This window comes from Parasedimentitalea maritima, from assembly GCF_005771405.1.
Classification (GTDB): Bacteria; Pseudomonadota; Alphaproteobacteria; order Rhodobacterales; family Rhodobacteraceae; genus Parasedimentitalea; species Parasedimentitalea maritima.
This window is the reverse complement of the sequence record NZ_VAUA01000013.1, coordinates 1-57,671: the sequence shown is the minus strand read 5'-3', so window position 1 is coordinate 57,671 and position 57,671 is coordinate 1. Positions and strand designations below refer to the sequence as shown.

Below are 57,671 nucleotides of genomic sequence, written 5' to 3'. Positions count from 1 at the left end.
TTTCAGCTTTCCTTGTCACTCGCGTTGTCGAAGGCCTGTCCCATCTGGGACTGGTGGTGGCCGGCCCTACATTGATCGCCCAAGTGAGCAGCGACAAATCCCGCGGCCTGGCGATGACATTATGGAGCACATTCTTTGGCGTCGCCTTTACTCTGCTGGCCTGGTTCGGGCTGCCCTTGGTCAATAAATTCGGTGTCTTGTCGTTGTTTGCCGCACATGCCGCCATCATGGCGGTGCTGGCCGTACTTTTGGGGGTGGCCCTGCGCAATGTACCAGTGCCGGCACGCCAACCCATTCCTAACATCGCTGCGTTGCCCGCGCTGCACTGGCGGATATACCGTTCGCCCTGGTTGGTGGCCCCAGCAGCAGGTTGGCTGTTCTATACCGCTTGCTTCGTTGCGATCCTGACCGTGATTCCACCGTTTATTGAACCCAACTTGCGTGGGTTTGTGGTGGGGATGATGCCGTTGGCCAGTATTGCGGTGTCGATGACAGTGGGTGTGTACCTGATGAGGTTTATTTCAGCTGTCCGATTGGTGCAGCTTGGCTTTGTCCTGTGTATATTGATGGCACTGTGGTTGCTGGCCTATCCAGGGTTGCCAATGGCCTGTATTGCTCTGGCTGGTGCGATGGGACTGGTGCAGGGTGGTAGCTTTGCTCTTGTTCCGCAGTTGAACGAAACAGCGGCAGATCGGGCCCAGTCAAGCGGCGCAATGGCACAGGCCGGAAACTTGGGGAACACGGTTGGTACGCCAATTATGGTGACTGCACTGACAGTTGCAGGATATTCAGGGTTGCTGGGGGTGGTTGTGCTGCTGTTTCTAGCTGGCCTGCTGGCGCATATCATCTTGGCAATGCGCCGCCGAAATTAAAATGTTCGCCTAACGTTCTCACTTTTGGGTTGGAAACCGCAAAGGTTTTCCCTATGTCTAGGGCGTCTTCTGGGGGGCATTATGGCTGAACTAAAATCCATCGAAGTGCGCGGCGCACGCGAGCACAATCTAAAGAACATCGACGTGAATATTCCACGCGATCAGCTGGTGGTGATCACCGGCCTGTCGGGCTCGGGAAAATCCAGTCTGGCGTTTGACACCATCTATGCCGAAGGCCAGCGCCGTTACGTCGAATCCTTAAGTGCGTATGCCCGGCAATTCCTTGATATGATGGAAAAACCGGATGTGGATCACATCAGTGGTCTGTCACCGGCCATCTCAATCGAGCAAAAGACAACCAGTAAAAACCCGCGGTCCACTGTTGGCACCGTGACTGAAATTTACGACTATCTGCGCCTGCTGTTTGCTCGTGCTGGTACGCCCTATAGCCCCGCCACTGGTTTGCCCATCGAAGCACAGCAGATCCAGGACATGGTCGATCGGATCATGAAGCTAGAGGAGGGGACTCGCGGCTATCTGTTGGCGCCCATCGTGCGCGACCGTAAGGGTGAGTACAAAAAAGACTTCCTTGAGCTGAGGAAGCAAGGGTTTCAGCGGGTCAAAGTGGATGGCGCGTTCTATGAGCTGGATGAACCACCGACGCTGGACAAGAAATTCCGCCACGATATTGATGTCGTTGTAGATCGGCTGGTGGTGCGCGAAGGCTTGGAAACACGTCTTGCCGACAGCCTGCGTACGGCGCTGGATTTGGCCGATGGTATCGCCATTTTGGAAACCGTCGCGGATGACCCCGAGCGGATTACGTTTTCCGAAAAGTTTGCTTGCCCGGTCAGTGGTTTTACCATCTCCGAGATCGAGCCGCGGCTGTTCTCATTCAACGCACCTTTTGGGGCCTGTCCGGAATGTGATGGTCTGGGGGTTGAACTGTTCTTTGATGAACGTCTTGTGGTGCCGGATCAGACGCTAAAGGTGTATGACGGTGCTCTTGCCCCATGGCGTAAGGGCAAATCGCCGTATTTTCTGCAAACCATTGAGGCCATCGCCAAGCATTACGAGTTTGACAAGAACACCTCGTGGAAAGACCTGTCGCCAAAAGTGCAGAATGTGTTCCTGCGAGGATCGGGCGACGAGGAAATCATGTTCCGCTATGATGAAGGCGGGCGGGTGTATCAGGTTGAGCGCGTTTTCGAGGGGGTAATCCCCAATATGGAACGGCGCTATCGCGAAACAGATTCGAACTGGATCCGCGAAGAGTTTGAACGCTATCAAAACAACCGATCCTGCGGGGCTTGTAATGGGTTCCGTCTGCGTGAAGAGGCATTGGCAGTTAAGATCGCCGGTGCGCATGCGGGGCAGGTCGTGCAAAAGTCGATCCGTGAGGCACTGGCCTGGATCGAAGATGTACCCAACCATCTGACTGTGCAAAAGCAGGAAATTGCTAAGGCCATCGTCAAGGAAATCCGCGAGCGCCTTGGGTTCCTGAACAACGTTGGTCTCGAATATCTGTCTCTTAGCCGCAACTCAGGCACATTGTCGGGTGGCGAAAGCCAACGTATCCGTCTGGCCAGCCAGATCGGGTCAGGGCTGACTGGGGTATTGTATGTACTGGATGAACCATCGATTGGTCTGCACCAACGTGACAATGACCGCTTGCTGGGAACGCTGAAAAACCTGCGTGATCAGGGCAATACCGTCATTGTGGTGGAACATGATGAAGAAGCGATCCGCGAGGCAGATTATGTCTTTGATATCGGCCCAGGGGCTGGCGTGCATGGTGGTCAGGTGGTCAGCGAGGGCACGCCGGCAGAATTGATCGCCGATGCGGCCTCGATCACCGGGCAATACCTTGCCGGAACCCGCGAGATTGCGGTGCCTGCCAAACGGCGTAAGGGCAACAAGAAGAAGGTCAAGGTGGTCAAGGCCACTGGCAACAACTTGAAGAATGTCACGGCTGAGTTTCCACTGGCCAAATTTGTCTGTGTCACTGGGGTTTCTGGTGGTGGTAAATCAACATTGACCATTGAGACCCTGTTCAAAACTGCTTCAATGCGGTTGAACGGTGCGCGGCAGACGCCAGCGCCCTGTGAGACCATCAAAGGGTTGGAGCACCTGGACAAGGTGATCGATATTGATCAGCGCCCCATTGGGCGAACACCTCGGTCTAATCCAGCCACCTACACTGGCGCTTTCACCCCGATCCGCGATTGGTTTGCTGGCCTGCCCGAGTCCAAGACCCGAGGGTACAAGCCGGGCCGGTTCAGCTTCAACGTTAAGGGGGGGCGCTGTGAGGCCTGTCAGGGCGATGGCTTGATCAAGATCGAGATGCATTTCCTGCCGGATGTCTATGTCACTTGCGAAACCTGTCAGGGCGCGCGCTATAACCGTGAAACGCTGGAAATCAAGTTCAAGGGCAAATCGATTGCTGATGTTCTGGATATGACAGTTGAGGATGCTCAGGAGTTCTTCCAGGCGGTGCCGCCAATCCGTGACAAGATGGACGCGCTGATGCGGGTCGGGCTTGGCTACATCAAGGTTGGTCAATCGGCCACCACTCTATCTGGGGGGGAAGCCCAACGAGTGAAGCTGTCCAAAGAACTGGCCAAGCGATCAACCGGGCGTACCCTGTATATTCTGGATGAACCAACGACTGGTTTGCATTTCGAGGATGTCCGTAAGTTGCTGGATGTGCTGCATGAACTGGTGGATCAGGGCAATTCAGTTGTGGTGATCGAACACAATTTGGATGTGGTGAAAACGGCTGACTGGATCATCGATATCGGCCCTGAAGGCGGCGATGGCGGTGGAGAGATTGTCGCTGTGGGAACGCCCGAAAAAGTCGCGCAAGAACCACGCAGCCATACTGGGCATTATCTAAAGGACATGCTGAACCCCAAGAAGGTGGCGGCGGAGTAGGGGGCTTGGCCCCTCTGCGCTTGCAGCGCATTCACCCCAGAGTATTTCTGGCAATAAGAACGATATAGGGCCGCAGGCTTCTTTTTGCTTAAAATCCTCCTGCCGGAGGCAGCGCGCCCAATTGGGCGCGCTTTACTTTTATGAACGACGGCCGCGGTTTTCAAACCGTGGCAGCAGGGCTGAGAAATCCATACCCAGTCCATCTTCGTTTTCGACAAACTGCGCATAAAGCGCCTGTGCCAGTTCGCCCATTGGCGTATCTGCATCCGCGCTTTCAGCAGCCTGTTGCGACAGACGCAAGTCTTTCAGCATCAGTTCGGCTGCGAACCCCGGTTTGTAGTCATTGTCTGCCGGAGACTGCGGGCCAACACCTGGGGCTGGGCAGTAGGCGTTCATAGTCCAGGAATAACCTGAAGAGGTAGAGACCACGTCGAACATCTTTTGCCGGTCCAGACCCAGTTTGTCTGCAAGGGCAAAGGCCTCGCAGGTTGCGGCCATGGTGACGCCCAGGATCATGTTGTTGCAGATTTTGGCAGATTGACCGGCGCCGGCGGCGCCACAATGTACCGCTTTCTGGCCCATAACGTCGAACAATGGGTTGGCCTTGGCAAAAGCATCATCACTGCCGCCCGCCATGAAGGTCAGCGTGCCGCCAGCAGCACCGCCGATGCCACCGGATACCGGGGCGTCGACAAACAGCAGGTCAGACGATGCGGTCTGTTCGGCCACTGCCCGGGCGGAGTCGACGTCGACTGTCGAACAGTCGACCAGGGTTGCGCCGGCTGTCATGGCTGGAATGATTTGGTCGGCCACTGCACGCAGGATTTGTCCGTTGGGTAGCATGGTGATGACCACATCAGCGCCAGTAGCCGCTTCAGCCCCAGATGCCGCCATAGAGACACCATCGATCTCCACCTCTGCCATGTCAAAACCAGTGACCTGATGGCCTGCCTTGGCCAGGTTGGCCGCCATTGGGCCGCCCATGTTGCCCAGTCCAATAAATCCAATTTTCATCTGTTATCCTTCCTCGAAAGTCAGCGTTTCAGCTCCCAGCGGCATTAGCATATGGCTGGTGGCGCTGGTGGGAACGTTCATGTCGCTGTGTTGCCACTGCGGATTGCGATCTTTGTCGATAATGGCGGCGCGAATACCTTCCAGAAAATCGCCCCGCTCCATAGCGCGGTAGGTAAAGCGGTATTCCAGTTCCAGCGCTGTGCGAATGCTAGGTTCTGGGCCGCGTAAGCGGTGCAACAGCTCTGCCGTGCAAGCCATCGATAGCGGCGAGTTGCGTCTAAGAGATTTGAGCGTGGCAGCTGAAAACGCACTGTCATCATTGTGCAGTGAATTTAGAATATCGCCCAGTGTCTCACCAGCAAAGTGGCGATCAATGTTGCCCTGAAGATCGCGCAATTTCCCTGTGGGAGGGACGTCGGCGCTGGTGGTCAGGCAGGTCAAATCGCCGTTTGACTCGAGCGAAGAGATCAAGCTGAGCCATTGATCCTGCGGAATGAAGAGGTCAGCAAAGCCTGCCAGAATGGCATCGTCTGCCACCATGCGAAACCCGGTCAAACCAAGGTATTCACCCAGCCGGCCCGGGGCCTGTGATAAAATCAAGGTGCCACCGACATCCGGGACCAAACCAATGCCGACCTCGGGCATGGAGATCTGGCTGGTTTCGCATAACACGCGGTGGGTGCCATGGCATCCAATGCCAACGCCGCCGCCCATGGTAAAACCTTGCATGAAGCTGACAATGGGTTTGCCATATTCAAACATACGGGCGTTCAGGCGATATTCATCGCTCCAGAACTTGCGGCCATAGGCATAGTCGCCTTTGGTTCCGCTGTCGTATAATTCTGCAATGTCACCTCCCGCACAAAAGGCCTTGTCCCCGGCCGCGTCGATTACCACCAGTTGCACGGTGTCGTTTGTTGCCCAGTCCTTTAGTGCAGCGTCAATGGCCATGCACATCTCATAGGACAGAGCATTTAGCGCCTTAGGGCGGGTCAGTGTGATGCGGCCAGCTTTGCCGGTAATGCGAATGTCGATGTCGGACATTTATCGGTTCTCGGCCAGCAGATGGCGCGCGACAATCACCCGCATGATTTCATTGGTGCCTTCAAGGATTTGGTGAACGCGCAGATCGCGAACGATTTTTTCAATGCCGTAATCCGCCAGATACCCGTAACCTCCGTGCAGTTGCAGGCAGCCATTGGCCACGTCAAAGGCGACGTCAGTGACCATTAGTTTGGCCATGGCGCAGAATTTGCTGGCATCTGGGGCACCATTATCGAGCTTCCATGCCGCCTGACGCAAAAAGGTGCGGGAGGCCTGAAGTTTGGTTTCGTACTCAGCCAGTCGGAACTGTAACCCCTGGAATTGGTCGATGCTTTGGCCAAAGGCCCTGCGCTCGGACATATATTGCAATGTCAGGTTCAGCGCCTGTTGAGCGCCGCCTAATGCACCAGCAGAGATATTCAGCCGACCGCCGTCAAGTCCGGCCATGGCGTAGCTGAATCCTTTGCCCTCGGTGCCGATCAAATTGGCTGCCGGGACAGCGCAATCGTCGAACTGGACTTGCGCAGTGGGTTGGGCTTTCCAGCCCATTTTGTCCTCAAGACCGCCGAAAGACAGGCCAGGAGTGCCATCTTCAACCACCAGTGCCGAGATGCCTTTGGGGCCGTCCACGCCACTGCGCACCATGCAGATATAGGCATCAGAGTAGCCGCCACCTGAGATGAACGCCTTGGATCCATTCAAAGTGTAGCCGACGTCACTTGGTTTGGCACGGGTTTTCAGGGCTGCAGCGTCGGACCCGGACCCTGGCTCGGTCAGGCAATACGAGTAGACGGTCGACATGGTACAGAGGTCGGGCAGCCATTTTTTCTTGGTTTCATCCGAGCCGAACTTATCGATCATGCCACCACACATGTTGTGGATCGACAAAAAGGACCCCACGGCAGGGCAGGCCATCGCCAGCGCTTCAAAGACCAGGGTTGCATCCAACCGCGACAGACCTGATCCGCCGTATTCTTCCGATACATAAAGACCACCAAAACCCAACTCGCCAATTTGCGGCCATAACGCCTTGGGGATGGTTCCGTCTTTTTCCCAGCCTTGGGCATGTGGAGCAATTTGCTCCTGCCCGAATGCATAGGCCATATCGAAAATGGCGTTTTGTTCCTCGGATAATGCAAAATCCATGGCGGGCCTCCGGTTTGATCAGTTTGGCGGCACTATACTGCCATCCAGCGGGAATTGAACAAGTGTTTAGTTATAGGGTAATCGTTACAGGAATTTTTCATGAAATCGGGTTTGGTGTCGCTATTATTGCAAACTGAATTCGCAAATTTGCAGGGGGGCGTCGAGATAAAGTGATGGGCGTTGAAGGTGACCACCACACAGAAAACCCAAACTGCCCACTTTGCAGTCTCAAATCAGAGAGCCCATCAGCTCCATCTAAACGGCCATTTTTTCACTGTGTCAGTTCGTCCTGATTTTTTAGGTAGCTACTGACCTGTTGATGCCACCGTTGTTGATGATCTGGTAAATGCTGACCAGATCCTTGCGCACTACGATATAGGTGACCTGGAGCTTCCCGATGTGAAATCCAGCAAAGATTCAGTGAATTTTGGGTACACCATTGATCGACACATGTGCCTTGGTCAGGCCAGAGTGTCTGCATTGTAAACGATGCCTGTCATATCTATGATATCTTTGCTTTCGCTGGGGGCATCAGACCGCCGGGCTCATAACCTGGAACCGTGTCGGGGCGTTTAGGTCGAGGACCCAGCGGAAGTGTTCGCCCTGTCACGCCTGCTTAGCCAACATGTTCAGATTCTTGCCCCGGATTTCCAACGTCGCTGAACAGATATGGGCACTAAATTGCCTAGTGAAGCAAATGATCGGGTGATTGGTGCGAGGTGCCTAAAGCTTCGATTTCGCTGGGGGGCCTCAGAGTATCGACCACAAACAGGGTTTCTTGATTGATCTGGAACTGGTCCGCACAACTTCAGACGCGCCGCCACGTCAGGGTAATACTGTCACCCGCACAATCACACCGGCCCGGCAGTGGGGATCACCTGATCGGGTGAAAATCTACTTTCCTTTGATTTCAACTGAATAACTGGTGCGTGCGCCCGGCGGAGGTGGAGGGAACGGTGAGGCGCGGCGGACCTGTGATAGGGCAATTCGATCTAACTTTGCCGAACCAGAGCTACGGGCAACTCGCGCCCCTGAAATGGAGCCGTTTGGAGCAATGTTGAACGAAACGAGAGCCACGCCTTTGATGTTAACCCGTTGGCGTTTCGCCCTATGGATTTTGCGTCTGACCGTTCCAGAATAATTGCTCGCTGTGGCATTTCCTTGCACTTTGCTGGTGTTTGGATTGCTTCTCGCCTGACCTCCCGGACTGTTGTTTTGTCCATCTGCAGTTCCCTGAGCAGTGGTGTTTGCGCCATTGCCTCGTGGTTTGGGCTCGGGCTTAGGCTGTGGTTTAGCTTCAGCTACGGGGGATTGAACCTCAGGTTTTGGCGTCACCGACGCTCGCTCGCTCGGTTTTGCTGCGTCGTGTTCGGACTGTTGTGTGGGGCGAAGCACCTTGGGATCTGTGGGCTGCACGCTTTTGTCTTGCGGAACTGCTTGCAGTGCTGGTGCTGTGTCTACGGTTATCGGATTTTGAACTTGAGGTGTGACCGCTGACGGCCGCACTGGCTCGACAATTGGCGGGTGTTCAACAGGTTTTACAACCTGTTGCGTTGGAAGTTCGCGACTTGGTTCAACGGTCTGCTCTGCCTGATTTTCAACCGAAGGCTTTATTGGGAGCGTCTTTGGCGGGGTCTGTGAATGTACAACCGTGTCTTGAGCATCGGTGATGTCTTGTGGCTTTTCTGGCTCCTGCACACCCGCCGCCATGTTGGTAAAAGAGTTTCCCTGTGATGCAAGAGCAGTGTTGCCACCTTCGATTTGAACGTCGGTGTTGTCCTGTAAAAACGCCGGAGCTGCATGTGCCGCTGCGGCTAAGATCAGCGCGAATAATGCAACGCTTCGAGACTGCGGTGTCATTTCAGCCCCTTTTCAGAGACCAGCATCAATCGATCTGCACCGCCCTGACGCAGTAAATTACCCAGCGCCACGAGCCGTTTGGCCGGTAACGCACGATCTGGAACGATGCGCACCACTTTCAATTCATCTGCAGAGAGGGTCGCCAGAAAATCCGCAGTATCGGCGAGGGGCTTTCCTTGCAAGGAGAGCCGGCCGTCGGCATGAACCACAAGTGTGTCAGGTGGTTCGCGCCCCTCCAAACCGGTTGTCTCGATCAACCGGAGTTCCTTGTCTAGAGGAACTGCCAGGGTGCCAGCGATCATGAAAAACACCAGCATTAGAAATACGATATTGATTAGAGCGATCGTTGGTTCTTTTTGACTGGCAATAGGTTGCTTGATGCGCACAGGGCCGACCTCAGCTCAAAATCATTGTCTGCAGATCTTTGACCACTCGCAAGCTGGTCAACAAATCCACCAATCTTTGCGACGACGTCTCTTCCCCGAGGTTGATCAATACCAGATGCCCGCTGCCATCATTCGGCTGAGCCTCAACCAAACCGGCAATAAGGCTCATATCGACGTTTTGCGCATTCAGCATCAAACTGTCTTCGCCCAGGGATACAAACAGCATCTGCTTGTTCTCGCGGCCATTGCCACTTGCTGCGTTCATCAATTCGACCTCAGAATATTTTGAGAACGTTGAAGTCAGCATGAAGAACAACAGCAGAAGGAATATTACGTCAATCAACGAGGTCATCGACAGGCGCCGACGCTTAGGGCCTTTCAAATTAACTGCCATATGCTGCTCGCAACTCTTCTACCTTGGTTGCCGCAGTGGCCGTCGGCGCAAACACCGTACTCAGCGCCCGGTTTGCAAACACTCTCTCACGTTGCATACGGGCGGTGAGCCAGCTCAGCACCATGGATGTTGGCATAGCCACAGCCAAACCAGCTGCTGTTGTGAACAAAGCCACCCAAATTCCGCCCGCCAGCATTGAAGGATCTACCGAGGAACCAGCGGCTTCCAGCTTTTTGAACGCTTCGATCATGCCCAGAACTGTGCCGAACAACCCCAGCAACGGGGCCAGTTGAGCAATGAGGTCAAGGGTTCCCAATCCCTGTTCCAGCCGCGAGAAGCGAACTTCGGCTTCAGCTTCGGTCCGGTCCGACAGTTTTCTGCTGGGGGCCTGGGTCAGCGCCATGTGTAGCACTGGGGCCAAGTAGGATTTGGTTTGCTGCAAATTGGCCATCGCCTGTGTGACATCGCCTCGGTCCCAAGCTTCAACTGCAAGGCTCAACTGTCGATGGCGGCCAACACGCGCAATTTGATATTGCCATATTTTGTACAACACCAACGCTGTAGCCAGCACCGAAGTCGCCAGAAGAACCAATACCACAGGTCCACCAAGATCCAGGACCTGCAATAATGCCGATTGGATCATAGTCATCCTATCAGCTCCATCTTGGTTAGGCTGCGCAGGGTTAGATCTTTGTCACATGCATCCTGTGGCAACCCTTCGCCCTCACAAGTGTCAGCACCGTTGATCAGGACCCGGCTGATGTCATCGCAAGCCAAACCGTCGAATTGAAATTGCCGCACACGCATGCGCCCGGCAGGCAGGTCTTGAAAATCCAACAGGGTCAACTGTGCAACTTGCCCATCTACATTGAACAAAACTGTCTCATAGACTGAACTGGCAATGTCCTGACTGTGACTGTTTTGGACAACAAAAGACAATCGGCAGGCTTCGCCGATCGCATCCGCTGCACTCAACTCTATAGAGACAGCGGGCGGTTTTACCGTTTCGGAAACCGCTGCCGAACCGACCAGCCCTGACAGCACAAGTGCTGTTAGGGCCTTCCATTTACATGTACCAAGTGTCATCGAATACCTTTCGGGCTATCAGTGGATCAGAAGGTTTTTGCCATCGTCAGCTTGAAGTTCCGGCCCGGAGCCACCCGAGTAGACAGCTGCGACTGGTATGTAGCGTCCAGAATGTTTTCCACGCCAAAACGGAGCTCGGCGCCTTTGAGGGCACCAGATTGCGGCCTGTATGTTGCCCTCAGGTTATTCACGCCATAACCCGCCAGTGCGATGTTGCCGACACCCGTGGTGGACTGGGCCGCCACAAGTTCCCAACTGACATCAAGCGCTTCGCCAAAACGTTTCCCGAGGGTTAGTCGTGCAGATGTTTCTGGCGCGTAAATCCATTTGCTGCCAACTCCGGCATTATTCTTTGAAGTTCCATCAGCGCTGGTTGCATTGAAGTCGGCATAAAACCCGCTGGCATGGCTGTAGGATGCTTCGAGTTCGATCCCTTTGACGTCAATATTGGCGACATTGGAGTATGAGGTGACATCCCAAACATAGGTCTGGTAGATATTCGCTTTCACTTGCAGGGCATCACCTGTGGAAAACAGATCGCCTTGGGTATAAGAAACACCACCTTCATAGGTGCGTGATTTTTCCGGTTGGGTCATAAAGAGCGGCGTACCCAGGTCGTCAATGATCGGCATCATCTCAGTATAGGCCGCGCTGGCAAACAGGGCAAAGCCACTGTCAAATTCGTACCGCGCCGATAGGCCGCCCATCAGTGCGTCATTGGAATATGAGGCATTGTTAGGGGCTGTATCACCTTCGATGTCTTGAGTTTCATAGCGCAATGCGGGTGTGAGCGTCAGGTTCTGGTTGACCAGAACCTCATCCACAGCAAACAGGGCTATCCTTTTGTCTGATCCACCTGGTGCGGAAGGCGCATCCAGTCGATCGCGTTGTGAAAACTCAATTCCCGCTCTTAGGTTGTGCTCAACCGACCCCGTTAGGAAATAGGCTGTGTTCTTAATCGTCAGCTTGGTGATTTCGTAGTTGTGATCCGCGTCCACCACTGAGAAACATCCAAATGGAGCGGTTGCTGGAAGACAGGTCTGCTCAATAGCTTGCTCGGAGCGGGACAGATTGACACTTAAGTCAATCAGGTCACTTCCACTTGGGCTATAGTCGTATTGCAGGACTGCAATTTTGCTGTGGGTTTTACGATCAACGTTGCCAAAGGAACCACCTGTTGTGCCAAATGTATCATAGGGCACGTCTTTTTCGTCAGTGGTGCTGTCATTGTAGGACAGAGTAATGGCATGGGCATTGTCGTCACCAAACGTATACCGACCTTTCACCAGATAGGACGGCATTCGGAATTTACTGTTTGTAACCACTGTCCCATCAGCCGTTTTGTAATCGTCTTGATCACGGACTGTGTAATTGAACAGGAATTCCAAGTTGTCAGTGGGTTGCCAGGCCGCGATTGTTGAACTTGCAAAACCTGCCCCATTTGACGTTGCCTCTAACGTTTGGCGCAAGCGCACACCAATTTCACCACCGGTGAAATCTGAAGCATTTTTTGTTTCGAGCTGAACGACGCCACCCACCACGCCGGATCCAAATTCAAACGATCCAACAGTGCCGCGGATCACAGAAACTTCACTATATAGTTCTGGGTCAGTGAACAGCTGATTGCCAATCCGGTATAGTTCTTCAGCCCCGGTTGTGGCACCGTCGACGACAACCAGCACCTTAGAGTCGGTCCCGTAAGTGCCATTTGCACCAAAACCACGAATGTTGATCCCAGAGCCCTGCGGTGTGTTTCCGTTAACCAGGGTTACACCGGGAACGGAATCAATCAGCTCAGCAATGGTACCGGCTTGGCGGTCGTCGATTTCTTCTTGGTTGATCACCGTCAAAGCAGTTGCAGTGCCAACCTGCACTTCACGCTTGCTGTCGCCCAATTCAATGACACCAAGGAAACCCTCATCTGTCTCCTGAGCCATTAGGGGGGCCGTGTTAACAATCATCAAGCTAAGGGACGATACAGTCCCCAATAAATTCCATCCAAGCCCATGCCCACGCATTTGCCGTCCTTTCGCATCGCTGTTGTACCGGATGCTTGCGTTAGGTGCTGGCGAGGTTTTGGTGTTGTTCTAATTGCAGAAATTCATTTTCTGACTTGAGCCTCTTAGTAAAGGTGATTAAAACAGTCAACAATAATTAACACATTGTTGCAACAGCAGCAGCCAGCCTCGACCAGCCGACCTTGTCGGACTTAAAGCCAGCTCACTTAGACCAAAGCCAACTGAAAGGGCTAACATGAGCGATCTGGCACAGCTGACACCGGCAGACATCCGGCAGGCACGCAGCGATAATACAAACCTGCGTGATCGTGATTTTGCAGACAAACTAAACATACGCGAAGGCCAGTTGGTTGCGGCTTATGTTGGTCACGATGTGACTCGAATCGCGGCCAGTCCGGATGACATCATGCCCCGGCTTAAGGATCTGGGAGAGGTGGTGGCTCTGACCCGTAACCGCTCTTGCGTGATTGAGAAGGTGGGCGTTTACGACAATTTTCATTCGGGGCCGCATGCGTCGATGATCCTGAACGAGGAAATCGACCTGCGTCTGTTTGGCGGGCATTTTGTCTCGGCCTTTGCTGTTGAACGTAAGACCGAGAGCGGTGTTAAACGGTCGATCCAGATTTTTGATGCTTCGGGTGATGCGGTCCACAAAATTCATCTGCGCCCAGAATCTGATCTGACGGCTTGGACCCAGCTGGTGGCGGACCTTAAGTTAGGCGACCAAGATCAAGAACTAAGTGTTTCACCGCGCAAACCGGTTGATGGAGCCAAGACCAACCCCGAAAAGACTGACCAGCTACGTAACGAGTGGGCCAAAATGACAGACACTCATCAGTTTCTGCGTCTTGTCCCAAAACTAAAAATGAATCGCTTAGGCGCCTATCGCTCCGTTGGTGAACCCATGGCGCGTCAGGTGGCCACGGATGAGGTCAACACCATGCTCAATGCGGTGCTGGATCAAAATGTCGAAGTTATGATTTTTGTTGGCAATATGGGCTGTATCGAGATCCACGGCGGTCCAATCCGAAATCTGCGCGAAATGGGTCCCTGGCAGAATATTCTAGACCCAGGATTTGACCTGCATCTACGAATGGATCACATCGCCGAAGTCTGGGCTGTCAACAAGCCAACAAAGCGCGGCGCGGCAATGTCGGTTGAGGCTTTTGATGCAGAGGGCAGCATCATTTTTCAGATTTTCGGTCGTCGCACTGACGCCAAAGATCATCGACCAACCTGGGACGCTATCGTTAATGCGCTGCGATCTGCGCAGGTGAAGGAACCAGCGTAATGTCAGTATTCTCTCGTCTTTACATTACATCGAGCCTACTCATCGTGGCGATGATGGCGAGCCATATGGCCTTGGCTCAGCCAGCAAGCCGTATCGTCACTGTTGGCGGGTCAGTGACCGAAATTATCTATGCACTGGATCAGCAAGATCGGATTATTGCGCGAGACACCACGTCTTCCTATCCTGATCAGGTCACAAAACTGCCAGACATTGGATATGCCCGTGCGCTGTCACCTGAAGGGGTGTTATCCGTTGCCCCTGATCTGATCATAGCCATCGAAGGGGCGGGTCCACCGGAAACCATCGACGTGCTTCAATCAGCTCAAGTTGACTTTGTTTCGGTGCCCGAAGTCTTTACCGCTGATGGCATCGTCGCCAAGATCCGAACTGTTGGTGCTGCTGTTGATCAGGTTCAAGCCGCAGAGGTTCTGGTTACGCAGGTTGCGAGTGAACTGGCCGAAGCTCAAAACACAGCTCAACAGGCGGCAAACGGGGACCCTAAGAAAGTGCTATTTATCCTGTCCACACAGGGTGGGCGCATTATGGCTGGCGGCACCAATACGGCGGCAGATGGCATTATCCATATGGCTGGGGGCATAAATGCCGTTACCGCATTTGATGGATATAAACCTTTGACGGATGAAGCCGTGGCCATCGCAGCACCAGATGTGATTTTGATGATGAACCGTGGTGGCGATCACGGTGCAGCAGCCAAAGAACTTCTTTCTATGCCAGCGCTGATCCCGACTCCGGCTGCCCAAAACGGCAAGGTCGTGCGCATGAACGGGCTACATTTACTGGGATTTGGTCCTCGCACAGCGTCAGCCATCACCGAACTCAGTCAGGCACTTTATGGTGAGACAAACTGATGTCCCTGACAATTGAAATGCCAAAGCGGGGCTCTCTTCCTGTAGATCGCCGGGTACAGGCCCGACAACTAACATTGGTTCTGGTTGCCCTGCTGGCGGCGACTTCGGTGCTTTCCTTAGCGTGGGGCGCATCGGGGACTTCTCTATGGGGCGCGCTTGTTGATCTTGTAGCCGGGCGCGAGTTGTCGCGTTTGGACAGCATTGTCCTGTTCGATATTCGCCTTCCACGGCTATGTTTGGGCATATTGGTTGGAGCCTCTCTGGCTGTTTCTGGCGCGGTAATGCAGGGGCTGTTTCGCAATCCACTTGCGGACCCGGGCATTGTGGGCGTTAGCGCAGGTGCGGGTCTGGCTGCAATCAGCGCAATCGTGCTGGGCGCGTTTTTACCGCCCGCGATTCGCGATTTGACTGGCAACTATCTGGTCCCGGTATCGGCGTTTTTCGGCGGCTGGGGATCAACTTTGATTCTGTACCGGGTTTCAACCCGGCGCGGGCAGACCTCGGTTGCAACCATGCTGTTGGCGGGTATCGCCCTTGGTGCACTGGCTGGCGCCCTTTCTGGCATTCTCGTTTATATGGCGGATGACAACCAGCTTCGTGATTTAACGTTCTGGGGAATGGGATCACTGGCTGGCGCAACATGGACCAAGGTTTTGGCGGCAACCCCAATCGTTCTGGCAGCTTTGGCGGTTGCTCCGTTTATTGCACGTGGGTTGAATGGTTTGGCATTGGGAGAAGCCGCTGCCGGTCACATAGGTATTTCTGTGCAACGGGTTAAAAATATATCGATTCTATCTGTCGCTGCGGCTACAGGGGCAGCCGTTGCTGTTGCCGGCGGCATTGGCTTCATCGGCATTGTTGTTCCACATCTGCTGCGGCTGGCGACGGGTCCTGACCATCACAGCCTTTTACCAAATGCGGCGCTGTTGGGGGCCAGTCTTCTTTTAGCTGCTGATATGATTGCCCGGACTGTCATTGCCCCGGCCGAACTTCCTATTGGTATTGTCACCGCCGTTCTGGGAGCGCCGGTATTCCTTTGGATATTGCTAAAGCGGCACGGAGCCATGGGCCTATGACCGGAGTTTCACATGCAAGCCTTTGACATCGAAGTAAACCTGGGCAAAAGCCGGGTCCTGAATGGAGTGAATTTCACGGCCAAGCCCGGTGAGGTCACCGCCATCGTTGGCCCCAATGGATCAGGAAAAACCACCTTGCTGCGCGCCATGACGGGAGAAATCCCCTATTCCGGCAGGGTGCTGCTGAATAACACAAATGTGGCTAGTCTGAAGCCCTGGCAGTTGGCCGCGATACGAGGCGTGCAACCGCAAAGCACCACGATCGCCTTTCCCTTCACGGTGCTTGAAATCGTGCGGCTTGGTCTTACAGCGGGACTGTCAGCTGCAGAGAAGGAATTACCGTTAAGAGCCTTAGAGAAAGTCGGTCTGACGGGATTTGGCACTCGCATGTATCAGGATCTATCCGGGGGTGAACAGCAGCGCGTACAGCTGGCACGAGTCCTGACGCAGATCTGGAGGCCGGTGGTCGATGGTACCCCGCGGTGGTTGATACTGGACGAACCGGTAGCCAGCTTGGACATCGGCCATCAGTTTACCGTAATGGATCTAACCCGCGACTTTTCGGCCCGTGGTGGTGGCGTGGTTGCAGTAATGCACGATCTGAACTTGACGGCCATGTTTGCTGATAAAGTGGTGCTTATGGATGCAGGCCACATCGCTGCTCAGGGTAGTCCGCAAGCGGTGCTAACTGATGCGAACTTAGCGCAGACCTATGGTTGCCCGCTGCCAGTCAGCACAACACCGCATGACGGCACGCCCTTTTTGTTGCCACAGGCTCGCCATGCTCGAGTAACCTGAGGGAAACATCAAATATTTTGGGAAAACCCTGCGGGGCAAGGTTGTCTTTCAGACCGAAACGGGCAGGGGCGTCTTCACGGACTACTCCAAAATTAATGCCTCAAGCTTTGCAGCTTGCTGACTGATGGATAGCTCGATGTAATTTGTCAGTATAACCAGTGCCAACCTCAACAATTTCAGAATCGGCGTATCATTTTCAAAAATCGATGCGCGGAACGAGATCAGATTCATTATAAAGACCCCATTCGAGTACCTTTGAAAAAGAATAGCCTGCTAATGATCTATCTCGACCTTGCGCTGCGTGGCGGTGCCATTACCGTTTTGTTGTTACTGGCTTTATTGCTTTGGCGCGCGCCCATCAGTTTGGAAGGGCGTTTATCTGTGTTGGCATTGGCCCTATCCGAATCCGCATTCCTGATCATCACTGCGGCTCTGCCACTCGATCTGCACCCGGCGTTACACTCAAATATCACGCTCATAGCCAGCTTCACTCCAGCAGCGATCACCTGGTTGATCGTGACTATATTTCTCGATGCCCCGGGGCAGCGTTGGCCCTGGCTGGTTGCGTCTTTGGCGAACTCAGTTGCGCTTTACACTCATGAATCCTTTCCAGACATCTATTCCGTTTGCCTGCCAATGTCCGTGATCCTTTATGGGGCCCTGTTCATCCTCTCGCTGTGGTCAACGCGTGACGATTTGGTGGAATGCCGCTGCCGTGCGCGACCTGGATTTGCAGCAGCTATTGCTGGCCTTGCTTTGTTTTTGACGGCGGGTCAGGCAACCGGTTTGTTACAGGACGGCAGTCTCACGCTGGCTCTCTTGCAAGCTGCAGGCACTCTTGCCGTTACCTTGAATTTTGCTGTGTGGTTGTTGCGTCCTGATGCGCACCGTTGGCCCGGCGAGACCTCCCCCGAGATCAGTAACCGCTTGCCAGTTCAAGATGAATTTTCCGACCCCACGCTGATCGCAGGTCTCAAGTCAGCTATGTCCGCTGGTATCTGGCGAGAAGAAGGGCTGACTATCGGTGCACTCGCAGGAAAAATTGCCGTACCCGAGCACCGCTTGCGGCGCGCGATAAACCAAGGGCTGGGTTACCGCAATTTCTCTAGTTTCATAAATCAGGCACGGATCGAAGCCGCCTGTGCCGCCTTATCTGACCCCGCCCAGATGAATGCAACGGTGCTGGAAATTGCCTATGAGGTCGGCTTTGCGTCTGTGGGGCCGTTCAACCGCGCCTTCCGCGCAGAAATTGGATGCAGCCCAACTGAATACCGACGCAGCGCGCTGTCACGGGCTTTCACCGATTCTGAAAAATCATCGCCAATTGCTGCAAACTTGCACTGATTTCCAAATCCGACGCGCAATGGCGCCTCAGTCAATCAATCATGGGCATCAATTCCATGAAACGGAGATGTTCAATGCGCGCCGTGATTCTAAGCCTGCTGATACTTTTTGCCAACGCGGCCCAGACCCCGGCTCAAACAATGCCGCCCTCCACATATCCGGAAGCCGGAACCTTTTGTGGTTTTCTAAAACTCTGCCCAAAAACTACGACACCTAAGCAAGACGACTAAGTCGCTTGTTCGACAGGGCCCAGGGAGCGTGTATTTCCTCTATATCGACGAGTACTTCGGGATTGGGAATTTGTTGCCCAATCAGATCAAGGTCAATCCAGCAAAACCGTTCGAGCCGCCCCAATTAAATGGGGCAGCTCATTATTTTCGAGTCCAACCTGTGCCTTAGAAGTGAGCTGACCGTGAACCCGCTGGCTTTTCTACGGGTGGGGCAAACTTTGTCAGATCAATCCCTTCCACAGCAGCCTTGTACTCTTCCATAGTGGGAGTTCTGCCGAGGATTGCAGAAAGAACAACAACCGGAGTTGAGGCGAGCAGGGATTCACCCTTCTTCTCAGCGGTGTCTTCTACAACGCGCCCTTGGAACAGGCGGGTCGATGTTGCCAGAACGGTGTCACCCTTTGCTGCTTTTTCCTGGTTGCCCATGCACAGGTTACAGCCAGGGCGTTCCAGATAAAGGATGTTCTCGTATTCCGTCCTTGCGGTTTGTTTCGGCATGAAATCATCGAATTCGTAACCTGAATATTCTTGCAAGATGGCCCAATCGCCCTCTGCCTTCATCTCGTCGATGATATTGTAGGTCGGTGCTGCAACAACCAATGGCGCGTTGAATTCGACTTTCTGACCGTTCTTTTCCAAGTTCTTCAGCATCTGTGCCACGATGACCAAATCGCCTTTATGCACCATGCAAGAGCCAACAAAGCCAAGATCCACTTTCTTCTCTGCTTTGTAGTAGGAAATCGGCCGTATGGTGTCGTGGGTGTAACGCTTGGATACATCCGCGTTATTTACATCCGGGTCAGCAATCATGGGCTCGTCGATTTGATCCAGATCGACCACAACTTCGGCGAAGTACTTGGCATTGTCATCTGGCGTCAAAGCTGGCTTTTCACCTGATTTGATTTCGCCGATGCGTTTGTCAGCGATATCGATCAAGCCTTGCAGCATGTGATTGTCGTTTTCCATGCCCTTGTCGATCATGATCTGTATACGGCTCTTGGCAATCTCGAGCGATTCAACAAGCGTGTCGTCTTCGGAAATACAGATAGAGGCTTTGGCCTTCATTTCTGCAGACCAGTCGGTGAATGTGAAAGCCTGATCCGCCAGCAAGGTTCCGATGTGGACCTCGATGATGCGCCCCTGGAAGACGTTGTCGCCGAACTGCTTCAACATCTGCGACTGGGTGGCGTGCACCACGTCCCGGAAATCCATATGGTCGGCCATGGTGCCTTTGAAGGTAACTTTCACGGACTCCGGGATGGGCATGCTCGCCTCACCTGTAGCCAAAGCCAGTGCAACAGTGCCCGAGTCTGCACCAAACGCTACGCCTTTGGACATCCGGGTGTGCGAGTCGCCACCAATGATGATCGCCCAATCATCCACCGTTATGTCATTCAGAACCTTGTGAATAACGTCGGTCATGGCGTGGTAGACGCCTTTAGGATCTCGTGCGGTAATCAGACCAAAATTGTGCATGAACTTCATAAGCCGTGGGGTGTTGGCCTGTGCCTTCAGATCCCAAACCGAGGCCGTATGACAGCCTGACTGATAGGCCCCATCGACGATGGGCGATAGTACAGTCGCGGCCATGGACTCCAACTCTTGAGAAGTCATCAAGCCGGTTGTGTCCTGCGAGCCAACGATATTTACCTCAACGCGGACATCAGATCCGGCGTGCAGTACCGCTCCTTCGGTCACGCCAACCGCATTTTTATTGAAGATTTTTTCAACTGCAGTAAGGCCTTGCCCTTTGTGGGTGATTTCTTTGGAAGGAGCAAAAGCAGATTTCAGTTCGACGCCAAGTGTTTTGGACGCAAAGTTCTGCAGCTTCTTACCAAAGACGATTGCGTAAGATCCGCCTGCCTTGATGAATTCCACCTTCTGAGGTGTGAAAGAGGAGGAAAGGCCAACAAGCTCTTCTTTGCCTGTTTCATCATACAACATCTGCTTTTTTGTATCGATGGTCAGGACCGTGCCGGTCTCGACTGAGTACTTTTGTTCAAGAACCGGGTTACCATCGTTGTTCAGGATCGGGTTGCCTTCGGAATCCACCTTTTTGACCCAGTTTTTCAGGTCGATACCGATGCCGCCAGTCACGCCGACGGTGGTCAGGAAAATCGGAGAAATGCCATTTGTACCTGCAACAATCGGGGCGAAGTTTACAAACGGAACATAGGGGCTGGCTTGGTTGCCAGTCCACAAGGCTACGTTATTCACGCCTGACATGCGGGACGAGCCTACACCCATTGTGCCTTTTTCTGCGATCAACATCACACGTTTTTCAGGGTGCTGCTTTTGCAATTCCTGAATTTCAGTCTGGGCAGCGGGGGAAATGAAGCACTTGCCATGCAATTCCCGATCCGAGCGGGAGTGCGCCTGGTTGCCCGGGGATAGCAAATCGGTAGAAATGTCGCCTTCGCCTGCAATATAGGTGACAACTTTGATTTCTTCGTCGATATCAGGAAGTTTTGTGAAAAACTCAGCCTTTGAGTAGCTTTCCAGAATGCCTTTGGCAGTGGCATTGCCATCTGCATATGCCGCAGCCAAACGATCAGTATCGGCTTCGTACAGGAAGACCTGTGTCTTGAGCACTTCGGCGGCTTGTCCTGCGATAGACGTATCATCGCCAAGTGCGAGGTCAAGAAGCACGTCGACTGACGGGCCACCTTTCATGTGTGACAGCAGCTCAAATGCGAAAGTCACAGAGATTTCGTCGACAACGGCAGCGCCTAGAATAATTTCTTTGAGAAACTGGGCTTTTACGCCTGCAGCGCTCGTTGTGCCCGGCAAGACGTTGTAGATGAAAAACTTAAGAGAGTCGTCCCGGTGTTCATTCCCGGTCTCTTTGATTTGCGAGATGAGTTCATCTACAAATAGGCCATCATCAATGGGCTTAGGGTTCAACCCCTCTTCTTTACGAGCGGCGATCTCATTTAGGTAGTCGGTGTACAAGCTCATGACGAATCCAAGGGTTAGGTGTTAGAGAAGGTTCAAGCGTCGGTTCTCAGACACCTCTGTCTAACCCACGCCCAAGTTCATTGTATGCGGAAGTATACCAGCTCATGGTGGGTTGCAAGATGCCTGACTGTCACACCATGCGCGCGGTCAATATCAATAGATCGTGTTGCGTTTGCCTGCAATTCTTAAGTGATAGCAGTCTGTAGGCTCCTAAACAGCTTTGTTACACAATCCACTGACGGTCGCATTTCTTTTTTCCCGGCGCTACTGCAGGGGTTTTAGTTCGACCGGTTCGTGGTCTTGAATTTTGTAGAGGCCCAACTGGTCATTGTGCCCGGCTATCTTAATGGATTCGCGAGCGAAATACTTTGCGGGGTTTGTGCAACAAATCCAGATAGGTGTCACAATGTTGGGGAAACGGCGTGAAAGACCCTGCTTTGAACCTAGTTGAAGGACATTCCTCAAGCCTGATCTAGACGCGGTTCACCTGTATAAACCCGCTGTTTGTTGAGTTCAATCCGGCTTCCTCTGATATCCCTCGGGGTCTTCCGGTGCTGCAATAAATAAATGTCCAACAACATGCAAAGAACCCGCCAAGGGGCGGGTTTGAAGGGGATCGTTCAGGTTTGGCGGAAACGCTTAAAGCAACAGGACTTGGGTGCCGACTTTGACAAGTTCATAAAGTTCTTCAACGTGTTGATTGTAAAGACCAATGCAGCCAGAGGAGCTTTGTCGGCCAATCTTGCGTGTGTCGTGAGTGCCGTGCACTAGGTAGGCAGGCCAATCCAGATACATTGCGCGGGTGCCCAATGGATTGCCGGGCCCACCGTCCATGCGCAGGGGCAAAGTCGGGTCACGTTCGCGCATGGAAGCGGTTGGGGTCCAGCTGGGATTTTCACGCTTGCGGACAATTTTCGAATACCCGCGCTTAGTCAGATCTTCTGTCAGTGGCACTGAAGAAGGGAATAGGCGGTATGTTTCATTGTCACCGCTCCAATAGTGCAGGGCGCGGCTGTTGATGTCAGCCAAAAGACAACCAACCCCAAGCGTGTCAAAATGATCTTGCCACTGCTGCTTTTGAAATGCCGAAATATTGCGCTTGGTTGGAGCAGCTCCATTTACTGGGCGCTCTTCAATCGGGAAAGCATCGGAGGACTGTGCGCGCAGCAATGATGGCGTGGCCAGTGTGGCCACCGCACTTAACAGGGCATGGCGGCGGGTAAAGCGGGAATTGGGCATTCTGCCTCCGGGGCTATTTTTTGACGTCTCGATACGGGGGCAATATAGGATCCCAATACAAATTATATAGGGGCGCGGCGCTCAAAATTCCGTGCTTCACAGGCTTGTGTGGTTCCCGCGCAGGAAGCTTGAAATGGGTTTGGACCTGTTGTGACCGTGTTTCAGGCGTTCCAATTTTTCCAAAACATGCCGGTGTTGGTTGGCTGATGGCGTGAAAGAGTTGCCAAAACGCCTAAAAAGGGGAAAGTGTTCCCCAATATTTAAAAATGGGGACAACAATGAAAATTTCAACGATTACAGTAGCGCTTTTTATTGGGGCTGTATCCACTGCGCCAGCACTTGCTCAATCTCTGGAGCACTGGGGGTCATCTGACTACTGGGATGTCATGATCGATCCATCACTTGGTGACGGCTGTCTGATACAATCTGAATTCAACGATGGTTCTGTTGTTCGCATCGGTTTTGATCGTGTGCAAGGGGGCGGCTACGTCACGGCATTCAACATGGCCTGGGGGGATATCCAAGAGAACGAATGGTACCCGGTCCAATTTGCCCTGGATGGTCAGGACTATGATGCAGAGGCACGGGGGATGTATCTGAACGATGTACCAGGTGCAGATATTCCTTTTGATAATCCAGACTTCTTGTTCGACATAGCGGCGAAATACACAATGACGCTCTATACCGAAGGCGGCGAGGTCATGTCGATCGACCTGACCGGCAGTTCCAAAGCGCTGGAAGCGGCGATCGAATGTCAAGAAGAGATGGGCTGACGTCTGTCTTGATCACTAAGACCGCGGACCTATTGGGCCGAAAAAAATGGCTGCAGATTACTCTGCAGCCATTCTTCATTTTAGCAAAAGATCCCCGACTTATTCCATCACTGGGATAGAGAACTCGCCGCCTTCTTTGATGCCCGAGGGCCAGCGCGCTGTTACGGTTTTGGTGCGTGTGTAGAACTTGAACGCATCCGGACCGTGCTGGTTCAGGTCACCAAAGGCAGATTTCTTCCAGCCACCAAAGGTGTGATAAGCCAGCGGAACTGGGATTGGCACGTTGATACCAACCATGCCGATGTTGATCCGGTTGGCAAAGTCACGGGCAGTATCGCCATCGCGGGTATAGATCGCGGTGCCGTTGCCATACTCGTGACTGATCGCCAGCTGGATCGCTTCCTCATAGGTTTCTGTGCGCACAGTTGTCAGAACCGGGCCAAAGATCTCTTTCTTGTAGATATCCATGTCGGGTGTGACGTTGTCGAACAAGTGAGGGCCAACAAAGAAGCCATCCTCGTAACCTTGCAAAGAGAAGTCGCGACCATCCACAACCAGATCAGCACCTTGATCAACACCGGTCTGAACCAGGCTGAGGATATTGTCTTTGGCTGCGCTGGTGACCACTGGGCCGTAGTCGACGTCGTTGCCAGAGGTGTAAGGGCCAACCTTTAGGCTTTCGATACGTGGAACCAGCTTTTCGATCAGCTTGTCAGCGGTTTCCTGACCAACTGGAACCGCAACCGAGATCGCCATGCAGCGTTCGCCAGCGGCACCGTAACCAGCACCGATCAGCGCGTCAGCGGCCTGATCAAGGTCAGCGTCAGGCATGATGATCATGTGGTTTTTGGCACCACCGAAACACTGAACGCGCTTACCCTGGGCACAGCCTGTGCCGTAGATGTATTCGGCAATTGGGGTCGAGCCAACAAAGCCAACCGACTGAACTACGTCGTTGTACAGGATCGCATCAACAGCTTCTTTGTCACCGTTGACGACCTGAATGATTCCTTTGGGCAGGCCTGCTTCTTCCAGCAGTTCAGCCAGCATCAGCGGAACGGAAGGCGCGCGCTCGGATGGTTTCAGGATGAAAGCGTTGCCGCAAACAATGGCTGGGGCGAACATCCACATTGGGATCATCGCAGGGAAGTTGAACGGGGTGATACCCGCAGAGACACCCAGGGCCTGACGCATGGAGTACATGTCGATGCCGGGGCCAGCGCTATCGGTGAAGTCACCCTTCAGCATCTGTGGTGCACCAATGCAGTACTCAACCACTTCCAGACCACGTTGCACGTCGCCTTTGGCGTCGGGGATGGTTTTACCGTGCTCGCGGCTCAGGGCCTCGGCCAGCTTGTCCATGTCGCGGTTCAGTAGCGACACGTATTTCATCATGACACGGGCACGACGCTGTGGGTTTACGGCTTCCCAGGCAGGCTGTGCGGCCTTGGCGATAGCGACAGCTGCTTCCAGCTCTTCGTTGGACGCGAGGGGCACTTTGGCCTGCACTTCGCCTGTTGCTGGGTTGAATACATCCGCAAAACGTCCGGACGTGCCTTTGACGTGTTCGCCGTTGATATAGTGGGTCAGCTCTTGCATTGGATCCTCCGCAATTTATTTGATGGAAGCATAGGCTTGCAAAAAACATCGGAAAAGAGGAAATATTCCAAATAGGTTTTGCAAGAACGCAAGAGCATCAGCAGAAGTTGAACGGGGACAGTCAGTATGAAGAGTATGGATCCGCAGTGGGATGATATGAAAGTCTTTTTGGCGGTGGCGCGTGAGGCCAGCCTCTCTGGTGCGGGGCGGATACTGAAGATGGATCCCGCTACGGTTGGGCGGAGGATTGCCAGATTCGAGGGTGCACTTGAAGCGCCCCTGTTTGTAAAATCACCTCAAGGCTATGCGTTGAGTGCGTCTGGCGACCGCCTGTTAAGCCATGCGGAAGATGCTGAGCAGGCAATGCGTGCGGCAAAAGAAGCGCTGAGTGGTCCCAGTGAAACATTGGCTGGGCAAATCCGTATCGGGGCGCCAGACGGCAGCGCCAATTACCTGCTGCCACAAGTCTGTGCCCGGATCAGTGTTGAAAATCCAGATCTAGATATACAGATCGTCGCGCTCCCACGGGTGATTAACTTGTCACGTCGTGAGGCGGATATGGCGATCACGGTTAGCGCCCCAACTGCGACGCACCTGAAGGTGCAAAAAATTTGTGACTACAAACTTCACCTTGCCGCGTCTCGTCACTTCCTAAGAGAATTCCCGCCTATCGAGAGCGTCGAAGACCTGAGGCAGCACAAGTTGGTTGGCTATATTCCTGACATGATTTTCGATCGTGAACTGGATTACTTGAACGAAATTGGGTTGGAGCGGGTGGCACTGGCGTCAAATTCTGTTTCGGTTCAACTGAGACTGGTCACACAAGGCACCGCACTTTGCGTGGCCCATGATTTTACACTGCCATTTCACCGACCACTTCGGAAAGTGTTGCCAGATGAGATCAGCCTGACCCGTAGCTTTTATCTGGTACAGCACCATGGTGATCAACGCAGTGAGCGTTTGAACCGATTTGCCGAAGCACTGAGCACAGGAATTCGTGATGAAGTCGCAAGGCTGGAAGCCTTGACTTGACATGTTGTCTTATTGCGGTAACCCTTGGAATTACGCAATAAAATTTCAGAGGAAGCACAAATGCTAGTTCAATTGATTCTGAAATCGAAACCCAGTGAAGGGGTGGTTACAATTGCCCCGGATGCCAGTATTTCTGAGGCCGCAAAGTTATTGTCTGAGCGCAAGATTGGTACAGTTGTGGTTTCGTCAGACGGAGAGCACGCCGAGGGTATTTTATCCGAGCGCGATATCGTGCGTGAGTTGGCGCAGTCGGGTGGGGGTTGTCTAGACAAGGCGGTGAGCAGCTATATGACCCGTAAGCTGATTACCTGTACCAGTCATGACAACGTTGCCCAAATTCTGCGCCAAATGACAGAGGGCCGGTTTCGTCACATGCCTGTGGTCGAGGACGACAAGCTGATCGGTTTGGTTAGTCTTGGCGACGTGGTTAAGGCGCAGCTGTCACAGGTTGCCATGGAAAAAGACGCGCTGCAGGGCATGATTATGGGGCATTAAGTCCCAGTTGTGACTTCAGTATTTTCCCCCTCTTGCGCTGCACTGCGCAAATGTGTTTGCGTGTGCAGCAAATCTGACCCAGCAGGAGGCCGCCATGCGCGTTGCTCTGTATCCAGGCACTTTTGATCCGATTACCATCGGGCACATTGACATCATCCGGCGTGCAAGTGCGCTAGTCGACAAATTGGTGATTGGTGTTGCGATCAACCGAGATAAAGGGCCGCTGTTTTCGCTGGAAGAGCGTGTTGCGATGATTGAGGCAGAATGTGCTGCGTTGAGTGCGCAAACCGGGACTGAAATCGTGGCTCATCCGTTCGAGAACCTGCTGATCGATTGTGCGCGCGACGTTGGCGCGCAGATTATTGTACGTGGTCTGCGCGCGGTTGCAGATTTTGAATATGAATATCAAATGGTTGGCATGAACCGTGCACTTGATAGTTCAATCGAGACAGTGTTTTTGATGGCTGAGGCCAAACATCAGGCCATTGCCAGCAAGCTGGTCAAAGAAATTTGCCGACTTGGCGGTGATGTGTCCAAATTCGTCACGCCGCTGGTCGATGAGGCATTGCAAGGAAAACAGGGCAGGTGATGTGCTGAATTGCAGGGGCGTGCCAAGATACGCCCCTATTTTGCGGGTGAAACTTCAACACAGATATAAGCCTATACTGCCGCCGCCCACAGTTCGGGATAGGTCCGGCATGACTGGCCCAAAACGACCTTCCAATTGGGAAACTGGGGCTCCAGACAGTAAAATGGACTGAGTGTCGTTTTACATGTCGATGCTGAACCAAAAGCACCTTTTAAAGGTCAGGTTTCGACAAAGGCCACAAATTGCGAATCGTAAGACATTGCTTGGTTGAACTTCGGTGTAGGCCGCGTTTCAGGACGCCGCTGAATAGTCAAATTACACGTAAAGTCGGCGCGACGAAGGCTAGCGCCAAAAGGCCATCCAGTTGATCAGTTCAAGCATCCGCTTGCCCAAAAACACCATATGGCTGGTGCCAAACAAGAACAGATCAATGGTGATCGCGCTGACAATCATCAGGCCAAGCACCAGGGAAATTTTGTTGGTCATATGGCCTCACCATAAAGTACGCCCGGCCAGATATGCCTGACCGGGCGTAAAACCTCAAGGATGAGCTGTACTTAGCAGGGGCGCATTAAGCGCTAAGGCGGCCCATGGCGACGGCCACATCCGCCATTCGGACAGAGAAACCCCATTCGTTGTCGTACCAAGCCAGAACGCGAACCAGACGATTGCCAACGACGCGTGTCTGTTCCGGCGCAAAGATAGAGCTTTCAGGTGACTGATTAAAGTCAGTGGAAACCAGAGGCGTTGGTTCATAGCCGACGACACGTGACATCGCGCCTTCAGAGGCTTCGCGCATGACGGCGTTAACCTGATCAACAGTCACATCACGCGATGCGATAAAGGTCAGATCAACGGCAGAAACGTTTGGTGTTGGCACCCGCATCGCGGATCCGTCCAGACGTCCTTTCAGCTTGGGCAGAACTTCACCCAGCGCCTTGGCAGCACCCGTTGACGTCGGGATGATCGACATTGCAGCGGCACGGGCGCGGTACAGGTCGTCGTGGCGACGGTCCAGGGTAGGCTGGTCTCCAGTATAGGCGTGAATGGTGGTCATCTGGCCGTGCTCAATGCCGATGCCATCGTCCAGTGCCTTGGCCAGCGGGGCCAGGCAGTTGGTGGTGCATGATCCGTTGGAGATCATCGTGTCAGAGGCTTTCAACTCGCCGTCGTTGACGCCAAACACAATTGTGCGGTCAATGTTCTTGCCGGGTGCGGACAGCAGCACTTTCTTAGCACCACGCTCCAGGTGGGCTTTGGCTTTGGTGCCGTCGTTGAATTTGCCTGTGCATTCCAGAACCACATCACAGCCGGACCAGTCCAGGTCTTCCATATTGTAGGTCGAAAACATCTGCATGTCGCCGCGGCCTAGGTTCATGGTGCCATCACCCAGAGTGACTTCGCCGGGGAAGCGACCGTGGACCGAATCGTATTTCAGCAGGTGAGCAGCGGTTTCCAGTGGTCCGGTTGCATTCACCTTGATCACTTCGATGTCGTCGCGGCCCGAGGCTGCGATGTGTGACAGCGTGCAGCGGCCGATCCGGCCGAAACCGTTGATGCCAACTTTGATGGTCATGAGCGTGTCTCCTAACGGCAATTCTTACCTTGGCGTATAGACCGGTGGGGGCCGGGTCTAAAGGGTTAAAAAGGCCATGATGCCGGGCTGTTAGCGCAATAACTTGATGGTATCGATAACGGAAATGGACCGGTGTCGATAACGGAAATTTCCGGTGGCGCTAACGGTCGTCTGGTTGCGTGCCCGTGCAGTTTCGCTAGGGTAGCGCGCAACGCGATTTTGACGGGTGAGGATATTTCCATGAGCGGTTTGCTGGCTTTGCTGGATGATGTGGCAGGTATTGCCAAGGTGGCCGCGGCTTCGATTGATGATGTGGCGGCACAGGCGCTCAAGGCCGGGTCAAAGGCGGCTGGAGCATTGATCGACGATGCCGCCGTGACCCCCAAATACCTGCATGGGTTTGCCGCCAGCCGCGAGTTGCCAGTGATTTGGAAGATCACAAAAGGGTCGCTGAAAAACAAACTGCTGTTTCTTCTGCCGATCGGGCTGCTGCTGGCCAACTTTGCGCCCTGGATGATTCCACCTCTGCTGATGCTGGGTGGGGCCTATCTGTGTTTTGAGGGCGCCGAGAAGATTTATCACCTACTGGTGCCCCATGATGAAACACATGTCTTCAAAGAGGATGAACCGGGCGACCCAGCGCATCTCGAAGAGAAGAAGGCCGCAGGGGCTATCAAGACCGATTTCATTCTGTCAGCTGAGATCATGACCATCGCACTGGCCGCGATCCCCGACAGCAATATCTGGATGGAGGCCGCAACGCTGGCCATGGTGGCCGTTGGTATTACCGTGGCCGTCTATGGCTCGGTTGCGCTGATCGTCAAGGCCGATGACGTAGGTCTGTACATGACCCAAAACGGCAAGTTTGGCGTAACCCGCAGCCTGGGCCGTGGATTGGTTCGGATGATGCCGCGGTTCATGAAGCTATTGATGATTGTTGGTACCGCCGCAATGCTCTGGGTTGGCGGGTCCATCGTCATCCACGGGGCGGAACAAATGGGCTATGGCTGGCTAGGCCACCATATTCATGACTACGCCGCTGCGGTGGGGCATATGGTGCCCGAGGCCTGGTTGGGCATCACGGAATGGTTTGCCAAGGCGGCAATGGACGGCGTGTTTGGACTGGCACTGGGATTTGTTTTGATCCCGGTGGCGACCAAGGTGATTGCGCCTATGCTAGGCCTATTCGGAAAAGACACCTCGAACCATTAGGAGTAGAGTGTTTGCGGTGACAGATATTTTAAAGCACTTTGAGCATCCGTTTCCCTACGGAGAATTTTCCCACAATCTCTTTGACGACACGGAGTTCGCGCTTCGGTTCGAACTGGGAGGCGAAGATGTCTCTACCGACCGTCCCTTAAAACGATTCATCCAAGCCTATGACCGTGCCGCAGCGGTGGCGACTGAGGTGTTTTCTGACACTGCATGCCTTTGGATGCTGTCGTCGGTCTATGGCGACGCGGAGCCGCGGAAAAAGCGGCTGAAGCCATTTAAGCTCTGTGGTCTCAAGAAGAATAATTTTCAGTACCTGGGAGCTGTCTCACAGAAAGGTAATCCTGACTTTGACGAAGATGATGATGAAGTTTTCCGGCACTGGGATGCGGCGGAGCTGGAGGACCTTGGGCAGCTGCGCGAAGTGATGTGGCTGGCGCTGGGATGCGAGTTGGGCATTCGACCAGCAAGTTTCGCTGACATCTATTTCGTTGACTTCAAAAAGGGTATCGTTCTCTACGCTTACGATGATCGCGGTATGGATGTGAGCGCTGTGCGCAAAGAAGATCTGATGTCCCTCTACAGAAACAGAAATTCTTGGCTGTTAGAGTATGGTTTTGACGAGATGAAAGCCGTATTTGAGGGCTAGTCTGCGGGTCTGGCTGGGCATCATTGAGTGGTCTGCCAAGGCATCAATGGATGGCGTGTTTGGACTGGCGTAGGGGTTTGTTTTGATTCCGGTGTCGATCAAGGTGATCGCGCCGATTTGGGGGGCTGTCAGAGGTAGCAAATAAGCTGACCCATCTTCAGCAATATTATTTGAAGAATTGAACTAGGAGTTTTCATGGCGAAATCTGCAACTCCAATACTCAAAATAATTTCCGGACCTTCTCCAACTTCGCAGGGGGTGGCGTCGGCGACTTCTGGCGGTATTTCACCTTTGTTTTCTGCGCTTAGTAAGGCTGCCGACCTAGCCCCAATGGATGGCAAGCAGCTATTTAGTTTTCTACATTTTCGCATGGCTACAGCAAAAAGAGCCGAAAACCGCAGCAAGTGGTTCGGTGGGAGGCTATTAAACAAGCTTAGCGGTGAAAGCCCGGACTATATCCCTCTGTCTGGAGCACAAGTACGGCAAGCTTTTGGGGCGGCCGGTATTCAACCGCCAGAGTTTGCCGTGGCTGCCGGGCAATATGAGATGCGGTTGGACTACGTGCGCAAGGCATATGATGCGTTGAAGGCGGAGCACGATGCGTGATGAACATAACTGAAAGCGCCACAACCAGAAGCTATGTGCCTTACACTTCTGAAATGTCCGCGAATCGTTACTTAAACAAGTTTGGGGATGAAACTTGGGTCGCATGGGCTGAGGCAATGGTTGTTGCGGGTTTTTCTAGCCCTTCTTTGTTCGTTCTGCTTGGCGAAATTAAGCCATTCAATGCATTCGAAATGAGTGCTCTGTTCGATGATATCGTTGAAGAGTTAGGTATACCTGTAGTTTCTTCAGACACAGAGGCTGTGGAGACCCTAGCCGCCGCAATTGCAGAACAATATGTTCGTGGGCGAACTGGGCTAAATGTTACTCAGTCTTTGTTGGTACAATTTCCTTGGGGACTAGCGAACATTCATCGGGACGAGGATTTGCACCTTGATTTATTGGACTACATTGGCGAGTGGGAATTAAGTCCTGAAGAAAAGAACGCTGAGGCGGATCGGTTAATACGGGAGTATCACCAAATGCACCCGATGACCAAGTGGCGGCCGTTTGAATGGGAAAGACCTTGCGGTTGATCTCTCCCAACCTTCGGTTGCCCGAACTTGGAGCGAGTTTCATTTTGTATGTAACCGGTTGCTTTCAATGGAAAAGGGCGCTCAGAGGCGCCCAAATTTTTTTCAGCTATGTGAGCTGTTTCAGCCCAACAGGTCTTTGACCTTAGCAACTGTCGCATCCGCTGTGATGCCGAACTTTTCGTACAGTTCACCAGCTGGGGCCGAGGCACCAAAGCTGTCCATACCAACAAACGCGGCTTTCTTGTCCTGGCCACGCTCGCCCATCAGCCACTTGTCCCAGCCGCCGGCGCGAACCGCTGCTTCGATGCCAACACGAACCGGACCAGCAGGCAGAACCTTGCGGCGGTAAGCCTCATCCTGCGCGGCGAACAGTTCCATACAGGGCATAGACACAACGCGGGTGCCGATACCTTCAGCTTCCAGCTTGGCTTTGGCCTCCAGTGCGATGGCGACTTCGGACCCGGTGGCGATCAGGATCACCTGACGCTTGGCCTCGGCATCTGCCAGAACATAGGCGCCTTTGGCGGTCAGATTGCTCAGCTTATGCTCGGTCCGCACGGTCGGCAGTCCCTGACGGGTCAGTGACAGAACCGATGGGGTTTCCTTGGCGGACAGGGCGATTTCCCAAGATTCGGCAGTTTCAACCGCATCAGCAGGACGGAACACATAGGTGTTTGGTGTCGCGCGGCAGATCGCCAGATGTTCCACCGGCTGGTGAGTGGGGCCATCTTCTCCAACACCAATCGAGTCGTGGGTCATTACAAACACCGACGGGATTTTCGACAGGGCTGCCAGACGCATAGAGGGGCGTGCATAGTCGGTAAAGCAGAAGAAGGTGCCCGAATAGGGGCGAATGCCGCCGTGCAGCGCCATACCGTTCATCGCAGCGGCCATACCGTGCTCGCGGATCCCCCAATAGACAAAACGACCCTTGCGGTTGTCGGTGTCAAACACACCCATGTCGCCGGTTTTGGTCAGGTTGGAGCCGGTCAAGTCAGCAGACCCACCAACGGTTTCTGGCATGATCGGGTTGATCACCGCCAGCGCCATCTCAGAGGCTTTACGGGTGGCAACCTTGGGCTGGTCTTCGCTGACCTGCTTTTTCAGGGCTTTGACAGCGGCCGACAATTTGTTTGGCGTGTCCAGTGCATAGGCGCGGTTGAACCGGTCCTGCTTTTGCTTGGACACCTCGGCAAAGCGACCTTCCCATTCGGCGCGATCTGCAGCACCACGGCTGCCGATGGCTTCCCACTGGGATTTGATGTCAGCAGGGACTTCAAACGGGCCTGTGGTCCAGCCGTAAGCCTCTTTGGCGGCTTTCATCTGGTCGGCATCCGTCAAGGCGCCGTGGCCTTTGGAGGTGTCCTGAGCGGCGTGACCCAGAGCAATGTGGGTTTTGCAGGCAATCATCGACGGTTTCTTGGACTTCTTGGCGGCGGTGATGGCCTCATCAATGGCGACGGGGTCGTGGCCGTCGATTTCAATGACCTGCCAACCGGAGGCCTTGAACCGCTGAACCTGATTGGTGCGGTCCGACAGCTCAACAGTGCCGTCGATCGTAATGTTGTTGTTGTCCCAGAACAGGATCAGCTTGCCTAGGCTATGACGCCCAGCAAGGCCCATGGCCTCTTGGCTGATACCTTCCATCAGGCAACCGTCACCAGCCATAACATAGGTATAGTGGTCAACGATCTTGCGGCCATACTGGGCGCGCTGCATTTCTTCGGCCATGGCAAACCCCACGGCATTCGCCAGACCCTGACCCAATGGGCCAGTGGTGGTTTCCACAGCGTCCAGCAGGAAATTCTCAGGGTGACCAGCGGTCAGAGCGCCCATCTGGCGGAAGTTCTTGATCTGATCCAGGGTGACCTGCGCATCGCCGCAAAGATGCAGCAGCGAATAGATCAACATAGAGCCATGACCCGCCGACAGGATGAACCGGTCACGATCAGGCCATTTGGGCGCTGATGCATCAAACTTTAGATGCTTTTCAAACAATACGGTGGCGACATCGGCCATGCCCATGGGCATACCGGAGTGGCCTGAATTGGCGGCGGCGACGGCATCAAGGGTGAGGGCACGGATGGCCGCAGCCTTGGCCCAATGTTCGGGATTGGCGGTGCGCAGTTCTGTCAGGTCCACTGGGTCGTTCCTTTGGGTTTTCAGGCAGATTTAGGGCTGAATAGCAGCGATGGGGCAAAGATCAAGCGTTGCTGAGCATAACAGTGCCGAACAGGGTCAAGTTGGGCCTGCAAGTGGTTGAAAGCAAACAGGGGGTAATTTACTCCTGCTTTGGGTAAGCTGGCGACGAATGAGATCTTGTAAGCGATTCGCAGAAGACAGACGTGGCGGCGAATTTTGAAATTGATGTGGACGGGTGAGGAACAGGCATGAGTCAAATCGAAGAATTGCAAAGTCGTATCACGGCTGCGATGGATCGGATCGGAACCGGATTGGGCGCTTTGGATGCGGCTCAGGATGGGGCCGGGCTCGACGATTTGAACCAGTTGCTGGATGATGAGAGAACTGCAAATGCGCAGCTCGAGGAGCGCCTGAAAACACTGAAGGCGCAACTGGCTGAGGTGCCAGCGCCCGTAGATAATTCGCAAGAATTGGAAGCGCTTCAGGCTGAGGTGGAATTGCTGCGCAACGAAGTTGGCAATCAAGACGAGAAAGACGCCCTGAAGGCCGAAGTGTCGCGCTTAACTGGTGAGATGGAAGCGGCCAGCAATACGGCTGCTTTGAAAGCTACCGAAGCTGCAGCTGCCCAGGATGCGGAAGTCGCAGAGCTAAAGTCAGAGATTGGGACACTGCAAGCCAAGTTGGATGAGGGAACAGGTGTTTCAGAAGATGCCGCCGATGAAGCCCTAAAAACTGCCGCGTTGACAGAGGAAGTCAGCGTTTTGAAAGCTGAGCTGGAACAGGCAAAGGCAACGGCCGCAGAGGCCGAGCACCTTACTCCCAAGCCAGACGATGTTGCTGAAACTGTTGACTCCAGCGCAGAGTTGGCACGACAGAACGAAACGCTGGTGCGGTTGGACACGGAATTGCAACAGCTGCGTCATGCTAACGAAAGCCTGCGCAGCGCCAATACGGCTCTGCGTGAAGCCAACGCTGCTGGGGTCGGGGATGCCGGTTTGATCAATACTGCGATGGAAGCTGAAATTGAGGGGCTGCGCGCAGCACAGGCCAGCGATCAGGCGCAGGTCAATGCGGTTCTGGCCAAACTGGAACCACTGTTGGCCAACGCGCAAAGTTTACCCGTTGAGAATATGCCTGAAGGGGAGGAAGTCTGATGCCAGAATTGACCATACACATCGGCGGTCGCGGTTTTGAGGTTTCCTGTCAGGATGGCGAGCAAAGCTATCTACAGTCCGCAGCCAAGATGCTGGACGACGAGGCGCAGGTGTTGTCAGATCAGATTGGCCGCATGCCCGAGGCACGGATGCTGCTGATGGCGGGTTTGTTGTTGGCGGATAAGACCGCAGCCGTTGAAGACCGGATCAAAATTGTCGAGGCGGAGCTGGCCGAACGAGACTCGGAATTGGCTGATTTGCGTGCCGCGCCAGCGCCAGAGCCCGAACGCATCGAAGTCCCGGTGATCCCGCCGCAGGTGACGGATACGCTGGCTGAGCTGGCTGCGAGAGCAGAATCGATGGCTGCCGAAGTTGAAGAAAAATTGGCGAAATAGACCTTTTTGTCTCTTAGAATGAGAAAGGCCTCCGGCAGTGAACCGGAGGCCTTTTTAGTTGTGCTAAGCTCGGGTTTAGCCGTTGGCTTCGCGGATCTTGTTAGAGGCATCCTTGTCGAAGGTGATACCATTGGTTTCAAACATACCATCCAGTTCGCCGGACAGGGTCATTTCAACAATGATGTCGCATCCGCCGACAAATTCGCCTTTGACGTAGAGCTGTGGAATAGTGGGCCAGTCAGAGTAATCCTTGATGCCCGAGCGGATGTCTTCATCGGCCAGAACATTGATGTCGGTATATTCAATGCCGATGTAGTTCAGCACACCGGCCACCTTGGAGGAGAAGCCGCACTGCGGCATGTCCTTGGTGCCTTTCATGAACAGCACAACGTCATTGGCTTTGACGGTTTCGTCGATACGGGTCTTTGTGTCGGTCATGTCGCGTTTCCTTAGTCTACTGCGCCGCGGCGCATTATTTTGTGTTACGGCTGCTCAAACGCCTGCCGACGTCTTCTAACAGCTGGTTTCGTCTTATGGCCTGTTCAACCAGATCCAGATCAGTCGCTTCTTGTCCCAGCTCAACCTTCTTGCGGTTTGCGTTGCGCATTGTGGGTTGCGACTGCGATAGAGCCCGTCTTTTGTTGCGCTTCACATAGGCTTCAATGCCAATTGCCGCAACAATAAGTGCAACAACGCTTGCTATGACCCACGCAACAGTGATTACTCAGGCGCCTTTGTTGTCAGGCCCAGTGCGTGGATTTCGCCGTTGGAGCCGTCCATTTTGCCCTTGAGCGCGGCCATCACTGCGCGCTGCTGCTGCACGCGGTTTTTACCCCGAAAGCTCTCGTCGATTACCTCAGCAGAGAAATGAACGCCATCGTCGCCCATCACGGTGATCTCGGCATTGGGGAAGCTTTCGCGGATCAGCGCTTCGATATCTGAGGCTAGCATGGCCATTGGGGATGTCTCCTGACTTGTTGTCTAAGATGTAGATGTGCGGGGGCGGAGCTGCAAGGGGCAGGTGACACAGAGATGACGTACCCCTCTGCGATTTATCGGCATGTCAGAGCTGTGGGAAAACCGCCCAGTCGTAGTTGACGGGCGGCTCCAAAGTGATTTGGATTGGGGGCTGTGTCAGGCCACCGTAGCAGCGAAACTGCTGCGGAAGATCTCGGATAGCTCTGCCAGTGGGGATTCGCTGCCACCAATCTTAACTGTATCGCCGCCGAATTTGCCAACAGTGGTCAGCGTGACGCCTGCCTGACCTGCGGCCAGCATCAGGGCCTCGGCCTGATCAAAATTGCAGGCAACCAGATAGCGCGCCTGATCTTCACCAAACAAGGTTGGCGTGTCACCAGCGTCGATTTGAACGCCAACGCCACCAGCCTCGGCCAGTTCAAAGGCAGCCAGCGCCAGGCCACCGTCGGACAGATCGGTGCAGACTTTGATATAGTCGCGGTTGTTGCGGACAAAATCACCATGGCGCTTTTCAGCGTCCAGGTCCACCGCAGGGGCGTCGCCATCTTCGCGGTTGAAGACTTCTGCCAGTAGAGCGGACTGGCCAAGATGACCAAGGGTATCGCCGATCAGCAGCGCTACGTGACCGTCACGAGCTTCACCGATAATCGGTTCCTCTCCGGCGGCGACGAGACCCACAGCCCCAATGGTTGGGGTTGGCAGGATGCCCTGTCCGTCAGTTTCGTTGTACAATGACACGTTGCCGGACACGATGGGCATGTCCAGTGCAGCGACAGCCTGACCAATGCCGTCCAGAGCGCCAACAAACTGGCCCATGATTTCTGGCTTTTCCGGATTGCCAAAATTCAAGTTGTCGGTTGTGGCCAAAGGCTTGGCTCCGACTGCGGTCAGGTTGCGGTAAGCCTCGGCCACCGCCTGCTTGCCGCCTTCGGTTGGGTTCGCTTTGACATAGCGGGGGGTCACGTCCGAAGTGAAGGCCAGCATCTTTTCAGTGCCGTGTACCCGGATCAGGCCTGAGCCAACACCGGGACGACGAGCGGTATCCCCCATGACGGTGGTGTCATACTGTTCGTAGACCCACTGCTTACCGGCATAGTTGGGAGACGAAATCAGTCCTTTGAGGCCATCAATGGGATCTATGGTTGGCACATCGGCGTCTGTCAACGGCTCCGCAGCGGGTGTCGGAACCCATGGGCGGTCATATTCAGGGGCAGAACCTGCCAGCGTGGCCAGCGGTAGGTCGGCTTTGACCTCGCCGTTGTGCAGGATCAGGAACCGGTCTTCAGCAATGGTTTCGCCAACAATGGCAAAATCCAGATCCCATTTCACAAACACAGCGCGGGCTTCGGCTTCCAGCTCGGGGTTGAGCACCATCAGCATGCGTTCCTGAGATTCTGACAGCATCATCTCATAGGCTGTCATGTTCTCTTCGCGCTGTGGCACGTCTTCGAGGTTCAGTTTGACACCAAGGCCACCTTTGTCGCCCATTTCTACGGCCGAACAGGTCAAGCCCGCCGCGCCCATGTCCTGGATCGAGATAACGGCGCCGGTGCCCATCAGCTCCAGCGTGGCTTCCATCAGACGCTTTTCAGTGAAAGGATCACCAACCTGAACGGTGGGGCGTTTTTCTTCGATGGTATCGTCGAACTCAGCTGAGGCCATTGTTGCGCCACCAACGCCGTCCCGGCCGGTTTTCGCACCTAGGTAAACAACAGGCATACCAATGCCCGATGCAGCTGAGTAGAAAATTTTGTCAGTGTCAGCCAGGCCAGCCGCAAAGGCATTGACCAGGCAGTTGCCGTTATAGGCTGGGTGAAAGCGGACTTCGCCGCCAACGCAGGGCACGCCAAAGCAGTTGCCGTAACCACCAACGCCCTCGACCACGCCATTCACCAGCTGAGTGGTCTTGTGGTGCGCGGGTTCACCAAAGGACAGCGAGTTCATAGCCGCAATGGGGCGAGCGCCCATAGTGAAGACATCGCGCAAAATGCCGCCTACACCCGTGGCTGCCCCCTGATAGGGCTCAATGTACGACGGGTGGTTGTGGCTTTCCATCTTGAACACCACACACTGGCCATCACCGATATCAACGATACCTGCATTTTCACCGGGGCCACAGATGACCTGTGGTCCCTCGGTCGGCAAAGTACGTAGCCATTTCTTGGAGGATTTGTAGGAACAGTGTTCGTTCCACATCGCCGAGAAAATGCCCAACTCGGTATAGGTTGGGACGCGGCCCATGATTTCCAGGATGCGATCGTATTCCGCGGGGCTCAATCCGTGGCTTTCAATCAGTTCTGATGTGATGGCTGGTTCTTGCATCGATCATATTTCCCGGATGGCTGGATTTGGGCGCCTTTTAGGACAACTAGGCCGCCGGGGGAAGGGTAAAGCGCTAAAACTGGGTGTAGCAATTGGCGCGGCCCGGATCGGACTGGTGTTGGTTGCCCTGATCTGCCCGGTCAGAACCGTTGTCCGACATAGATATAGATCTGATCATCGCCCAGATTGTTGTGGCTGACGTCCACCGAGAAATCGACCGGAAATTTCTTGGAAACCCGGTAGCGGGCACCGACACCAATGGCACTGTGGCTGCCACCATCTCGAAGTTGGTCAAATTTTGCCCCGGTCCAGCCAACGCCGCCAAAGACCACACCACCCCAGCGCGAACCAAAGCGATGGCGATATTCGGCTTGTACGGAGGTAGAGCGTAGATCGAGAAACTGGGTCGAATTGAAACCACGCATGTTATCAGTGGCACCGATTGAACATTGATCAAAGAACGGGGTTTCATCCGTTGTGGAGCAGATAACGCCGCGCAGAGCTACTGTGCTGCTCTCGTTCAGTGGTTTGTACCAATCATAAATGGCATGGGCCTTGTCGTAACTGGCACGGGCGCTGTTTAGGAAAAAGCCACGCGTGACTTCGGCGGTTAATCGAGAGCCTTCGGTTGGGTAGTCGCTGTCATTGCGGCGATCCCAATCTGCGCTGAAGCCGGCAGTTAGGACTTCGAGAGTTAGATCCGGATCATAACTAGGCGGCAGGGATGGCAAGCCGGGGAAATCGGCAGAGATGGAGGTGTCCAGGTAGCGCATAACGCCGCCAAACCTAAGATTATCTGTCACGCCATAGGCCAAACTGAAACGGGCCAAATTGCCATCTTGATGTACAGGGAACGGCCCTAGTGAGGTGTACAGGTCATAGCGAACATCCGCCTTGCCTGCAAAGGCGCTGACCAGCCAATGGTTGTTGTTAAATGCAAGGCTGGCCATCACGCCAGCTGCCTGACTGCCATTGTCAGACCGCATGGCACCCGCACCAATGACAGAGGTATTGGAATTCTCATCGGTCTTGAAAAGATATCCGGCGCCAAGGGCCAGGCCAGAACCAATGGTGGGGTTGGAAAAGGGGATAGGGGCCACAACAACTGAGCCGTTCTTGAAGCCAAAGTCGGTGTCTTTCCCCAGTTTTTCTACAGGTTGCATTTGTCGGTCAACGTCATCCGGGCCAACCGCCCATGCCAGTTGCGGAATACAGCCACATATTAACGCAACGGTGGCCGTCATCTGACGGCCACCGCGTGTAAGTTTATTCCAGGACAGCGTTCGACCTGCAATTGACCAAAATGAAGCCGCAAATTGAGTGGTCATCTTCGTCCTTCCTAAGCAGAATTACGTCTTCGCTTTGGCTGCAAGTTCTTCCTCGGCTTTTTGTTGTACCTGCTGTTGAACTGCAGCGCCCGCGGCTGCGGAAATGGCGGTTTTATCGGCCTCTGTCAGTTCCTTAGTTTCGTCTCCACCGGGAAGGGCAACACGGACCTCGCGGCGGGCGAATTCAATACCAGCGGCATCAAATTCCTTGCGCACCCGGTTATAGATTTCCTTGCGGATGGTGAACTGCGTTCCCGGTTTCGCCATGAACTTGCCGCGCATGACGATGCCAACATCATCAAACTGGAACACACCCTGACTTTTGAAGGGCTCAAGGAAGTCATCCTTGAACAGCGGTTCCTGCAACATCTCGGCGCCGATCTTTTTGAAGATCTTTTTGACCTTATTGGGATCGGTATCAAATGGCACAGTGAACATCAATTTCATGATGACCCAGTCGCGGCTGAAGTTGGTCAGCTTGGGAATTTCGCCATAGGGGATGGTATGCACCAAACCGCGGTGGTGACGCAGCTGCATGGAGCGGATCGAAATTTTCTCGACCGTGCCCATAGTACCGCCGACCTCAACGTATTCGCCAACACGAAATGCATCATCAATTAGGAAGAACACGCCAGAGACCACATCGGCCACCAGCTTTTGCGCACCAAAACCAATCGCAAGACCAAGGATACCAGCACCAGCCAGCAATGGTGTAATATCGATGCCAAGGCTACCTACAGCCAACAGGCCAAAAATCACTATGATCCCAGTCTGGGCACTGACCAGTGCCAATGGCAAGACGGTGGTCAGGCGTGAGCCTCCAGCGCCGCCACCTTCACCACCAGCCGCGTCTTCCTCAACAACGCCAAGCGAGGTTTGCTCTTTTGCCAGTTGTCGGTTTACGTAAAGCGAGACAAGTTCGTAGATCACATAGCCAGTGGCGACGGTCATTGTGAACTCAACAAAATTAGCGGCAAAGCGCTCACCAACACCGGCGGCTGCCAAGTTGCGAAGGTCCAAGTTCCAAGCGGCTGCCACGCGCAACACAACAAACAGGCCCGCGATGACACGGCCAATTTTGATGTAACTGCGCTTGGTTGCTTTGTAGGCAGCCTCGGCCACAGCGCCTTCGCCGATCATCGGCGGCTGCAAGTGACGTACCAACCCGCGAATGGCGGTGTCGATGGCTGGTGCCAGCAGCAACCAGAACATAGTGGTGTAATGCGGTGCGGTCAGCAGCAGTTTGATATGTCCAGATCCAGACAAAACCTGGACGACAATCCAAGTTACCAGTGCGACGGCAACTGCAAAGTAGGGGTAGGCCTTGGCGACCCACTCATCAAACCTGCTACGGTCCGGATCGGTGCCGCGCATCATCTCTGACAGACCTTCGCGGGCGGTCCAGAAAATGAGTGCAACATAGATGTGCACAGCAGTGTTGAGCCAAAACGCAATTCGGGTTTCATTGATGGCAACACCGTTTGCGGTATCAAACCCAACTATAAACAGTGTGAAACCGCCCAGCAGTACCAACCCGATTATGTTGCGGTGCAAAAAGCCTGCCCAGCGGTTGTTGATATTCACCAGCCGGAGATCAGCCCGGTGTGGGGCAAGTATAAAACGTGAAATGGCAGCGCCAAGACGTGGGAACCAGATCAGATAGGTCACAAACGGTCCGGCAAAGCTAAGTTGTGCAGGGGTGAGCAACGTCAGGCCAACAAACCGCAGCGCAAAGTAAAAGGCCACCAGTCCAAGTATGTCACGACCAAACCGTCGCGCCAGAAAGCTGAGTGCACTCCATAGTGTGGCGTCTTCGGACGGTGTTTCATCCCCTTGCCAGCGTCGGCTTAGTAGGTTTGTTACGAATTCCGCGGCTAGACCTGCGCCAATGGCGATCGCCATAAAAGCAAACAGCTTTAACAGGCCGGCATTTCCAAACGAGGCTTGGAAATTGGAAAGCGCCTCACCCTGTTTGCTGAACAACACCGGCAGTTTGGAAACTGCGTCCAGAGTAGGGGTGTAGAAGGCCACCCAGGTCTCTTGAGCGATTGTGATTAGACTTTTGCCTGACTGTTGCGCCGTTTGTGTGGTGGCCACTGCGTCCAGACGATCAAGCAACAGGTTGCGGACCTGATCATCTGACATCCTGGCAACCATCTCGTGAATGGCTTCTGGGGTCAGCGGGTCCGGCAGGGTAATTTCTGCTGGGGCAGCTGTGGATGTGTTGGGCAAAGGGACCTGTGCCTGCACGGCAGAGGAAACGACGCCTGCAAATAGCAATATGCTGAGCGTTGATAAGAGACGGAATAACACAATTGGATCCTTTAAAACGGCTTTGCCAATAAGTTTAAGCTTCTGGTCTTGAAAATGCACGGGTTATTAGAAATGCACCTTGAAAAACACTTTGGCGAAACAGTTGGGGTTATTGGACTAGAAGGCCAAAAAAAAGGCCGAGCACTAAGCTCGGCCGAAGTCCAACAGGGAGGTGAAGGAGAGGCAATTGCCATCGCCTTCGAGAGTGATTTAGGGGCCCTGTGATGTTCGATCAAGACACGAAATGCCGCAGGCGCAGCATTGCTGCTATGCGTTTTGTGCATGGCTTACAGTTTGCCAAGTTCTTTCAAATGTTTGCGGTGGGCAATGATCTCATTTTGCACAAAATCTCTAAAGGCGGAAATGCGCCGAGAATGCCGTAATTCTTCCGGATAGGCTAAGTACACTGGGACTTCACCCGCATCGTTGCTGTGTAAAATATTTATCAGGTCGGGAGAGTCCTCGGTGACATAGTCAGGTAAGACACCGATCCCCAAATCGTGAGAGACGCCCTGCAATACAGCAAAATAGTTGTTCACAGTTAGCAAGGATAATGGGTTATGAGTCATCAGTTTCTGAACCAGTACGGCAGCGGAACCAACCTGCGGCGAGCGCGGATCTTGGCAAATCAGCCGGTGTTTTGACATCTCTGACAGCTCTTGCGGTGTGCCGTTACGCTCTAAGTAGGCGCGAGAGGCATAGAGCCGCATTTTGACAGTCATCAACCTTTTACGGATCAAATCCGCCTGACTTGGTTCTTTCATACGAATCGCAACATCAGCCTCGCGCATTGGCAGATCGAGCACGCGTTCTTCCAACATGAGGTCGATTTTCAGGTCTGGAAACTGGTCGTACAGTTTGGTCAGTCGCGGAGCCAACCAAAGTGTTCCAAATCCAGTCGTCGTGGTGACACGTAGTTCACCAAACACTTCTTCATCGCTGTCACGAATTCGGGCCGATGCTGTTTCCAGCCGTTTTGACATGGCCACTGTGGCATCAAACAGCAACTCACCCTGTTCGGTGAGAATCAGACCGCGCGCATGTCGGTGAAACAGCGTGGCGCTTAGGCTTTCTTCAAGCGCTCGAATCTGTCGACTAACCGCCGATTGCGACAAATTCAATTTGTCGCCTGCGTGGGTCAGGCTGCCGGCATCGGCAACCGCGTGAAAAATTCTTAGCTTGTCCCAGTCCATGTGCATCTCTTTTGATCTACTGCGACTAACCTATATGAATTGTATCACTTGTTTCAATTTCAACCGTGTCCTGAAGACAGTTTTTACAAAATATAGCTATACAGGTCAGCAATTATGACCTAATAGTTGAAAAAACAATGCAAGCTAGTCAAGGTTGGGAGGCCCCGATGAGCACGCAAAAAATTTCGCTCAATGACAAATATGACCTGGAAAAATCGCCGGTCATGCTAAACGGCACGCAAGCGCTGGTGCGCCTGATGTTGATGCAAAAGGCGCGTGACGCGCAGGCCGGTCTGAATACGGCTGGCTTGGTCACTGGATATCGCGGATCGCCACTGGGTGCCGTAGATACAATGATGATGCGGGCTGAAAAGCAGCTAAAAGCGGCGGACGTTACCTTTCAGCTGGGGCTGAACGAAGATCTGGCCGCAACGGCGCTGTGGGGCAGCCAGCAGGCCGAAGTCCGCGGTGAAGGCAAATTCGACGGTGTGTTTGGTCTTTGGTATGGTAAAGGGCCGGGCGTTGACCGTTCAGGCGATGTGATCCGCCACGCCAACATGGCCGGAAGCTCCAAGCACGGCGGCGTGCTGCTGGCGATGGGCGACGACCACACAGGTGAATCCTCAACCGTGCTGCACCAGTCGGAATGGGCCCTGATGGATGCCTATTTGCCGATTGTCAGCCCGGCAGGTGTTCAGGAAATTCTGGACTACGGTATCTATGGCATGGCGCTCAGCCGGTTTTCTGGTCTCTGGGTTGGCCTGAAGACGATGAAGGACACCATTGAGGTGACCTCGGTTGTGGATGGGGACCCGGACCGGATCAAGCTGGTTACGCCCGAGTTCGAAATGCCCAGTGATGGATTGAATATCCGTCTGGCCGATGACCGCTTCCAACAGGAAGATCGTATAATTGACTATAAACGCTTTGCTGCCGAAGCTTTCTCGCATGCCAACAAGATGGACAAGCGCATGTGGGGTCAGCGGGGGGCAAAAATCGGTTTTGTTGCTGCGGGTAAAAACTGGCTGGACCTGAGCCATGCGTTGTCGTTGCTGAACATCGATGAAAATATGGCCGACCGGCTAGGCATCACCACCTATAAGGTCGGACAAACCTTCCCGTTGGATATGAAAGGCTTTCACGACTGGGCGGAAGGTCTGGACCTGATCGTTGTTGTTGAAGAAAAACGCAAACTTATCGAAGTACAGATTAAAGAAGCTATCTTTGACGATCGTCGTGGTCGCCGGGTTTACGGTTGGCACAAAGGTGGCGGTGCGGGCTCGATGCACGGCGAAGAGCTGTTCCAAACCCGGTTTGCGCTGGATCCGATTATGATCGCCGAGAAACTTGGTCAGATCCTGATTGAAGAGGGCCGCGAAACCGATGCTATTCACGCAGGCCTATCGGCTCTTGAGGACGCGCGCCGGGCGGACAATGCCGAAGAAATCACCTCGCGTCTGCCTTACTTCTGTTCTGGATGCCCACATAACTCCTCCACTAAACTTCCGGATGGGTCTCGCGCCTATGCCGGTATTGGCTGCCACTTTATGGTGCAGTGGATGGACCGCGAAACCACTGGGTTTACTCATATGGGTGGTGAGGGCGCCAACTGGATTGGCGAGGCTCCCTTCTCGAACCGACCCCATGTTTTCCAGAACCTAGGCGATGGCACCTACAATCATTCAGGCATTCAAGCGATCCGCGCTGCCCTGGCTGAGGGCACCAACATAACCTATAAGATCCTGTACAATGATGCGGTTGCCATGACCGGTGGTCAGGGTAACGAAGGCGGGCTGGATGCTCCGCGTATTGCCCGCGAGTTGGTTGCCATGGGCATCAAGACCATGGCGGTGGTCTATGACGAGAAAGAAGACGTGGACGCCAAACAATTTCCCTCCGGTATGCGAATGCATGAACGAGGTGAGTTGATGAACGTCCAGCGCGAATTTGAAAAGGTCGAAGGGGTATCAGCAATCCTGTATATCCAGACCTGTGCTGCCGAAAAACGCCGTCGCCGCAAGCGCGGTCTGTTTCCAGACCCGGATCAGCGGGTGTTCATCAATACAGATGTCTGCGAAGGTTGTGGTGATTGTGGCGTTCAGTCCAACTGCGTATCAATTGTTCCTGCCGAAACCGAACTGGGCCGTAAGCGCGCGATTGATCAATCGTCCTGCAACAAGGACTTTTCCTGCCTGAACGGCTTTTGTCCCTCTTTCTTGAGTTTGGAAGGCGCAAAGCCGCGAAAAGACCCGACCACACAGTTAGATTTGCCAGATCTGCCGCAGCCAGATCTCCCGACAATCGATGGCACGTTTAATGTTGTCATCACTGGGGTCGGCGGCACTGGCGTTGTGACCATTGGTGCAGTTCTTGCTCAGGCGGCACAAATTGACGGCAAAGGCGCCGGCATGATGGAAATGGCGGGTTTGGCGCAAAAGGGTGGCGCAGTGCACATCCATTGCCGCTTGGCCAACCGCCCGGAAGACATCAGCGCCATCCGTGTGGCCACCGGCGAGGCCCATGCATTGATTGGTGGCGACTTAGTGGTGAGCGCAGGTGCCAAAACATTGGGGCTGACGTCGCTTGAACGTACCGGGGCTGTGGTCAATAGCCACGAGATCATCACCGGTGACTTCACCCGTAATACGGATTTCACCATTCCAACTGACCGGTTGCAACTGGCGCTGGAAGCACGGTTGCGGGATCGTCTGGATCTGTTCGACGCGACCGACCTGGCGAAAGCCACGCTTGGAGATTCGATTTTTTCCAACATGATGGTGTTTGGTGCGGCCTGGCAGCGTGGTTTGATCCCTTTGACTCTGGATGCGCTGACCCAGGCGATCACCATGAACGGTGCCGCTGTCGAACGTAACCTGCGGGCCTTTGATATTGGTCGTTGGGCGGTTCTGTTCCCGGCCGAGGCAAAAGGTGTCAGCCAGCCCAAGGTCGTTGATCTACCCAAAACACTGGATGAAAAAATATCCTATCGCAGTGATGCTCTGGTGGCATATCAGGGCAAGCGCTTGGCCAAGCGTTATGGCAAGCTGCTGGAAGGTATCAGTGATAAGGCTCTCAAAGAAGCCACGGCTAAGGGTTATCACAAACTACTGGCCTATAAGGATGAGTACGAGGTTGCCAGATTGCTGCTGGACAGCCGCGCCAAGGCTGAGGCCGAGTTTGAGGGCGATTTCAAGATGTCCTTTAATTTGGCTCCTCCCATGCTGGGCGGAAAAGACGCCAATGGCCGTCCGAAAAAGCGCAAATTTGGCCCGGGAACACTGCGGCTGTTGCGGTTGCTCGCCAAAATGAAATCTCTGCGTGGTACACCGTTGGATCTGTTTGGGTATACGGCAGATCGTAAAATGGAACGTGCACTGATCAAGCAGTATGAAGCGGATATGAAGGCTTGGTTGCCTAAGGTAAGCCCAGAGATCATGGAACCGCTGATTGCACTGGCCGAACTGCCGTTACAAATTCGTGGTTTTGGCCCTGTCAAACACGAAAGCGAACTAAAGGCGGCCAAGCGGCGCGAGGAGCTGCTGATTGCGTTGCAGCAGGGCGGAACGCAGCTGAACAAAGCGGCGGAGTAGGCGCACCGCTAATCCAAATGCAAAGAAAGGCCGGGTAATCCCGGCCTTTTTGTTATGAAATCTGGTCGTCGATAGCGTTTCCAACGATCGGTATCCCAACAATCTATCTGGCTAAAGAATCGTCTGCCGGTAGAAACGCCTGATGCAACAGATGATGACGCTGTGGCGCATCCGTGCGGTCATGACTAATCCCGTTTCAATCTCTGTCACTGGCATGTTACGCGGCTCGCATATTTTGGAACACATAAGCCGGTGTTCCGGTTCTTTCCTTTGGAGTACCGCCAGAATGCAAGCGCGCCACATTGCCCGCGATATCTCCTACGCACATTCGGCTGAAACCCGTTCCGGTCGGTTCCTGATCAAACTGATGGAAAACTCGACCGGCCGGCTTGGTTTGATTAAGCGGGCCAAAGGATATCAGCATGATATTACCGAGGGCCACGACTTCTGGTCAGTTATGGCTGAACGCTACGGGTTAACCCTGGACGTGATGGCGGGGTCTCTTACGAACATTCCAAAAGACGGACCATTGATCCTAATTGCGAACCATCCTTATGGAATATTGGATGGGCTAATGATGGGGCACATACTGTCCCAAACGCGTTCAGATTTTCGCATTTTGGCGCACCGCGTGTTTCAAAACGCCGAAGACCTGAACCGGGTAGTGCTGCCCGTTTCTTTCGAAGAAACCAAAGATGCCTTGAAGACCAACTTGCAGACACGAAAAACCGCACTCAATTATCTGGGACAAGGCGGAGCGATTGGTATTTTTCCCGGAGGCACTGTTTCCACCGGAGCGCGCCCGTTTGATCGCCCAATGGATCCGGGGTGGCGTGGCTTTACAGCACGGATGGTTGCCAAATCTAATGCGACGGTTGTGCCGCTGTTTTTTGAAGGTCATACATCGCGCCTGTTTCAAATCGCCAGTCATCTACACGGTACGTTGCGGATGGGGTTGTTGATCAAGGAATTCAAAAAGCGGGTAGATACGCCAGTGAAAGTGGTGATTGGGGATCCGTTGCAGCGTGAGGTTTTGGATCCTTTGGTCACAGACTCCAAAGCAATGATGGATTTCCTGCGCAAAGCCACGTATGAGCTGTCTCCAAAGCCGCTGAACAACCACGGTTATGGCTATGAATTCGAGGACAGGCATCGCGCCTGACAGGGACAATGGCAGTTGGTATCTTTGATTCTGGATTGGGCGGGCTAACCGTTCTGAACGCCGCGCAGCAACGTCTGCCGGATGTGGATTTCCTTTATTATGGCGACAGTGCCCATGCGCCTTATGGGGTGCGCGACGCTGAAGACGTTTTTCAATTGACCCGGCAGGCGGTTGAAACGATGTGGGCGCATGGCTGTGATCTGGTTATTCTGGCTTGCAACACCGCCAGCGCTGCTGCCCTGCGCAGGATGCAAGAAGGTGGTCTGCCACCGGGCAAACGGGTGTTGGGCGTGTTTGTTCCCTTGATCGAGGCCCTGACGGAACGGGAGTGGGGCGACAATTCCCCCCCACGTGAAGTTGAGGTCAAACATGTGGCGCTGTTTGCGACGCCCGCAACCGTGGCCAGCCGTGCCTTTCAGCGTGAATTGGCGTTTCGGGCTATTGGCGTCGATGTCGAAGCACAAAGCTGCGGCGGTGTTGTGGATGCCATCGAAGACGGTGATGAAATCCTAGCCGAAGCTCTGGTGCGCAGCCATGTGGATGCGCTAAAGCGCAAGATGCCTGAACCACAAGCCGCAATATTGGGCTGCACCCATTATCCACTGATGGAAGATATCTTTCAAAAGGCGCTGGGACCGGATGTCACTGTTTATAGTCAGGGCGATCTGGTTGCCGAAAGCCTGGCGCATTATCTTGAGCGTCATCCGGATATGATGGGGCGCGGACCTGGTGGATTTCTGACCAGCGGCGATGCCACTCGGGTATCGGACCGTGCCACTCAGTTTTTGCGACGAGAAATAACCTTCTCAGCGGCCTGATCCAGGTCAAAGCACTCATCCATTTTTGTTCTAAAAGTTCATTGTCAGTCATGGCAATGATACATGACATGTAAGAAAGAGGTCTGACATGACCCATAAAATCGCAATTCTGGGCGCTAGCGGCTACACTGGTGCTGAACTGGTGCGGCTGATCTCGCAGCATCCGAGCTTTGAAATCGCGGCCCTGTCCGCGGATCGTAAAGCAGGCATGGAAATGTCACAGGTGTTCCCACATCTGCGTCATTTGGAAATGCCAACCCTGTGTAAGATTGGTGAGATTGATTTTTCTCAGGTCGATCTGTGTTTTTGTGCCCTGCCGCATAAAACCAGCCAGGAAGTGATTGCTGCACTACCCAAAACGCTAAAGATCGTTGATCTGTCCGCGGACTTCCGGCTGCGTGATCCGGCGGCTTATGAAAAGTGGTACGGAAATCCACACAGCGCGCTGGAGCAGCAGTCTGAGTCTGTTTATGGGCTGACCGAATTTTACCGTAACGACATCGCTGCCGCACGTTTGGTAGCTGGCACCGGGTGTAATGCTGCCACTGGGCAGTTTGCATTGCGGCCACTAATTGCAGACGGGGTGATTGATCTGGATGAGATCATTCTAGATCTGAAATGCGCAGTTTCTGGTGCGGGGCGAGCTCTTAAAGAAGGGTTGCTGCACGCCGAGCTGAGTGAGGGTTACAACGCCTATGCCATCGGTGGCACGCACCGGCACCTGGGCGAGTTTGACCAAGAGTTTTCTAAAGTTGCCGGGCGCGAGGTTAAGGTGCAGTTCACCCCGCATCTCATGCCTGCCAACCGGGGCATTCTGGCTACGGCTTATGTCAAAGGTGACGCCCAGCAAATCCATGAGTGTCTGGCGGCTGCCTACACCGGCGAGCCTTTCATCGAAGTGCTTCCCTTTGGCGAGGCTCCCAGTACTCATCATGTGAGGGGCTCAAACTTTTGTCATATCGGTGTTGCGGCCGACAGGATCGAAGGTCGGGCAATTGTTATTGCCGCATTGGATAACCTGACAAAAGGTAGCAGCGGCCAGGCCTTGCAGAACGCCAATCTGATGTTAGGTGAAGATGAAACATCGGGTCTGATGATGGCCCCGCTATTCCCGTGAGGATGGAATGAAGACACTCAAAAAACGGCGCCGGGTACAGATTATTCTGGTTTCTGCAGTGGCCCTTGTGGTGGCCACCGGTCTGATTGGTTATGCACTGCAGGACGGCATCAATTTCTTTCGCGCCCCTAGTGAAGTGATGGCTGAGCCGCCAAAGCCCAGCGAAGTGTTCCGCATTGGCGGACTGGTTGAAGAAGGCACATTGGTGCGCGGGCAGGGTGAAATCATTTCGTTTTCGGTCACGGATGGTGGGGCGTCGATCCCCGTCACCTATGCGGGTGTCTTGCCGGATTTGTTCGAAGAAAACCAAGGCATGATTGGAACCGGGAGTTATGTCGACGGTGTCTTTGAAGCGACTGAAATCCTTGCGAAACATGACGAAACTTACATGCCTAAAGAAGTGGTCGATGCACTGAAAGAGCAGGGTGTTTACGTCGAACCAGAAAGCTGAAGCTCTCGACACCGTCCTGATTTGACGCGGTCGATATTTGCAGCATGACTAAGAAGATAAGGCGCGCGCTCTGGATAACAGGGCGCGCGCTGTGTTTTGGGCGTGGCAATATTTGAACGGCAATCTGGTGCACGGTCCCGACAGGAGTGTGCGATGCCCAGTGTTCAACAGATTGCCGAAGAAATAGTCGCCCGTGAAGGTGGTTTTGTGAATGACCCCGATGATCCTGGAGGGGCGACCAAACATGGGGTGACAATCCACACGCTACGTCGGCTGAATTTGGATCTAACCGGAGATGGGCAAGTCGGGCTGGACGATGTACAGGCGATAAGCCAGGAACAAGCGGTAGAGATATTTGTCTCCCATTATTTCACCGCTCCAAAGATCGCCTGTTTACCCAAACTTCTGCAACCCTCCGTGTTTGATATGTATGTTAACGCGGGGGCGAATGCCGTCAAAATCTTGCAGCGGTTGCTGTGCGATATGGGGTACGAGGCGACAGTTGATGGGGTGATCGGGCCGCAGACGATAAAAGCGTCAAGACTGGCCGCCAATGTGGGGGAGCAGGCGTTGAAAGATGCCTACGGCGTTGTGCGACGTAACTACTATTTTCGCCTGGTCGATCGACGGGCCGCCAGCCGCAAATACGCCCGAACCCGGGCAGGAGGCAAAGGCGGCTGGATCCGGCGCGCTGAAGAATTTTTGTCCCCCCGGTATCATCTCAGCGAACAGGCTTTTCAAAAAAGGGTGGCATCATGGGGGTGATCTCACAGGTTTTGAAAATGGCGTTTGGTGGCAACCGCAATGTGTTGCGTGAAACGGTTGAAGTGTTCCGTGAGAATGCCGAGTCTGGTGCGCAGCGACAATTTGAAGGCCACATAGCAGCGATCAACCAAATGCAGTCGGAATTTGCGTTGCAGCAACGCGGCTGGTTTGATCGGTGGATGGATGGGGTTAATCGATTGCCACGACCAGCCTTGGCCCTCGGCACGATAGGGTTGTTGGGATCGGCAATGGTTGATCCGATTTGGTTTGCAGCACGAATGCAGGGGATTGCACTGGTGCCGGAACCATTATGGTGGCTGCTGGGGGTAATTGTATCCTTTTACTTCGGCGCTCGTCAGCAACTGAAGTCCGAAAATCTGCAACGCGATCTGGCCCTGTCATTGTCACGTGTGCCTCAGGTTGTCAGCAATGTTTCTCAGTTAAGACAGCTTGAGACTGTAAGTGTAGATAACGCAACGACAAACGGGGATGCGGATGTTGAAATCGAGGTTGTTAAACCGGAACAGAACCCAGCACTGAGGCAGTGGCGTTTGTTGCGCAACAAACAGAGTGGATAAACCACAGACCTGTGACCGGATGGCGCGGCGATTGTCATTGGCGCGCCGATCTGTTCGGCCTATATAGGCGCTATGATTACAGAGCTCGGACACTTCGCCCTCATCCTCGCCTTTTTGATTGCTATCGTGCAGATGGTTGTGCCGTTGATTGGTGCCCATAAACGATGGCCCGGATGGATGGCCGTTGCCGAGCCAGCCGCGCAGGCGCAGTTCCTGTTTACGGCTTTTGCCTTTGGCGCGCTGACCTGGGCCTTCGTCACCTCCGATTTCTCGCTAAAGCTGGTGGTGGACAACAGCCATTCAGCCAAACCCATGCTGTATAAAATCAGCGGAACCTGGGGCAATCACGAAGGCTCTATGTTGTTGTGGGTGCTGATTGTGGCGCTGTTTGGTGCGGTGGCTTCCGTCTTTGGTGGTGGATTGCCGCCAAGCCTGAAAGCGCGCGTTCTGGCGGTGCAGGCCTCGATCGGGGTCGCGTTTTTTGCCTTTATCCTGTTCACTTCAAATCCCTTCCTGCGTCTGGCAGTGCCGCCGTTTGACGGACAGGATTTGAACCCGCTATTGCAAGACCCTGGTTTGGCGTTTCATCCACCGTTCTTGTACCTTGGTTATGTTGGCCTCAGCATGACCTTTTCCTTTGCAATTGCTGCTCTGATCGAGGGTCGTGTTGATGCTGCCTGGGGCCGTTGGGTTCGCCCCTGGACACTTGCAGCATGGATCTTTTTGACCATCGGCATCGCTCTGGGCAGCTGGTGGGCCTACTATGAATTGGGCTGGGGTGGTTTCTGGTTCTGGGATCCGGTCGAAAACGCGTCGTTTATGCCTTGGATCTTAGCCGCAGCGTTGCTGCACAGTGCGGTTGTGGTTGAAAAACGCGAGTCGCTGAAAAGCTGGACCATCCTGCTGGCAATTCTGGCCTTTAGCTTCTCGCTTGTTGGCACCTTTATTGTCCGCTCAGGGCTGCTGACATCCGTCCATGCCTTTGCCAATGATCCAGTGCGTGGTGTGTTCATCCTGTATATCCTGGCGATCTTTACCGGCGGTGCGCTGACATTGTTCGCCACACGGGCCCAGTCGATGGAGGCCAAGGGGGTGTTTGGTGTGGTCAGTCGCGAAAGCGGGCTGGTGATCAATAATGTCCTGCTGGCCGTCAGCTGTTTCGTGGTGTTCTTTGGCACCCTGTGGCCAATCATTGCTGAAATGGCCTTTGACCGGAAACTGAGCGTCGGACCTCCGTTCTTCAACGCTGCCTTTACACCGTTTATGGTGCTGTTGGGACTGGTCATGCCGGTGGGCGCAATGCTGCCGTGGAAACGGGGCAAGCTAGGCCGCACGGCCTGGAAACTGCGCTACGTCTTTGGGCTGGCCGTTGCTCTGGGTGTTGCTGCCTGGGCGCTGCAAACCGGGCGTTCTGCGCTTGGTCCAGTTGGGCTGTTCCTGGGCTCTTGGATGGTGTTTGGCGCCATCACTGATCTCTGGTCGCATACGGGCCGTTCTGGCCTGGCCGGGCGTCTGGCGCGGATGATGCGCTTGCCGCGGGCAGATTGGGGTAAAGCGACGGCACATGCCGGTTTGGGTATCACGTTCTTTGCCATTGCCGGGCTGACCGCCTGGGAAGAGGAGGACATCCGTGTTGCATATGTTGGTCAACCTTTTGACGTAGGTGCCTACACTTTGGTTTTGGAAGACGTTGGTCGCAATCGTGGGCCAAACTACTACGCAACTGTAGCCAATGTTCGGGTAACCAAGGACGGTCAGCCAGTGGCAATGATGCGGCCTGAAAAACGCGACTATCCGGTGACGCGGATGCCAACCACCGAAGCGGCGATTGACTACCGGTTCCTGCGCGATCTGTATGTGGTGATCGGCGATCAGCAAAACGATGGTGGCTGGATCATGCGGACCTATATCAAGCCATTGGCGAACTGGATCTGGGGTGGTTGTCTATTGATGGCTCTGGGTGGATTGCTATCGTTAAGCGACCGTCGCTACCGCGTGGCTGCTGGTGCTCGCAAGGCTAAGATCGCAGGGGTAGCGGCTGAATGAAACATCTAAAGATTGTTCTGACTCTGCTGTTCATTCTGGGTCTGTCCACCACAGTGTTTGTGGGCACTACCGCTCAGGCGGTTGAACCGGATGAGGTGTTGGAAGATCCGGCATTGGAAGCGCGGGCGCGGGAAATGTCCAAAGATCTTCGCTGCCTGGTCTGCCGCAACGAAAGCATCGATGAGAGCAACGCCGAACTGGCGCGTGATCTGCGCATTCTACTGCGTGAACGTTTGGTTGCTGGGGACAGCGATGCTGAGGCAATGGACTTCATTGTCGATCGCTTTGGCGAATACGTTTTGTTGCGGCCTTCTGCAAATGGGTCGAACTGGCTGCTGTGGGCGGCTGGGCCCATGATGCTGTTGCTTGCTGTCATCATGGCTGGGGGTTATCTGCGCGGACGCTCCAACGCCCCGAGGCGCAACGATTCCGGTCTGAGCGAAGCCGAACAAGCCCGTTTGAAAGAACTTCTGGACGAGTAATTGCAACGCTTGCTGGCGCTTGTTAGGGTGTCCTTGGTCAGCAGTTCACCCAGGCTCCGCCTTTCGCTAAACCTGCTTTTATTTATCCGGATCCTTTACTCAGGATGCCATTTGGATAAGGGCGGGCATCCTCATCCCGACTTGGGCTGCGGTATCCATGGGAGAAAGATATGACCCGGGATGTAATTCGGCTGACCATTGCCGACCTGTCACAATTTACCAAATCACTGCGGGGCACACTGTCAGATGCGCCCAGCCATGTTGAAATGCTGAACCGTGTAGCACAGGCTGCCGGTTACAAAAATTTCCAACATCTTCGCGCAACAAACGCGCCCGAACCCCAGGTCAATCAGCGCTTGCTGGACCGAGCGATGCGAAACTTTGATGATAAAGGCCGCTTTTCCAATTGGCCCGGTAAAACAAGTATGCAGAACCTGTGCCTGTGGGCAGTTTGGGCGGTGTTGCCCTCTAGAACTGTATGGGGGGAACGTGAAATCAGTGACCTTCTCAACGAATTGACCACGCTGGAAGATGCTGCGCAGGTACGGCGATCTCTGGTTGAGATGCGATTGGTAACCCGTACCAAAGATGGATCTCGTTACCAAAGGGTGGAACAGCCCGTACCTGTAGATGCACGCGCGCTAATAAGTCAGTTGCGGGAGTTACAAAGAGTCCCTTTACCTGACGTGGCGTTTGCCTTTTCCCGTTCGGCTACCTAAGTCAGCATGCAGACAACGGATAATATGAGGCCGAGTGATGGACTATAAAGAAATTACTTATCTGCTGGCGGATGGGCTGGCGATCGTAACGTTGAACCGCCCTGAAAAGATGAATGCGCTAACCAGCCAGATGCGCGCTGAGATCACCCATGCGATGCGTCGCGCGGGTGAAGAGGCGCGGGTGGTTGTTCTGACGGGTGCAGGTGATGCATTTTGCTCGGGACAGGACCTGAGCGACGCCAACAGCGCCAGTGACCTGGATCTGGAGCGTACGCTGCGCGATGAATATACCCCAATGCTGGAAGCGATCTTTGATTGCCCTGTCCCAACCCTTGCGGCCGTAAATGGTCCGGTTGCCGGGGCAGGGGCCAACCTTGCGTTGGCGACGGATGTGGTAATCGCGACTGAGAGCGCTTTCTTCATGCAGGCCTTTGCCCGTATTGGCCTGATGCCGGACGCCGGTGGGACGTGGTTTCTGCCCCGACAGATGGGCATGGCCAAAGCCATGGGCGCTGCACTGTTTGCCGACAGAATCTCGGCCAAGCAGGCAAGCGACTGGGGGATGATTTGGGAAGCGGTGCCTGACGCGGACTTTGCGGATCAGTGGCGTGCCCGCGCCACCTATCTGGCCAAAGGACCAACCAAGGCGTTTGGTGCGATCAAGCAGTCAATTCGCGCCAGCTACGGCAACAGCCTGCAAGAGCAACTGTCGGTTGAAGCGCATTTGCAGGGCGAATGCGGCAAGTCGCGTGATTTCCTGGAAGGTGTCACTGCCTTTATGGAAAAGCGCCCAGCCAAATTCGAAGGCCGGTAAACTGTTTGCCGCCGTTTGATTGCAAATGGCGGCAAAACGACTTGGAGCGGTTGGTTTTTTGATAATCCAAGGACTAAAACTAGCAGCCCCATACAGTTTCGGTGAGAAAGAGTGTGTAAGGGCTGAGATCAAATACATCGCCCGCACCAATCAAGAGCACGACGTCCTGACCGTCTGCCTGCACTTTACAAAAGTTGCTGAGGCAAATTGGCGTATTACTACCGGTATCCCCAAACAGACAGCAAGTACCGCGCCTTGGTTGCGCGTCGTTTTGATCGGTCCATGGTGATCACAGTTAATAAGATTTCGGGAAAAATACCGCAATCAAAATGAGTTAAGTAGAACAGATCTAACCGAATGCTGGATAGATCTGTTCTATAGTGTGTGGGATCAGCCGTTGTTGGGCATCAGCGCGATGTCATTGCTAACATCAAACGTCGTTCCTAGATTTGCCAACCGGATGACTTCGACACCATCGGCCATTACAATAGCGTCACTGCCACCTTCACCGTTGTCTTCAGCTACCATTGTCAGGACCGGCTCGGGGAGGGTTTCGTCATAGCCAAAGAGTAACACATCCTCACCCGCGTCGAAATCGGTGATCTCAGTTGCTGCCTCGCCCTTGACCCAATCACCAGTGACAAACGTATCAGCTCCGGCGCCACCAGTCAGCACATCGCCAATGCCGCCAAATATGGTGTCATCGCCTTGCCCACCATCAACGATATCACCGTCAGTGTCGGTATCTTGAGAAAAATCCATTTCCAGCGCGGCTGCTAGATCTGCAGCGGAGAGTGTGTCATCCGGGTTTCTGAAGTATTCAAGTGCAGCCTGTTCATTCATAAAGCCACTGGCGAAGATCGCGTCATTGCCGCCGTCACCGCGCAGTATATCGGTTCCGGTTCCATCAATCAGGATGTCGTCGCCATCACCGCCGCGCAAAAAGTCATCTCCTGCTTCTCCAAGCAGTTGGTCTTCGCCGTCGTTGCCAAAGACACGGTCATTGCCTTCTCCGCCGGTGGCTACGTCATCATTGTCCCCACCTGAGACTGTGTCATCACCAACCGAACCATTTAGCTGGTCATTGCCCCTGCCACCAAATAGCTGGTCATTGCCCCTGCCACCAAATAGGTGGTCGTTGCCACCATCGCCGATCAATGTGTCGCTGCCATTGTCACCGAATACACGGTCATCGTCGTCGCCGCCCCGCAGAAAATCGTCGCCATCTCGGCCTAAGACTGTATCTGCACCTGCGCTGCCATAGACACTGTCGTTGCCGTCACCACCAGAAGCAACGTCATTCCCGGCACCGCCAAAGACTCTATCGTCGTCGTTGCCGCCGTCGAGCTCGTCATTTCCATTGCCGCCAAACAAGCTGTCTTGGCCAATGTCCCCGGACAAGGTGTCGTTACCGTTGTCTCCGAACAGCCGGTCGTTACCTTCACCACCATCAAGGTTATCGTTGCCGTCGCGACCAAGCAACGTCTCATCGGACGCAGTGCCCATTAGCAAATCATGGCCCTCATTGCCTTCAATTTGGCCATCGTCGACCGAAGGTTGTAGAAATGCCGTTACTCGCGGGACATTTCCTTTAACCTCCCAGATTTGGGAAGAAGGAGATGTTCATGAACAAGGATCAACGCGAGATTCAACGTAAGCTGCGGATACTGCGATACGCAGA

51 protein-coding genes (1 of these 51 running past the window's edge) are annotated in these 57,671 nt (G+C 54.0%); 29 read left to right on the top strand and 22 right to left on the bottom strand.

Features of this window, described 5'->3' with window-relative positions:
• On the top strand, positions 1-872 hold the 3' portion of the coding sequence (locus FEE96_RS21075; protein ID WP_138165112.1) for an MFS transporter. The gene continues 292 nt to the left of window position 1, outside the view; the window shows 872 of its 1,164 coding nt (coding positions 293-1,164); its start codon lies off the left edge, out of view; it ends in the stop codon at positions 870-872.
• Between the two features lie 81 nt (positions 873-953).
• Positions 954-3,806 carry an excinuclease ABC subunit UvrA gene (gene uvrA, locus FEE96_RS21070; protein WP_138165111.1) on the top strand — a complete coding sequence of 951 codons (2,853 nt, stop codon included), beginning with the start codon at positions 954-956 and terminating at the stop codon, positions 3,804-3,806.
• Between the two features lie 138 nt (positions 3,807-3,944).
• Here uvrA and mmsB read toward each other — a convergent pair whose 3' ends face one another.
• The 9 genes from mmsB to FEE96_RS21025 form a co-directional block, all read right to left on the bottom strand.
• Positions 3,945-4,820: a 3-hydroxyisobutyrate dehydrogenase gene (gene mmsB, locus FEE96_RS21065; RefSeq protein ID WP_138165110.1), complete on the bottom strand. Its 876-nt coding sequence runs from the start codon at positions 4,818-4,820 to the stop codon at positions 3,945-3,947.
• 3 nt (positions 4,821-4,823) lie between these two features.
• Positions 4,824-5,864: an enoyl-CoA hydratase/isomerase family protein gene (locus tag FEE96_RS21060; protein WP_138165109.1), complete on the bottom strand. Its 1,041-nt coding sequence runs from the start codon at positions 5,862-5,864 to the stop codon at positions 4,824-4,826.
• Positions 5,865-7,010 (bottom strand): acyl-CoA dehydrogenase family protein, encoded by a 1,146-nt coding sequence (locus tag FEE96_RS21055; protein ID WP_138165108.1) that lies wholly within the window; start codon positions 7,008-7,010, stop codon positions 5,865-5,867.
• 894 nt (positions 7,011-7,904) lie between these two features.
• Positions 7,905-8,870 (bottom strand): energy transducer TonB, encoded by a 966-nt coding sequence (locus FEE96_RS21050; RefSeq protein WP_138165107.1) that lies wholly within the window; start codon positions 8,868-8,870, stop codon positions 7,905-7,907.
• Entirely contained in the window at positions 8,867-9,256 is a 390-nt protein-coding gene (locus FEE96_RS21045) for an ExbD/TolR family protein (protein WP_138165106.1), read from the bottom strand. The genes FEE96_RS21050 and FEE96_RS21045 overlap by 4 nt, the downstream gene beginning before the upstream one ends.
• A gap of 10 nt (positions 9,257-9,266) precedes the next feature.
• Positions 9,267-9,650, bottom strand: a complete 384-nt coding sequence (locus tag FEE96_RS21040) for an ExbD/TolR family protein (RefSeq protein WP_246079537.1) — start codon at positions 9,648-9,650, stop codon at positions 9,267-9,269.
• Entirely contained in the window at positions 9,640-10,299 is a 660-nt protein-coding gene (locus FEE96_RS21035) for a MotA/TolQ/ExbB proton channel family protein (protein WP_138165105.1), read from the bottom strand. Before FEE96_RS21035 ends, FEE96_RS21040 begins: the two co-directional genes overlap by 11 nt.
• On the bottom strand, positions 10,296-10,736 hold the full coding sequence (locus FEE96_RS21030; protein WP_138165104.1) for a hypothetical protein: 441 nt from the start codon (positions 10,734-10,736) through the stop codon (positions 10,296-10,298). The genes FEE96_RS21035 and FEE96_RS21030 overlap by 4 nt, the downstream gene beginning before the upstream one ends.
• Before the next feature lie 26 nt (positions 10,737-10,762).
• Positions 10,763-12,673, bottom strand: a complete 1,911-nt coding sequence (locus FEE96_RS21025; RefSeq protein WP_246079535.1) for a TonB-dependent receptor domain-containing protein — start codon at positions 12,671-12,673, stop codon at positions 10,763-10,765.
• A gap of 316 nt (positions 12,674-12,989) precedes the next feature.
• Here FEE96_RS21025 and FEE96_RS21020 point away from each other — a divergent pair, with 316 nt between their 5' ends.
• The 5 genes from FEE96_RS21020 to FEE96_RS21000 all read left to right on the top strand — a co-directional run bounded on the left by FEE96_RS21020 (position 12,990) and on the right by FEE96_RS21000 (position 18,132).
• Positions 12,990-14,045 (top strand): hemin-degrading factor, encoded by a 1,056-nt coding sequence (locus FEE96_RS21020; RefSeq protein ID WP_138165102.1) that lies wholly within the window; start codon positions 12,990-12,992, stop codon positions 14,043-14,045.
• Complete coding sequence (locus FEE96_RS21015) at positions 14,045-14,914, top strand: heme/hemin ABC transporter substrate-binding protein (RefSeq protein ID WP_138165101.1); 870 nt, start codon at positions 14,045-14,047, stop codon at positions 14,912-14,914. Before FEE96_RS21020 ends, FEE96_RS21015 begins: the two co-directional genes overlap by 1 nt.
• Positions 14,914-15,990, top strand: a complete 1,077-nt coding sequence (locus FEE96_RS21010; RefSeq protein WP_138165100.1) for a FecCD family ABC transporter permease — start codon at positions 14,914-14,916, stop codon at positions 15,988-15,990. The genes FEE96_RS21015 and FEE96_RS21010 overlap by 1 nt, the downstream gene beginning before the upstream one ends.
• A gap of 12 nt (positions 15,991-16,002) precedes the next feature.
• Positions 16,003-16,788, top strand: coding sequence for a heme ABC transporter ATP-binding protein (locus FEE96_RS21005; RefSeq protein ID WP_138165099.1), 786 nt, complete (start codon positions 16,003-16,005; stop codon positions 16,786-16,788).
• A 276-nt stretch (positions 16,789-17,064) separates the two neighbouring features.
• Positions 17,065-18,132, top strand: a complete 1,068-nt coding sequence (locus tag FEE96_RS21000; RefSeq protein ID WP_138165098.1) for a helix-turn-helix domain-containing protein — start codon at positions 17,065-17,067, stop codon at positions 18,130-18,132.
• 395 nt (positions 18,133-18,527) lie between these two features.
• Here FEE96_RS21000 and FEE96_RS20995 read toward each other — a convergent pair whose 3' ends face one another.
• The gene (locus FEE96_RS20995) at positions 18,528-21,320 is read right to left on the bottom strand and encodes a bifunctional aconitate hydratase 2/2-methylisocitrate dehydratase (RefSeq protein ID WP_138165097.1); all 2,793 of its coding nucleotides are present in this window, start codon (positions 21,318-21,320) and stop codon (positions 18,528-18,530) included.
• Positions 21,321-21,959: 639 nt separating this feature from the next.
• Positions 21,960-22,559: a L,D-transpeptidase gene (locus FEE96_RS20990; protein WP_138165096.1), complete on the bottom strand. Its 600-nt coding sequence runs from the start codon at positions 22,557-22,559 to the stop codon at positions 21,960-21,962.
• 278 nt (positions 22,560-22,837) lie between these two features.
• Here FEE96_RS20990 and FEE96_RS20985 point away from each other — a divergent pair, with 278 nt between their 5' ends.
• Entirely contained in the window at positions 22,838-23,332 is a 495-nt protein-coding gene (locus FEE96_RS20985) for a hypothetical protein (protein ID WP_138165095.1), read from the top strand.
• Positions 23,333-23,431: 99 nt separating this feature from the next.
• Here the strand turns inward: FEE96_RS20985 and FEE96_RS20980 are convergent, their stop codons facing one another.
• A complete protein-coding gene (locus FEE96_RS20980) occupies positions 23,432-24,931 on the bottom strand; it encodes a CoA-acylating methylmalonate-semialdehyde dehydrogenase (protein ID WP_138165094.1) in 1,500 nt (499 codons plus the stop codon).
• Between the two features lie 135 nt (positions 24,932-25,066).
• Here FEE96_RS20980 and FEE96_RS20975 point away from each other — a divergent pair, with 135 nt between their 5' ends.
• The 3 genes from FEE96_RS20975 (at position 25,067) to coaD (ending at position 27,047) form a co-directional block, all read left to right on the top strand.
• Positions 25,067-25,963, top strand: a complete 897-nt coding sequence (locus FEE96_RS20975) for a LysR family transcriptional regulator (RefSeq protein WP_138165208.1) — start codon at positions 25,067-25,069, stop codon at positions 25,961-25,963.
• A gap of 60 nt (positions 25,964-26,023) precedes the next feature.
• Positions 26,024-26,458, top strand: coding sequence for a CBS domain-containing protein (locus tag FEE96_RS20970; RefSeq protein ID WP_138165093.1), 435 nt, complete (start codon positions 26,024-26,026; stop codon positions 26,456-26,458).
• Between the two features lie 94 nt (positions 26,459-26,552).
• Positions 26,553-27,047, top strand: coding sequence for a pantetheine-phosphate adenylyltransferase (gene coaD, locus FEE96_RS20965; RefSeq protein ID WP_138165092.1), 495 nt, complete (start codon positions 26,553-26,555; stop codon positions 27,045-27,047).
• A 342-nt stretch (positions 27,048-27,389) separates the two neighbouring features.
• On the opposite strand, the gene FEE96_RS23595 is transcribed toward coaD, so the two are convergent.
• Positions 27,390-27,533 (bottom strand): hypothetical protein, encoded by a 144-nt coding sequence (locus FEE96_RS23595; protein WP_167741249.1) that lies wholly within the window; start codon positions 27,531-27,533, stop codon positions 27,390-27,392.
• 85 nt (positions 27,534-27,618) lie between these two features.
• The gene (gap, locus tag FEE96_RS20960; protein WP_138165091.1) at positions 27,619-28,623 is read right to left on the bottom strand and encodes a type I glyceraldehyde-3-phosphate dehydrogenase; all 1,005 of its coding nucleotides are present in this window, start codon (positions 28,621-28,623) and stop codon (positions 27,619-27,621) included.
• 240 nt (positions 28,624-28,863) lie between these two features.
• Between gap and FEE96_RS20955 the strand changes: the two genes are divergently transcribed.
• The 4 genes from FEE96_RS20955 (at position 28,864) to FEE96_RS20940 (ending at position 31,623) form a co-directional block, all read left to right on the top strand.
• The gene (locus tag FEE96_RS20955) at positions 28,864-29,835 is read left to right on the top strand and encodes a DUF808 domain-containing protein (protein ID WP_138165090.1); all 972 of its coding nucleotides are present in this window, start codon (positions 28,864-28,866) and stop codon (positions 29,833-29,835) included.
• 16 nt (positions 29,836-29,851) lie between these two features.
• On the top strand, positions 29,852-30,484 hold the full coding sequence (locus tag FEE96_RS20950; RefSeq protein WP_138165089.1) for a DUF3885 domain-containing protein: 633 nt from the start codon (positions 29,852-29,854) through the stop codon (positions 30,482-30,484).
• A 195-nt stretch (positions 30,485-30,679) separates the two neighbouring features.
• Positions 30,680-31,090: a hypothetical protein gene (locus tag FEE96_RS20945; RefSeq protein WP_138165088.1), complete on the top strand. Its 411-nt coding sequence runs from the start codon at positions 30,680-30,682 to the stop codon at positions 31,088-31,090.
• Positions 31,090-31,623 (top strand): hypothetical protein, encoded by a 534-nt coding sequence (locus tag FEE96_RS20940; RefSeq protein WP_138165087.1) that lies wholly within the window; start codon positions 31,090-31,092, stop codon positions 31,621-31,623. The genes FEE96_RS20945 and FEE96_RS20940 overlap by 1 nt, the downstream gene beginning before the upstream one ends.
• Before the next feature lie 120 nt (positions 31,624-31,743).
• Here FEE96_RS20940 and tkt read toward each other — a convergent pair whose 3' ends face one another.
• Positions 31,744-33,765: a transketolase gene (tkt, locus tag FEE96_RS20935; protein WP_138165086.1), complete on the bottom strand. Its 2,022-nt coding sequence runs from the start codon at positions 33,763-33,765 to the stop codon at positions 31,744-31,746.
• A gap of 248 nt (positions 33,766-34,013) precedes the next feature.
• Between tkt and FEE96_RS20930 the strand changes: the two genes are divergently transcribed.
• Both FEE96_RS20930 and FEE96_RS20925 read left to right on the top strand, forming a co-directional pair.
• On the top strand, positions 34,014-34,919 hold the full coding sequence (locus tag FEE96_RS20930; RefSeq protein WP_138165085.1) for a colicin transporter: 906 nt from the start codon (positions 34,014-34,016) through the stop codon (positions 34,917-34,919).
• Positions 34,919-35,314, top strand: coding sequence for a cell division protein ZapA (locus tag FEE96_RS20925; protein WP_138165084.1), 396 nt, complete (start codon positions 34,919-34,921; stop codon positions 35,312-35,314). Before FEE96_RS20930 ends, FEE96_RS20925 begins: the two co-directional genes overlap by 1 nt.
• Positions 35,315-35,389: 75 nt before the next feature.
• Here FEE96_RS20925 and grxD read toward each other — a convergent pair whose 3' ends face one another.
• The 6 genes from grxD to FEE96_RS20895 form a co-directional block, all read right to left on the bottom strand.
• Complete coding sequence (gene grxD, locus FEE96_RS20920; protein WP_138165083.1) at positions 35,390-35,752, bottom strand: Grx4 family monothiol glutaredoxin; 363 nt, start codon at positions 35,750-35,752, stop codon at positions 35,390-35,392.
• Between the two features lie 282 nt (positions 35,753-36,034).
• A complete protein-coding gene (locus FEE96_RS20915) occupies positions 36,035-36,271 on the bottom strand; it encodes a BolA/IbaG family iron-sulfur metabolism protein (protein ID WP_138165082.1) in 237 nt (78 codons plus the stop codon).
• A 177-nt stretch (positions 36,272-36,448) separates the two neighbouring features.
• A complete protein-coding gene (gene purL, locus FEE96_RS20910; protein WP_138165081.1) occupies positions 36,449-38,614 on the bottom strand; it encodes a phosphoribosylformylglycinamidine synthase subunit PurL in 2,166 nt (721 codons plus the stop codon).
• Positions 38,615-38,754: 140 nt separating this feature from the next.
• Positions 38,755-39,942: a BamA/TamA family outer membrane protein gene (locus tag FEE96_RS20905; protein ID WP_246079533.1), complete on the bottom strand. Its 1,188-nt coding sequence runs from the start codon at positions 39,940-39,942 to the stop codon at positions 38,755-38,757.
• Positions 39,943-39,963: 21 nt separating this feature from the next.
• Positions 39,964-42,255, bottom strand: a complete 2,292-nt coding sequence (locus FEE96_RS20900) for a mechanosensitive ion channel family protein (RefSeq protein ID WP_342770990.1) — start codon at positions 42,253-42,255, stop codon at positions 39,964-39,966.
• 287 nt (positions 42,256-42,542) lie between these two features.
• Complete coding sequence (locus FEE96_RS20895) at positions 42,543-43,448, bottom strand: LysR family transcriptional regulator (RefSeq protein WP_138165080.1); 906 nt, start codon at positions 43,446-43,448, stop codon at positions 42,543-42,545.
• A 167-nt stretch (positions 43,449-43,615) separates the two neighbouring features.
• Here FEE96_RS20895 and FEE96_RS20890 point away from each other — a divergent pair, with 167 nt between their 5' ends.
• The 12 genes from FEE96_RS20890 (at position 43,616) to FEE96_RS23710 (ending at position 56,279) form a co-directional block, all read left to right on the top strand.
• Positions 43,616-47,038, top strand: coding sequence for an indolepyruvate ferredoxin oxidoreductase family protein (locus FEE96_RS20890; protein ID WP_138165079.1), 3,423 nt, complete (start codon positions 43,616-43,618; stop codon positions 47,036-47,038).
• A 286-nt stretch (positions 47,039-47,324) separates the two neighbouring features.
• The gene (locus FEE96_RS20885) at positions 47,325-48,200 is read left to right on the top strand and encodes a lysophospholipid acyltransferase family protein (protein WP_138165205.1); all 876 of its coding nucleotides are present in this window, start codon (positions 47,325-47,327) and stop codon (positions 48,198-48,200) included.
• An 8-nt stretch (positions 48,201-48,208) separates the two neighbouring features.
• Positions 48,209-49,018 carry a glutamate racemase gene (locus FEE96_RS20880; protein ID WP_138165078.1) on the top strand — a complete coding sequence of 270 codons (810 nt, stop codon included), beginning with the start codon at positions 48,209-48,211 and terminating at the stop codon, positions 49,016-49,018.
• An 88-nt stretch (positions 49,019-49,106) separates the two neighbouring features.
• A complete protein-coding gene (gene argC, locus FEE96_RS20875; RefSeq protein WP_138165077.1) occupies positions 49,107-50,135 on the top strand; it encodes an N-acetyl-gamma-glutamyl-phosphate reductase in 1,029 nt (342 codons plus the stop codon).
• A 7-nt stretch (positions 50,136-50,142) separates the two neighbouring features.
• Positions 50,143-50,586, top strand: coding sequence for a cytochrome c maturation protein CcmE (ccmE, locus tag FEE96_RS20870; RefSeq protein ID WP_138165076.1), 444 nt, complete (start codon positions 50,143-50,145; stop codon positions 50,584-50,586).
• Between the two features lie 153 nt (positions 50,587-50,739).
• A complete protein-coding gene (locus FEE96_RS20865) occupies positions 50,740-51,351 on the top strand; it encodes a holin-associated N-acetylmuramidase (protein WP_138165075.1) in 612 nt (203 codons plus the stop codon).
• Complete coding sequence (locus FEE96_RS20860) at positions 51,342-51,929, top strand: holin family protein (protein ID WP_138165074.1); 588 nt, start codon at positions 51,342-51,344, stop codon at positions 51,927-51,929. The genes FEE96_RS20865 and FEE96_RS20860 overlap by 10 nt, the downstream gene beginning before the upstream one ends.
• A 72-nt stretch (positions 51,930-52,001) precedes the next feature.
• The gene (locus FEE96_RS20855; RefSeq protein WP_138165073.1) at positions 52,002-53,975 is read left to right on the top strand and encodes a heme lyase CcmF/NrfE family subunit; all 1,974 of its coding nucleotides are present in this window, start codon (positions 52,002-52,004) and stop codon (positions 53,973-53,975) included.
• Entirely contained in the window at positions 53,972-54,457 is a 486-nt protein-coding gene (locus FEE96_RS20850) for a cytochrome c-type biogenesis protein (RefSeq protein ID WP_138165072.1), read from the top strand. Before FEE96_RS20855 ends, FEE96_RS20850 begins: the two co-directional genes overlap by 4 nt.
• 170 nt (positions 54,458-54,627) lie before the next feature.
• A complete protein-coding gene (locus FEE96_RS20845) occupies positions 54,628-55,176 on the top strand; it encodes a DUF2087 domain-containing protein (protein ID WP_138165071.1) in 549 nt (182 codons plus the stop codon).
• 37 nt (positions 55,177-55,213) lie between these two features.
• Complete coding sequence (locus FEE96_RS20840; RefSeq protein WP_138165070.1) at positions 55,214-55,990, top strand: enoyl-CoA hydratase-related protein; 777 nt, start codon at positions 55,214-55,216, stop codon at positions 55,988-55,990.
• A gap of 25 nt (positions 55,991-56,015) precedes the next feature.
• The gene (locus FEE96_RS23710; RefSeq protein WP_138165069.1) at positions 56,016-56,279 is read left to right on the top strand and encodes a hypothetical protein; all 264 of its coding nucleotides are present in this window, start codon (positions 56,016-56,018) and stop codon (positions 56,277-56,279) included.
• A gap of 101 nt (positions 56,280-56,380) precedes the next feature.
• Here FEE96_RS23710 and FEE96_RS20830 read toward each other — a convergent pair whose 3' ends face one another.
• Complete coding sequence (locus tag FEE96_RS20830; RefSeq protein ID WP_342770991.1) at positions 56,381-57,526, bottom strand: calcium-binding protein; 1,146 nt, start codon at positions 57,524-57,526, stop codon at positions 56,381-56,383.
• Positions 57,527-57,671 lie beyond the last annotated feature (145 nt).

What these genes read in the sequence shown, in the direction of transcription:
- uvrA (WP_138165111.1), top strand. Translation starts at nt 954, where the DNA reads ATGGCTGAACTAAAATCCATCGAAGTGCGCGGCGCACGCGAGCACAAT.
- mmsB (WP_138165110.1), bottom strand. Translation starts at nt 4,820, where the DNA reads ATGAAAATTGGATTTATTGGACTGGGCAACATGGGCGGCCCAATGGCG.
- FEE96_RS21060 (WP_138165109.1), bottom strand. Translation starts at nt 5,864, where the DNA reads ATGTCCGACATCGACATTCGCATTACCGGCAAAGCTGGCCGCATCACA.
- FEE96_RS21055 (WP_138165108.1), bottom strand. Translation starts at nt 7,010, where the DNA reads ATGGATTTTGCATTATCCGAGGAACAAAACGCCATTTTCGATATGGCC.
- FEE96_RS21050 (WP_138165107.1), bottom strand. Translation starts at nt 8,870, where the DNA reads ATGACACCGCAGTCTCGAAGCGTTGCATTATTCGCGCTGATCTTAGCC.
- FEE96_RS21040 (WP_246079537.1), bottom strand. Translation starts at nt 9,650, where the DNA reads ATGGCAGTTAATTTGAAAGGCCCTAAGCGTCGGCGCCTGTCGATGACC.
- FEE96_RS21035 (WP_138165105.1), bottom strand. Translation starts at nt 10,299, where the DNA reads ATGACTATGATCCAATCGGCATTATTGCAGGTCCTGGATCTTGGTGGA.
- FEE96_RS21030 (WP_138165104.1), bottom strand. Translation starts at nt 10,736, where the DNA reads ATGACACTTGGTACATGTAAATGGAAGGCCCTAACAGCACTTGTGCTG.
- FEE96_RS21025 (WP_246079535.1), bottom strand. Translation starts at nt 12,673, where the DNA reads ATGGCTCAGGAGACAGATGAGGGTTTCCTTGGTGTCATTGAATTGGGC.
- FEE96_RS21020 (WP_138165102.1), top strand. Translation starts at nt 12,990, where the DNA reads ATGAGCGATCTGGCACAGCTGACACCGGCAGACATCCGGCAGGCACGC.
- FEE96_RS21015 (WP_138165101.1), top strand. Translation starts at nt 14,045, where the DNA reads ATGTCAGTATTCTCTCGTCTTTACATTACATCGAGCCTACTCATCGTG.
- FEE96_RS21010 (WP_138165100.1), top strand. Translation starts at nt 14,914, where the DNA reads ATGTCCCTGACAATTGAAATGCCAAAGCGGGGCTCTCTTCCTGTAGAT.
- FEE96_RS21005 (WP_138165099.1), top strand. Translation starts at nt 16,003, where the DNA reads ATGCAAGCCTTTGACATCGAAGTAAACCTGGGCAAAAGCCGGGTCCTG.
- FEE96_RS21000 (WP_138165098.1), top strand. Translation starts at nt 17,065, where the DNA reads ATGATCTATCTCGACCTTGCGCTGCGTGGCGGTGCCATTACCGTTTTG.
- FEE96_RS20995 (WP_138165097.1), bottom strand. Translation starts at nt 21,320, where the DNA reads ATGAGCTTGTACACCGACTACCTAAATGAGATCGCCGCTCGTAAAGAA.
- FEE96_RS20990 (WP_138165096.1), bottom strand. Translation starts at nt 22,559, where the DNA reads ATGCCCAATTCCCGCTTTACCCGCCGCCATGCCCTGTTAAGTGCGGTG.
- FEE96_RS20985 (WP_138165095.1), top strand. Translation starts at nt 22,838, where the DNA reads ATGAAAATTTCAACGATTACAGTAGCGCTTTTTATTGGGGCTGTATCC.
- FEE96_RS20980 (WP_138165094.1), bottom strand. Translation starts at nt 24,931, where the DNA reads ATGCAAGAGCTGACCCACTATATCAACGGCGAACACGTCAAAGGCACG.
- FEE96_RS20975 (WP_138165208.1), top strand. Translation starts at nt 25,067, where the DNA reads ATGGATCCGCAGTGGGATGATATGAAAGTCTTTTTGGCGGTGGCGCGT.
- FEE96_RS20970 (WP_138165093.1), top strand. Translation starts at nt 26,024, where the DNA reads ATGCTAGTTCAATTGATTCTGAAATCGAAACCCAGTGAAGGGGTGGTT.
- coaD (WP_138165092.1), top strand. Translation starts at nt 26,553, where the DNA reads ATGCGCGTTGCTCTGTATCCAGGCACTTTTGATCCGATTACCATCGGG.
- FEE96_RS23595 (WP_167741249.1), bottom strand. Translation starts at nt 27,533, where the DNA reads ATGACCAACAAAATTTCCCTGGTGCTTGGCCTGATGATTGTCAGCGCG.
- gap (WP_138165091.1), bottom strand. Translation starts at nt 28,623, where the DNA reads ATGACCATCAAAGTTGGCATCAACGGTTTCGGCCGGATCGGCCGCTGC.
- FEE96_RS20955 (WP_138165090.1), top strand. Translation starts at nt 28,864, where the DNA reads ATGAGCGGTTTGCTGGCTTTGCTGGATGATGTGGCAGGTATTGCCAAG.
- FEE96_RS20945 (WP_138165088.1), top strand. Translation starts at nt 30,680, where the DNA reads ATGGCGAAATCTGCAACTCCAATACTCAAAATAATTTCCGGACCTTCT.
- FEE96_RS20940 (WP_138165087.1), top strand. Translation starts at nt 31,090, where the DNA reads ATGAACATAACTGAAAGCGCCACAACCAGAAGCTATGTGCCTTACACT.
- FEE96_RS20930 (WP_138165085.1), top strand. Translation starts at nt 34,014, where the DNA reads ATGAGTCAAATCGAAGAATTGCAAAGTCGTATCACGGCTGCGATGGAT.
- FEE96_RS20925 (WP_138165084.1), top strand. Translation starts at nt 34,919, where the DNA reads ATGCCAGAATTGACCATACACATCGGCGGTCGCGGTTTTGAGGTTTCC.
- grxD (WP_138165083.1), bottom strand. Translation starts at nt 35,752, where the DNA reads ATGACCGACACAAAGACCCGTATCGACGAAACCGTCAAAGCCAATGAC.
- FEE96_RS20915 (WP_138165082.1), bottom strand. Translation starts at nt 36,271, where the DNA reads ATGGCCATGCTAGCCTCAGATATCGAAGCGCTGATCCGCGAAAGCTTC.
- purL (WP_138165081.1), bottom strand. Translation starts at nt 38,614, where the DNA reads ATGCAAGAACCAGCCATCACATCAGAACTGATTGAAAGCCACGGATTG.
- FEE96_RS20905 (WP_246079533.1), bottom strand. Translation starts at nt 39,942, where the DNA reads ATGACCACTCAATTTGCGGCTTCATTTTGGTCAATTGCAGGTCGAACG.
- FEE96_RS20895 (WP_138165080.1), bottom strand. Translation starts at nt 43,448, where the DNA reads ATGGACTGGGACAAGCTAAGAATTTTTCACGCGGTTGCCGATGCCGGC.
- FEE96_RS20890 (WP_138165079.1), top strand. Translation starts at nt 43,616, where the DNA reads ATGAGCACGCAAAAAATTTCGCTCAATGACAAATATGACCTGGAAAAA.
- FEE96_RS20885 (WP_138165205.1), top strand. Translation starts at nt 47,325, where the DNA reads ATGCAAGCGCGCCACATTGCCCGCGATATCTCCTACGCACATTCGGCT.
- FEE96_RS20880 (WP_138165078.1), top strand. Translation starts at nt 48,209, where the DNA reads ATGGCAGTTGGTATCTTTGATTCTGGATTGGGCGGGCTAACCGTTCTG.
- argC (WP_138165077.1), top strand. Translation starts at nt 49,107, where the DNA reads ATGACCCATAAAATCGCAATTCTGGGCGCTAGCGGCTACACTGGTGCT.
- ccmE (WP_138165076.1), top strand. Translation starts at nt 50,143, where the DNA reads ATGAAGACACTCAAAAAACGGCGCCGGGTACAGATTATTCTGGTTTCT.
- FEE96_RS20865 (WP_138165075.1), top strand. Translation starts at nt 50,740, where the DNA reads ATGCCCAGTGTTCAACAGATTGCCGAAGAAATAGTCGCCCGTGAAGGT.
- FEE96_RS20860 (WP_138165074.1), top strand. Translation starts at nt 51,342, where the DNA reads ATGGGGGTGATCTCACAGGTTTTGAAAATGGCGTTTGGTGGCAACCGC.
- FEE96_RS20855 (WP_138165073.1), top strand. Translation starts at nt 52,002, where the DNA reads ATGATTACAGAGCTCGGACACTTCGCCCTCATCCTCGCCTTTTTGATT.
- FEE96_RS20850 (WP_138165072.1), top strand. Translation starts at nt 53,972, where the DNA reads ATGAAACATCTAAAGATTGTTCTGACTCTGCTGTTCATTCTGGGTCTG.
- FEE96_RS20845 (WP_138165071.1), top strand. Translation starts at nt 54,628, where the DNA reads ATGACCCGGGATGTAATTCGGCTGACCATTGCCGACCTGTCACAATTT.
- FEE96_RS20840 (WP_138165070.1), top strand. Translation starts at nt 55,214, where the DNA reads ATGGACTATAAAGAAATTACTTATCTGCTGGCGGATGGGCTGGCGATC.
- FEE96_RS23710 (WP_138165069.1), top strand. Translation starts at nt 56,016, where the DNA reads ATGGCGGCAAAACGACTTGGAGCGGTTGGTTTTTTGATAATCCAAGGA.